Source organism: Streptomyces populi, from assembly GCF_002911015.1.
GTDB classification, from domain to species: Bacteria; Actinomycetota; Actinomycetes; order Streptomycetales; family Streptomycetaceae; genus Streptomyces; species Streptomyces populi.
Genome location: NZ_KZ626877.1, coordinates 1 through 56922, shown reverse-complemented (window position 1 = coordinate 56922; position 56922 = coordinate 1). Strand labels below are relative to the sequence as shown.

The 56922-nt window shown below is 70.9% G+C and carries 52 protein-coding genes and 1 pseudogene; 35 read left to right on the top strand and 18 right to left on the bottom strand.

The genetic code is table 11. From position 1 onward, the window contains the following. Positions 1 to 15: 15 nt before the first annotated feature. From rpmE to CW362_RS20525, 17 genes are all read left to right on the top strand, one after another. Positions 16 to 237, top strand: coding sequence for a 50S ribosomal protein L31 (gene rpmE / locus CW362_RS20605; RefSeq protein WP_037624960.1), 222 nt, complete (start codon positions 16 to 18; stop codon positions 235 to 237). Positions 238 to 408: 171 nt separating this feature from the next. Next, complete coding sequence (gene prfA, locus CW362_RS20600; RefSeq protein WP_037624958.1) at positions 409 to 1485, top strand: peptide chain release factor 1; 1077 nt, start codon at positions 409 to 411, stop codon at positions 1483 to 1485. Between the two features lie 33 nt (positions 1486 to 1518). After that, the gene (gene prmC, locus CW362_RS20595) at positions 1519 to 2364 is read left to right on the top strand and encodes a peptide chain release factor N(5)-glutamine methyltransferase (RefSeq protein ID WP_103550973.1); all 846 of its coding nucleotides are present in this window, start codon (positions 1519 to 1521) and stop codon (positions 2362 to 2364) included. 131 nt (positions 2365 to 2495) lie between these two features. Continuing rightward, the gene (locus CW362_RS20590; RefSeq protein WP_103550972.1) at positions 2496 to 3143 is read left to right on the top strand and encodes an L-threonylcarbamoyladenylate synthase; all 648 of its coding nucleotides are present in this window, start codon (positions 2496 to 2498) and stop codon (positions 3141 to 3143) included. Positions 3144 to 3195: 52 nt separating this feature from the next. Continuing rightward, a complete protein-coding gene (locus CW362_RS20585) occupies positions 3196 to 3843 on the top strand; it encodes an arsenate reductase/protein-tyrosine-phosphatase family protein (RefSeq protein ID WP_103550971.1) in 648 nt (215 codons plus the stop codon). 86 nt (positions 3844 to 3929) lie between these two features. After that, positions 3930 to 5153: a serine hydroxymethyltransferase gene (locus tag CW362_RS20580; RefSeq protein ID WP_206301006.1), complete on the top strand. Its 1224-nt coding sequence runs from the start codon at positions 3930 to 3932 to the stop codon at positions 5151 to 5153. A gap of 129 nt (positions 5154 to 5282) precedes the next feature. Continuing rightward, positions 5283 to 6638: an MraY family glycosyltransferase gene (locus tag CW362_RS20575; RefSeq protein WP_103550969.1), complete on the top strand. Its 1356-nt coding sequence runs from the start codon at positions 5283 to 5285 to the stop codon at positions 6636 to 6638. A 293-nt stretch (positions 6639 to 6931) separates the two neighbouring features. Next, entirely contained in the window at positions 6932 to 7369 is a 438-nt protein-coding gene (locus tag CW362_RS20570) for a Cg1360 family ATP-synthase-associated protein (protein WP_103550968.1), read from the top strand. Positions 7370 to 7594: 225 nt separating this feature from the next. Beyond that, complete coding sequence (gene atpB, locus CW362_RS20565) at positions 7595 to 8416, top strand: F0F1 ATP synthase subunit A (protein WP_103550967.1); 822 nt, start codon at positions 7595 to 7597, stop codon at positions 8414 to 8416. A 76-nt stretch (positions 8417 to 8492) separates the two neighbouring features. After that, on the top strand, positions 8493 to 8723 hold the full coding sequence (atpE, locus tag CW362_RS20560; RefSeq protein WP_031039373.1) for an ATP synthase F0 subunit C: 231 nt from the start codon (positions 8493 to 8495) through the stop codon (positions 8721 to 8723). A 42-nt stretch (positions 8724 to 8765) separates the two neighbouring features. Further along, positions 8766 to 9311 (top strand): F0F1 ATP synthase subunit B, encoded by a 546-nt coding sequence (locus tag CW362_RS20555; protein WP_103550966.1) that lies wholly within the window; start codon positions 8766 to 8768, stop codon positions 9309 to 9311. Then, positions 9308 to 10129, top strand: a complete 822-nt coding sequence (locus CW362_RS20550) for a F0F1 ATP synthase subunit delta (RefSeq protein ID WP_103550965.1) — start codon at positions 9308 to 9310, stop codon at positions 10127 to 10129. Before CW362_RS20555 ends, CW362_RS20550 begins: the two co-directional genes overlap by 4 nt. Before the next feature lie 128 nt (positions 10130 to 10257). After that, positions 10258 to 11847 carry a F0F1 ATP synthase subunit alpha gene (gene atpA / locus CW362_RS20545; RefSeq protein ID WP_103550964.1) on the top strand — a complete coding sequence of 530 codons (1590 nt, stop codon included), beginning with the start codon at positions 10258 to 10260 and terminating at the stop codon, positions 11845 to 11847. A gap of 21 nt (positions 11848 to 11868) precedes the next feature. Beyond that, positions 11869 to 12783 (top strand): F0F1 ATP synthase subunit gamma, encoded by a 915-nt coding sequence (locus tag CW362_RS20540; RefSeq protein ID WP_103550963.1) that lies wholly within the window; start codon positions 11869 to 11871, stop codon positions 12781 to 12783. Continuing rightward, a complete protein-coding gene (gene atpD / locus CW362_RS20535) occupies positions 12783 to 14219 on the top strand; it encodes a F0F1 ATP synthase subunit beta (protein WP_103550962.1) in 1437 nt (478 codons plus the stop codon). The genes CW362_RS20540 and atpD overlap by 1 nt, the downstream gene beginning before the upstream one ends. A gap of 127 nt (positions 14220 to 14346) precedes the next feature. Then, positions 14347 to 14721 carry a F0F1 ATP synthase subunit epsilon gene (locus CW362_RS20530; protein WP_103550961.1) on the top strand — a complete coding sequence of 125 codons (375 nt, stop codon included), beginning with the start codon at positions 14347 to 14349 and terminating at the stop codon, positions 14719 to 14721. Positions 14722 to 14881: 160 nt separating this feature from the next. After that, entirely contained in the window at positions 14882 to 15328 is a 447-nt protein-coding gene (locus CW362_RS20525) for a DUF2550 domain-containing protein (protein ID WP_037624930.1), read from the top strand. A gap of 250 nt (positions 15329 to 15578) precedes the next feature. Here the strand turns inward: CW362_RS20525 and CW362_RS20520 are convergent, their stop codons facing one another. The 3 genes from CW362_RS20520 to tnpA form a co-directional block, all read right to left on the bottom strand. Further along, positions 15579 to 17405, bottom strand: a complete 1827-nt coding sequence (locus tag CW362_RS20520) for a glycoside hydrolase family 18 chitinase (RefSeq protein WP_103550960.1) — start codon at positions 17403 to 17405, stop codon at positions 15579 to 15581. Positions 17406 to 17831: 426 nt separating this feature from the next. Beyond that, entirely contained in the window at positions 17832 to 18404 is a 573-nt protein-coding gene (locus CW362_RS20515; protein WP_103550959.1) for a cob(I)yrinic acid a,c-diamide adenosyltransferase, read from the bottom strand. A 96-nt stretch (positions 18405 to 18500) separates the two neighbouring features. Further along, the gene (gene tnpA, locus CW362_RS20510; RefSeq protein ID WP_103550958.1) at positions 18501 to 18929 is read right to left on the bottom strand and encodes an IS200/IS605 family transposase; all 429 of its coding nucleotides are present in this window, start codon (positions 18927 to 18929) and stop codon (positions 18501 to 18503) included. Between the two features lie 26 nt (positions 18930 to 18955). Between tnpA and CW362_RS20505 the strand changes: the two genes are divergently transcribed. From CW362_RS20505 to CW362_RS20485, 5 genes and pseudogenes are all read left to right on the top strand, one after another. Further along, a complete protein-coding gene (locus CW362_RS20505) occupies positions 18956 to 20236 on the top strand; it encodes an RNA-guided endonuclease InsQ/TnpB family protein (RefSeq protein ID WP_103550957.1) in 1281 nt (426 codons plus the stop codon). Between the two features lie 38 nt (positions 20237 to 20274). Then, a pseudogene (locus CW362_RS20500) lies at positions 20275 to 20766 on the top strand (TetR/AcrR family transcriptional regulator); the annotation flags it as partial. 147 nt (positions 20767 to 20913) lie between these two features. Then, complete coding sequence (locus CW362_RS20495) at positions 20914 to 21762, top strand: 3-hydroxyacyl-CoA dehydrogenase family protein (protein WP_103550956.1); 849 nt, start codon at positions 20914 to 20916, stop codon at positions 21760 to 21762. A 215-nt stretch (positions 21763 to 21977) separates the two neighbouring features. Continuing rightward, complete coding sequence (locus CW362_RS20490; protein WP_037624916.1) at positions 21978 to 22301, top strand: STAS domain-containing protein; 324 nt, start codon at positions 21978 to 21980, stop codon at positions 22299 to 22301. 267 nt (positions 22302 to 22568) lie between these two features. After that, a complete protein-coding gene (locus CW362_RS20485) occupies positions 22569 to 25100 on the top strand; it encodes an ATP-binding protein (RefSeq protein WP_103550955.1) in 2532 nt (843 codons plus the stop codon). Positions 25101 to 25200: 100 nt separating this feature from the next. On the opposite strand, the gene nucS is transcribed toward CW362_RS20485, so the two are convergent. After that, positions 25201 to 25872, bottom strand: coding sequence for an endonuclease NucS (nucS, locus tag CW362_RS20480; protein ID WP_103550986.1), 672 nt, complete (start codon positions 25870 to 25872; stop codon positions 25201 to 25203). Between the two features lie 353 nt (positions 25873 to 26225). Between nucS and CW362_RS20475 the strand changes: the two genes are divergently transcribed. After that, positions 26226 to 26618, top strand: a complete 393-nt coding sequence (locus CW362_RS20475) for an SCO5389 family protein (protein WP_103550954.1) — start codon at positions 26226 to 26228, stop codon at positions 26616 to 26618. 104 nt (positions 26619 to 26722) lie between these two features. On the opposite strand, the gene CW362_RS20470 is transcribed toward CW362_RS20475, so the two are convergent. Next, complete coding sequence (locus tag CW362_RS20470) at positions 26723 to 27751, bottom strand: LLM class flavin-dependent oxidoreductase (RefSeq protein WP_103550953.1); 1029 nt, start codon at positions 27749 to 27751, stop codon at positions 26723 to 26725. Between the two features lie 243 nt (positions 27752 to 27994). Between CW362_RS20470 and CW362_RS20465 the strand changes: the two genes are divergently transcribed. Continuing rightward, on the top strand, positions 27995 to 28327 hold the full coding sequence (locus CW362_RS20465) for an ATP/GTP-binding protein (RefSeq protein ID WP_103550952.1): 333 nt from the start codon (positions 27995 to 27997) through the stop codon (positions 28325 to 28327). Between the two features lie 46 nt (positions 28328 to 28373). Here CW362_RS20465 and CW362_RS20460 read toward each other — a convergent pair whose 3' ends face one another. The 7 genes from CW362_RS20460 to mce all read right to left on the bottom strand — a co-directional run bounded on the left by CW362_RS20460 (position 28374) and on the right by mce (position 38327). Further along, positions 28374 to 29222, bottom strand: coding sequence for an ABC transporter permease subunit (locus CW362_RS20460; RefSeq protein ID WP_107502013.1), 849 nt, complete (start codon positions 29220 to 29222; stop codon positions 28374 to 28376). Continuing rightward, positions 29219 to 30484, bottom strand: a complete 1266-nt coding sequence (locus CW362_RS20455) for an ABC transporter ATP-binding protein (protein WP_103550950.1) — start codon at positions 30482 to 30484, stop codon at positions 29219 to 29221. Before CW362_RS20455 ends, CW362_RS20460 begins: the two co-directional genes overlap by 4 nt. 314 nt (positions 30485 to 30798) lie before the next feature. Continuing rightward, positions 30799 to 31566: an ABC transporter permease gene (locus tag CW362_RS20450; protein WP_103550949.1), complete on the bottom strand. Its 768-nt coding sequence runs from the start codon at positions 31564 to 31566 to the stop codon at positions 30799 to 30801. Between the two features lie 2 nt (positions 31567 to 31568). Continuing rightward, a complete protein-coding gene (locus CW362_RS20445) occupies positions 31569 to 32555 on the bottom strand; it encodes an ABC transporter ATP-binding protein (RefSeq protein ID WP_240657935.1) in 987 nt (328 codons plus the stop codon). A 97-nt stretch (positions 32556 to 32652) separates the two neighbouring features. Continuing rightward, a complete protein-coding gene (locus CW362_RS20440) occupies positions 32653 to 33588 on the bottom strand; it encodes a coiled-coil domain-containing protein (RefSeq protein ID WP_103550948.1) in 936 nt (311 codons plus the stop codon). A gap of 208 nt (positions 33589 to 33796) precedes the next feature. After that, positions 33797 to 37645 (bottom strand): polarized growth protein Scy, encoded by a 3849-nt coding sequence (scy, locus tag CW362_RS20435; protein ID WP_103550947.1) that lies wholly within the window; start codon positions 37643 to 37645, stop codon positions 33797 to 33799. Positions 37646 to 37886: 241 nt separating this feature from the next. Continuing rightward, positions 37887 to 38327, bottom strand: a complete 441-nt coding sequence (gene mce / locus CW362_RS20430) for a methylmalonyl-CoA epimerase (RefSeq protein ID WP_103550946.1) — start codon at positions 38325 to 38327, stop codon at positions 37887 to 37889. Between the two features lie 148 nt (positions 38328 to 38475). Between mce and CW362_RS20425 the strand changes: the two genes are divergently transcribed. The 3 genes from CW362_RS20425 (at position 38476) to CW362_RS20415 (ending at position 42610) form a co-directional block, all read left to right on the top strand. After that, positions 38476 to 39678, top strand: coding sequence for an acetyl-CoA C-acetyltransferase (locus CW362_RS20425; RefSeq protein ID WP_103550945.1), 1203 nt, complete (start codon positions 38476 to 38478; stop codon positions 39676 to 39678). A gap of 40 nt (positions 39679 to 39718) precedes the next feature. Further along, positions 39719 to 40675 (top strand): methylmalonyl Co-A mutase-associated GTPase MeaB, encoded by a 957-nt coding sequence (gene meaB / locus CW362_RS20420; RefSeq protein ID WP_103550944.1) that lies wholly within the window; start codon positions 39719 to 39721, stop codon positions 40673 to 40675. 642 nt (positions 40676 to 41317) lie between these two features. After that, positions 41318 to 42610, top strand: coding sequence for an MFS transporter (locus tag CW362_RS20415; RefSeq protein ID WP_240657932.1), 1293 nt, complete (start codon positions 41318 to 41320; stop codon positions 42608 to 42610). 51 nt (positions 42611 to 42661) lie between these two features. Here CW362_RS20415 and CW362_RS20410 read toward each other — a convergent pair whose 3' ends face one another. From CW362_RS20410 to CW362_RS20395, 4 genes are all read right to left on the bottom strand, one after another. After that, positions 42662 to 43138 carry a MarR family winged helix-turn-helix transcriptional regulator gene (locus CW362_RS20410; RefSeq protein ID WP_103550943.1) on the bottom strand — a complete coding sequence of 159 codons (477 nt, stop codon included), beginning with the start codon at positions 43136 to 43138 and terminating at the stop codon, positions 42662 to 42664. A 104-nt stretch (positions 43139 to 43242) separates the two neighbouring features. Continuing rightward, a complete protein-coding gene (locus CW362_RS20405) occupies positions 43243 to 44043 on the bottom strand; it encodes an AIM24 family protein (protein WP_103550942.1) in 801 nt (266 codons plus the stop codon). Then, a complete protein-coding gene (locus CW362_RS20400; protein ID WP_103550941.1) occupies positions 44040 to 44690 on the bottom strand; it encodes an AIM24 family protein in 651 nt (216 codons plus the stop codon). The genes CW362_RS20405 and CW362_RS20400 overlap by 4 nt, the downstream gene beginning before the upstream one ends. Before the next feature lies 1 nt (position 44691). Further along, a complete protein-coding gene (locus CW362_RS20395; RefSeq protein ID WP_103550940.1) occupies positions 44692 to 45324 on the bottom strand; it encodes an AIM24 family protein in 633 nt (210 codons plus the stop codon). 237 nt (positions 45325 to 45561) lie between these two features. Here CW362_RS20395 and CW362_RS20390 point away from each other — a divergent pair, with 237 nt between their 5' ends. The 4 genes from CW362_RS20390 (at position 45562) to glxA (ending at position 50250) form a co-directional block, all read left to right on the top strand. Next, a complete protein-coding gene (locus CW362_RS20390; protein ID WP_103550939.1) occupies positions 45562 to 45906 on the top strand; it encodes a DUF3817 domain-containing protein in 345 nt (114 codons plus the stop codon). Next, positions 45903 to 46196, top strand: coding sequence for an MTH1187 family thiamine-binding protein (locus tag CW362_RS20385; RefSeq protein WP_103550938.1), 294 nt, complete (start codon positions 45903 to 45905; stop codon positions 46194 to 46196). Before CW362_RS20390 ends, CW362_RS20385 begins: the two co-directional genes overlap by 4 nt. Before the next feature lie 316 nt (positions 46197 to 46512). After that, positions 46513 to 48291: a glycosyltransferase family 2 protein gene (locus tag CW362_RS20380; protein WP_103550937.1), complete on the top strand. Its 1779-nt coding sequence runs from the start codon at positions 46513 to 46515 to the stop codon at positions 48289 to 48291. Positions 48292 to 48294: 3 nt separating this feature from the next. After that, on the top strand, positions 48295 to 50250 hold the full coding sequence (glxA, locus tag CW362_RS20375) for a radical copper oxidase GlxA (protein WP_103550936.1): 1956 nt from the start codon (positions 48295 to 48297) through the stop codon (positions 50248 to 50250). Between the two features lie 46 nt (positions 50251 to 50296). On the opposite strand, the gene CW362_RS20370 is transcribed toward glxA, so the two are convergent. Further along, the gene (locus tag CW362_RS20370; protein ID WP_103550935.1) at positions 50297 to 51295 is read right to left on the bottom strand and encodes a glycoside hydrolase family 6 protein; all 999 of its coding nucleotides are present in this window, start codon (positions 51293 to 51295) and stop codon (positions 50297 to 50299) included. A gap of 104 nt (positions 51296 to 51399) precedes the next feature. Continuing rightward, positions 51400 to 52383, bottom strand: a complete 984-nt coding sequence (locus CW362_RS20365) for an ArsR/SmtB family transcription factor (RefSeq protein WP_103550934.1) — start codon at positions 52381 to 52383, stop codon at positions 51400 to 51402. 73 nt (positions 52384 to 52456) lie between these two features. Here CW362_RS20365 and CW362_RS20360 point away from each other — a divergent pair, with 73 nt between their 5' ends. From CW362_RS20360 to CW362_RS20345, 4 genes are all read left to right on the top strand, one after another. Continuing rightward, positions 52457 to 53812, top strand: coding sequence for an MFS transporter (locus CW362_RS20360; protein ID WP_103550985.1), 1356 nt, complete (start codon positions 52457 to 52459; stop codon positions 53810 to 53812). Between the two features lie 281 nt (positions 53813 to 54093). After that, entirely contained in the window at positions 54094 to 54603 is a 510-nt protein-coding gene (locus tag CW362_RS20355) for a MarR family winged helix-turn-helix transcriptional regulator (protein WP_103550933.1), read from the top strand. A 102-nt stretch (positions 54604 to 54705) separates the two neighbouring features. Beyond that, positions 54706 to 55044, top strand: a complete 339-nt coding sequence (locus CW362_RS20350) for a DUF3817 domain-containing protein (protein ID WP_103550932.1) — start codon at positions 54706 to 54708, stop codon at positions 55042 to 55044. A 74-nt stretch (positions 55045 to 55118) separates the two neighbouring features. Then, on the top strand, positions 55119 to 56819 hold the full coding sequence (locus CW362_RS20345) for a coenzyme B12-dependent isobutyryl-CoA mutase large subunit (RefSeq protein WP_103550931.1): 1701 nt from the start codon (positions 55119 to 55121) through the stop codon (positions 56817 to 56819). The last annotated feature ends 103 nt before the right edge of the window (positions 56820 to 56922 follow it).

The window sequence follows — 56922 nt, the reverse complement described above, 5'->3', positions numbered from 1 at the left end:
AAACTAGGAGACACCTTGAAGCGCGACATCCACCCCGAGTACGTCGAGACGCAGGTCAGCTGCACCTGTGGCGCGTCGTTCACCACCCGCAGCACGATCTCCAGCGGCACCATCCGCGCCGAGGTCTGCTCCGAGTGCCACCCGTTCTACACGGGCAAGCAGAAGATCCTCGACACCGGTGGCCGTGTGGCCCGCTTCGAGGCCCGCTTCGGCAAGGCTGCCGCTGCCAGCAAGTAGCGAGCCCACAGCGCCGGTCTTCGGTGTTCCCCGTACGGGGGACGCCGGGACCGGCGCTTTGCGGTCCAGCCCCCTCCCCGGGCTCTCGACGCGTTCGAGCAGGGGAACCCCACGCCGTACCTACGTCCCCGAGCCCTTCACGGAGCGGGGGACAGTCCATTGGAGCCGGAGATGTTCGAGGCGGTCGAGGAACTGATCGGCGAGCACGCCGATCTGGAGAAGAAGCTCGCTGACCCGTCGGTCCACGCCGACCAGGCCAACGCGCGCAAGCTCAACAAGCGCTACGCCGAGCTGACCCCGATCGTCGCGACGTACCGCTCCTGGAAGCAGACCGGGGACGACATCGGCACGGCCAAGGAGCTCGCCGCCGACGACCCCGACTTCGCCGCCGAGGTCAAGGACCTGGAGAAGCAGCGCGAGGAGCTCACCGAGAAGCTCCGCCTGCTGCTCGTCCCGCGCGACCCGAGCGACGACAAGGACGTCATCCTGGAGATCAAGGCGGGCGCCGGCGGCGACGAGTCCGCCCTGTTCGCCGGTGACCTGCTGCGCATGTACCTGCGCTACGCCGAGCGCATCGGCTGGAAGACCGAGATCATCGACTCCACCGAGTCCGAGCTCGGCGGCTACAAGGACGTCCAGGTCGCCGTGAAGACCAAGGGCGGCCAGGGCGCGACCGAGCCCGGCCAGGGCGTCTGGGCCCGGCTGAAGTACGAGGGCGGCGTGCACCGCGTGCAGCGCGTGCCCTCGACCGAGTCGCAGGGCCGGATCCACACCTCCGCCGCCGGTGTCCTCGTCACGCCCGAGGCCGAGGAGGTCGACGTCGAGATCCACGCGAACGACCTCCGCATCGACGTCTACCGCTCCTCGGGCCCCGGCGGCCAGTCCGTCAACACGACCGACTCCGCGGTGCGCATCACGCACATTCCCACCGGAGTCGTCGCCTCCTGCCAGAACGAGAAGAGCCAGCTGCAGAACAAGGAGCAGGCGATGCGTATCCTGCGCTCCAGGCTTCTCGCCGCGGCGCAGGAGGAGGCGGAGCGGGAGGCCGCCGACGCCCGCCGCAGCCAGGTCCGCACGGTCGACCGCTCCGAGAAGATCCGTACGTACAACTTCCCGGAGAATCGCATCTCGGACCACCGCGTCGGCTTCAAGGCGTACAACTTGGACCAGGTCCTCGACGGTGAGCTCGACGCCGTCATCCAGGCCTGCGTCGACGCGGACTCGGCAGCCAAGCTCGCCGCCGCATAACACACGACAACAGCTCAGCCCCGGAGGACCAGCGTGAACCTGCTGCTCGCGGAAGTGGCCCAGGCCACCCAGCGGCTGGCCGACGCCGGCGTGCCCTCGCCGCGCAACGACGCGGAGGAGCTCGCCGCCTTCGTGCACGGCGTGAAGCGGGGCGAGCTGCACACCGTCAAGGACGCCGACTTCGACGCCCGCTACTGGGAGGTGACCGCGCGCCGCGAGGCCCGCGAGCCGCTCCAGCACATCACCGGGCGGGCCTACTTCCGCTACCTCGAACTCCAGGTGGGGCCCGGCGTCTTCGTGCCCCGCCCGGAGACCGAGTCGGTCGTCGGCTGGGCCATAGACGCCGTCCGTGCGATGGACGTCGTCGAACCGCTGATCGTCGACCTGTGCACCGGCTCGGGCGCCATCGCGCTCGCCCTCGCCCAGGAGGTCCCGCGCTCGCGGGTGCACGCCGTGGAGCTGTCCGAGGACGCCCTCCAGTGGACGCGCAAGAACGTCGAGGGATCCAGGGTCGACCTGCGCCAGGGGGACGCCCTCACGGCCTTCCCCGACCTCGACGGCCAGGTGGACCTGGTGATCTCCAACCCCCCGTACATCCCGCTCACCGAATGGGAGTACGTGGCGCCGGAGGCCCGGGACTACGACCCCGAGCTCGCCCTCTTCTCCGGCGAGGACGGACTCGACCTCATCCGCGGCATCGAGCGCACCGCGCACCGGCTGCTGCGCCCCGGCGGCGTCGTCGTCATCGAGCACGCCGACACCCAGGGCGGACAGGTGCCCTGGATCTTCACCGAGGAGCGGGGCTGGGCCGACGCGGCCGACCACCCGGACCTCAACAACCGGCCGCGGTTCGCGACCGCCCGCAAGGCGATGCCGTGAACACGGCCCACGGAGTCCCGGCGCCCGGCGCCCTCGCGCGCCCGCGCACCGCGCCGTGCCGCTCCGCGTCCCCCCGCACCGCGTTTCTCCACACCCCCAGCCAGCAGTACGTGTACGAGGAGGCCCGCTAAATGGCACGGCGATACGACACCAACGACGCGACCGACCGCACCACAGGTCTGCGTGAGGCGGCGTCCGCCGTCCGCCGTGGCGAACTGGTGGTCCTCCCGACGGACACCGTGTACGGCATCGGCGCGGACGCGTTCACCTCGGAGGCCGTAGCCGACCTGCTCGACGCCAAGGGCCGGGGCCGCAACATGCCCACCCCCGTCCTCATCGGCTCCCCGAACACCCTGCACGGCCTCGTCACGGACTTCTCCGAGATGGCCTGGGAGCTCGTCGACGCGTTCTGGCCGGGCGCCCTGACCCTGGTCGCCAAGCACCAGCCCTCGCTCCAGTGGGACCTGGGGGACACCCGGGGCACGGTGGCGATCCGCATGCCGCTGCACCCCGTCGCCATCGAGCTGCTCACCGAGGTCGGCCCGATGGCCGTCTCCTCCGCCAACCTCACCGGCCACCCGGCGCCGGAGGACTGCGACGCCGCGCAGGGCATGCTCGGCGACTCCGTCTCGGTCTACCTGGACGGCGGCCCGACCCCCGGCAACGTGCCCTCCTCGATCGTCGACGTCACCGGCAAGGTGCCCGTCCTGCTGCGCGCGGGCGCCCTGTCGGCAGAGGAGCTCCGGAAGGTCGTACCCGACCTCGAGGTGGCGAATTGACAGCCCCCGAGCCCTCCGGGCTCCCGGCTCGGCCCGAGCAGGGAGCGCCCCCATGCGTGGCATAGGCACGCCGGTCACCGGGGCCGGCGCCTCCCCGGGCGGGTCCTTCCGCATCCTCCACGTCAGCACCGGCAACGTGTGCCGCTCACCGATCACCGAGCGGCTGACCCGGCATGCCCTGGCGGACCGGCTGGGCGACCCCCTGTGGGGCGGCCTCATCGTGGAGAGCGCCGGCACCTGGGGCCACGAGGGCGCGCCCATGGAGGCCAACGCCGCGACCGTCCTGACCGACTTCGGCGCGGACCCCTCCGGCTTCGTCGGGCGCGAGCTCCTCGACGACCACGTCATCCGCGCCGACCTGGTCCTGACGGCCACCCGCGACCACCGTGCCCAGGTCATCTCCATGGGGCACTCCGCCGGCCTGCGCACCTTCACCCTGAAGGAGTTCACCCGGCTGGTCCGCGCGATAGACACCGCTACCCTGCCGCCCCTCCAGGACGGCGTGGTCGAGCGCGCGGTCGCCCTGGTGCGCGCCGCCGCGGCGCTGCGCGGCTGGCTGCTGGCCCCGACCGCGGAGGCCGACGAGGTGCACGACCCCTACGGGGCGCCCCTGCCGTTCTTCCGGTCCATCGGGGACGAGATCAACGAGGCACTGGACCCGGTCGTCACCGCCCTGACCGGGGTACCCGCGCGGACGTGACACCGGGCGCCCCACGGGCCCCGGTTCTACATTGGACGTAAGCGTCCCCCCGCAGATGTCCGGAGTCCACCATGCCGGTCGCCACCATGCCCGAAGCGGATGTCCTGAGCCGACAGGACCCCGAGCTCGCCGGGATCCTGCTCGGTGAGCTGGACCGGCAGTCGACCACGCTCCAGCTGATCGCCGCCGAGAACTTCACCTCGCCGGCCGTGCTGGCCGCGCTCGGCTCGCCGCTGACGAACAAGTACGCGGAAGGCTATCCCGGCGCCCGTCACCACGGCGGCTGCGAGATCGTCGACGTCGCCGAGCGCCTCGCCGTCGACCGCGCCAAGGCCCTCTTCGGCGCCGATCACGCCAACGTCCAGTCCCACTCCGGGAGTTCGGCAGTCCTGGCCGCGTACGCCGCCCTGCTGCGCCCCGGTGACACCGTGCTGGCGATGGGACTGCCCTTCGGCGGCCATCTCACCCACGGGTCGCCCGCGAACTTCTCCGGCCGCTGGTTCGACTTCGTCGGCTACGGCGTCGAGGCGGAGTCGGGGCTGATCGACTACGAGCAGGTGCGCACCCTGGCCCGCGCGCGCCGCCCCAAGGCCGTCGTCTGCGGGTCGATCTCGTACCCCCGGCACATCGACCACGCGCTGTTCCGGGAGATCGCCGACGAGGTCGGCGCCTATCTCATCGCGGACGCCGCCCACACCGTCGGGCTCGTCGCGGGGGGAGCGGCGCCGAACCCGGTGCCGTACGCCGACATCGTGTGCGCCACCACGCACAAGGTGCTCCGCGGTCCGCGCGGAGGCATGCTCCTGTGCGGCGGTGAACTGGCCGAGCGGGTCGACCGGGCCGTCTTCCCGTTCACCCAGGGCGGCGCGCAGATGAACACCATCGCGGCCAAGGCCGTCGCGTTCGGCGAGGCGGCGACCCCGGCCTTCACGGCGTACGCGCACCAGGTGACCGCCAACGCGCGGGTGCTGGCCGCGGGCCTCGAGGCGGAGGGGCTCGCGGTCACCACCGGCGGCACCGACACCCATCTGCTGGTCGCGGATCCGGCGCCGCTCGGCGTCGAGGGGCGCACCGCGCGCGGCCGGCTGGCCGCCGCCGGTATGGTCCTCGACACCTGTGCGCTGCCTCACGGCGACATCCGCGGTCTGCGGCTCGGCACCGCGGCGCTGACCACCCAGGGGATGGGCGAGCCGGAGATGGCGCGGGTCGCGGCCCTGTTCGCGGGGGTGCTGCGGGGCGAGGTCGACGGCCGGACGGCGCGGGAGGAAGTGCGGGAACTCACCGGAAGATTTCCGCCTTATCCGGACTGACCGGGGGTACGCGTACCGGACCGCACAGCCACACGTGCAACCATCGTCGCTACCCGAAAGTCCTCAACCATATGCGTGCATCGCTAGGGTGTGGGGCTGTGATGGCCAGCGAGACCTGTGGGGAAGCCCGTGCGTGAATACCTGCTGACGCTCTGCATCACGGCCGCGGTGACGTACCTGCTGACAGGGCCGGTACGTAAATTCGCGATCGTGGCCGGAGCCATGCCGGAGATCCGGGCGCGCGACGTGCACCGTGAACCCACGCCGAGGCTCGGCGGCATCGCGATGTTCTTCGGACTGTGCTCCGGCCTGCTGGTCGCCGACCACCTGAAGAACCTCAACGCGGTCTTCTCGAACTCCAACGAACCGCGCGCCCTGCTCTCCGGCGCCGCGCTGATCTGGCTGATCGGCGTGCTGGACGACAAGTTCGAGATCGACGCCCTGATCAAGCTGGGCGGCCAGATGATCGCCGCGGGCGTGATGGTCATGCAGGGTCTGACGATCCTGTGGCTGCCGATCCCCGGGGTCGGTCTGGTCGCGCTGACCCAGTGGCAGGGCACGCTGCTGACGGTGGCGCTCGTCGTGATCACCATCAACGCGGTCAACTTCGTGGACGGCCTCGACGGACTGGCCGCCGGCATGGTGTGCATCGCGTCCGCCGCGTTCTTCCTGTACGCCTACCGGATCTGGTACTCGTACGGCATCGAGGCCGCCGCCCCGGCGACGCTGTTCGCGGCGGTCCTGATGGGCATGTGCCTGGGCTTCCTGCCGCACAACATGCATCCCGCGCGGATCTTCATGGGGGACTCGGGCTCGATGCTCATCGGCCTCGTGCTGGCCGCCGGGGCGATCTCCATCACCGGGCAGATCGACCCCGACGTGATGAACCTGTTCTCCGGTTCCGAGCGCAACACGGTGCACCAGACGGTGCCGGTGTTCATCCCGCTGCTGCTGCCGCTGACGATCATCGCGATCCCGGCCGCCGACCTGGTGCTCGCCATCGTGCGGCGCACCTGGCGCGGGCAGTCGCCGTTCGCCGCCGACCGGGGGCATCTGCACCACCGCCTCCTGGAGGTCGGCCACTCGCACAGCCGCGCGGTCCTGATCATGTACTTCTGGTCGGCGCTGATCGCGTTCGGAGCCCTCGCGTACTCGGTGAACTCCGGCGCCATGTGGAGCGTGCTCATCATCGCGGTGCTCAGCGCCGTCGGTCTCGTGCTGCTCCTGCTGCCGCGCTTCACACCGCGTGCCCCGCGCTGGGCCGAGCACTTCGTGCCGCCGCGCTACCGCCGTCGCAAGGCCGCCGCGGCGGCCGCCCTGGACGGGGCTGCCGTGACCCACGAGGCGGCGTCGACGGGCGAGCCGGACGAGGCGCGTGAGCACCGTGCTCCGGCGGGTGCGGGAGTCTCAGGGGTCAATGGAGCGACGGCGATCGGTACCCGTCCGCGCCTTCTGGACCGGCGTGAGGCCGAATCCTCACGCTGAGCCGAAGGTAAGAATCTGACTAACGCGTGACCAAATCGTGGGGTAACAAAGCGCCCTAATACCAGACAAAGGGGCGCTTGAAATGCACAGACGCGCAGCTTCACTCTCATGTGTGACAGTTGGCACATCAACCAGGTAAAGACCTCATCAAATAGTTTGTGATACGGTTCACGAGAACCCAGGGCAGAGCCGAAGGACCCCAGTACGACGGTCCTTCGGCGTGAGGTTCTCTCTCAGCCCGGGACTACGCTCGTCCATGACGACACGCCCCCCTTACAAGCGGAGTTGCCGCCATGCCGTCCAATGACGCCCGGATCCTCCTTCAGGCCGCTGTGCCCACGGCTGCCGTCGGCGCGATTGCCGCCGTCGTCAGCGGTGTGGTCGCCGGCGGCAAGGGAGCGCTCGGGGCGGTCGTCGCGACGCTGGTGGTGGTCCTCTTCATGGGGCTGGGCCTCTACGTTCTGCAGCGCACCGCCAAATCGCTTCCGCACTTGTTCCAGGCGATGGGGCTCTTGCTCTACACGGCGCAGATTCTTCTGCTGTTCATCTTTGTCGCCGTGTTCAAGAACACCTCGCTGTTCAATCCCAAGTCCTTCGCGCTCACCCTGGTCGTCACCACTCTCGTGTGGATCGGCGCACAGGCGCGTGCCCATATGAAGGCCAAGATCCTTTACGTCGAACCCGACTCCTCGAAGGCCGAAAAGCCCGAGAACAAGGGTCAGTCGTCGTGAGGGGTAGGGCCGGGATAAGTGCACGTTGGAGATCCTGCTATCGTCCGGTGCCAACTGCGGCATCGCGGGCGCGGGCATCTGAGCTGACGCCTGTTCGATCGCGAGGCTTGATGCCCCTCTGCCGCCCCCACATCCGTAACACCAGCCCAGTGCCGAACCGCGGCTGCGCGCCGCGCCGACACAACGAGGATGCCGTACCTATGCGCCACGCTGAAGGAGCCCGCGGTGAGTGCTGACCCGACGCAGGTGCTCGCCTTCGAGACCGACTGCCACATCTTCGACGGTTGTGGCTTCCCGGCACCCGGCCTGCACTCGTTCCTGTTCGAGCCCCTCTGGGGCGACGGGGACAGCAACCTGTACTTCAACAAGACGATGCTCCTGGCGCTGCTGGGCTCGCTTGTCATCGTCGGCTTCTTCTGGGCCGCGTTCCGCAAGCCGAAGGTCGTCCCGGGCAAGCTCCAGATGGTCGCCGAGGCCGGCTACGACTTCGTCCGTCGCGGCGTCGTCTACGAGACGATCGGCAAGAAGGAAGGCGAGAAGTACGTCCCGCTGGTCGTCTCGCTGTTCTTCTTCATCTGGATGATGAACCTGTGGTCGATCATTCCGGTCGCGCAGTTCCCGGTGACGGCGATCATCTCGTACCCCGCGGTGCTGGCCGGAATCGTCTACATCATCTGGGTGTCCCTGACGTTCAAGCGCCACGGATTCGTCGGAGCGTTCAAGAACTTCAGCGGCTACGACAAGTCGCTGGGCCCGGTCCTGCCGCTCGCCATGCTCATCGAGCTGCTCTCGAACCTGATCGTCCGGCCGTTCACGCACGCGGTGCGACTCTTCGCGAACATGTTCGCGGGTCACACGCTGCTGCTGCTGTTCACGATCGCCTCCTGGTACCTGCTCAACGGCGTCGGGATCGCCTACGCGGGCGTCTCGTTCATCATGGTCATCGTCATGACGGCCTTCGAGCTGTTCATCCAGGCCCTGCAGGCGTACGTGTTCGTGCTGCTGACCTGCACCTTCATCCAGGGCGCGCTGGCCGAGCACCACTGAGCTGCCCGCCTTCTCGACCCCCGCACTCGTCCGGTGGCCAACCCCCACCGGTCCGTAAAGAAAAGGAAGAACTGGCATGTCCCAGACCCTTGCCGCTGTCTCCGGCTCGCTCGGCTCGATCGGTTACGGCCTCGCGGCCATCGGCCCCGGCGTCGGCGTCGGCATCATCTTCGGTAACGGCACCCAGGCCCTCGCCCGTCAGCCTGAGGCCGCCGGTCTGATCCGCGCCAACCAGATCCTCGGCTTCGCCTTCTGTGAGGCGCTCGCCCTCATCGGTCTGGTCATGCCGTTCGTCTACGGCGTCTGATCCACCCGATCAGCAACAGCCCACTAGACGAAAGGCACTGACATGAGCCACTTGCTCATTCTGGCGGCCGAGGAGAAGGAAAACCCCCTCATCCCGCCGATTCCCGAGCTTGTCATCGGCCTGCTCGCCTTCGTCATCGTCTTCGGCTTCCTGGCCTGGAAGCTCCTCCCGAACATCAACAAGGTTCTGGAGCAGCGTCGCGAGGCCATCGAGGGCGGTATCGAAAAGGCCGAGGCCGCGCAGACCGAGGCCCAGAGCGTTCTCGAGCAGTACAAGGCTCAGCTCGCCGAGGCCCGTCACGAGGCCGCGCGCCTGCGCCAGGAGGCACAGGAGCAGGGCGCCACGCTCATCGCCGAGATGCGCGCGGAAGGCCAGCGGCAGCGCGACGAGATCGTCGCCGCCGGCCACACGCAGATCGAGGCCGACCGCAAGGCCGCCGCTCAGTCGCTGCGTCAGGACGTCGGCACGCTTGCCACCGACCTGGCCGGCAAGCTCGTCGGCGAGTCCCTCGAGGACCACGCCCGTCAGAGCCGCGTCATCGACCGCTTCCTCTCCGAGCTTGAGGAGAAGGCCGAGGCGGCTCGATGACTGCACACGGAGCGAGCCGCGAGGCAACCGCAGCCGCACGTGAGCGTCTCGACGCGCTGACGGACTCGACGTCCGTGGACGTGGCACAGCTCGCCGACGAGCTGGCCGCGGTCACCGCGCTGCTGCACCGCGAGGTGTCGCTGCGTCGGGTCCTCACCGACCCGGCGCAGCCCGGCGAGGCCAAGGCCGAGCTGGTCCAGCGCCTGATCGGCGGCCAGGTGGGCGGCGTCGCCGCCGACCTGGTGTCCGGCATGGTGCGTTCCCGCTGGTCGCAGCCCCGCGACCTGGTGGACGCCCTCGAGGAGCTCACCGCCACCGCCGACCTCACGGCGGCGCAGCGGACGGGCAAGCTCGACGACGTCGAGGACGAGCTGTTCCGCTTCGGCCGGATCGTCGCCTCGAACACCGAGCTGCGCGCCGCGCTGACCGACCGGGCCGCCACCACGGCGGCCAAGAGCGAGCTGCTGCGCAGCCTGCTCGGCGGCCGGGCCGCGGCGACGACCGAGCGTCTGGTGACGCGTCTCGTGACCGCGCCGCGCGGACGTAGCCTGGAAGCGGGACTCGAGTCCCTGTCCAAGCTCGCCGCCGAGCGCCGCGACCGCATGGTCGCCGTGGTCACCTCCGCGGTGCCGCTGAGCGACGGACAGAAGCAGCGCCTCGGTGCCGCCCTGGCCAAGCTCTACGGCCGCTCGATGCACCTCAACCTCGACGTGGACCCCGAGGTCCTCGGCGGGATCCGGGTGCAGGTCGGCGACGAGGTCATCAACGGCTCCATCGCGGACCGTCTCGAGGACGCCGCCCGCCGCATGGCGAGCTAGCAACAACACACGCAGTACGCAATTACGGCCCTGGTTGGGCCGTGCAGAGGATTCACCTCTCATCGGGGGGAGTCCCCCATCCCCCCAAAGTGAAACTTCGGGCCCAACAAGGAGAGCAGGGAACCCAGATGGCGGAGCTCACGATCCGGCCGGAGGAGATCCGGGACGCACTGGAGAACTTTGTCCAGTCGTACCAGCCGGACGCGGCCTCGCGCGAGGAGGTCGGTACGGTCACCGTCGCCGGCGACGGTATCGCCAAGATCGAGGGTCTTCCCTCGGCCATGGCGAACGAGCTGCTGAAGTTCGAGGACGGAACCCTCGGTCTCGCGCTGAACCTGGAAGAGCGCGAGATCGGTGCGGTCATCCTCGGCGAGTTCAACGGTATCGAGGAAGGCCAGCCGGTGCAGCGCACCGGTGAGGTGCTGTCCGTCGCCGTGGGCGAGGGCTACCTCGGCCGCGTCGTCGACCCGCTCGGCAACCCGATCGACGGCCTCGGCGAGATCGAGACGTCCGGCCGCCGCGCCCTCGAGCTGCAGGCCCCGGGCGTCATGGTCCGCAAGTCGGTCCACGAGCCCATGGAGACGGGCTACAAGGCCGTCGACGCGATGACCCCGATCGGCCGTGGCCAGCGTCAGCTGATCATCGGCGACCGTCAGACCGGCAAGACCGCGCTGGCCGTCGACACGATCATCAACCAGCGCGACAACTGGCGCTCGGGCGACACCAAGAAGCAGGTCCGCTGCATCTACGTCGCCATCGGCCAGAAGGGCTCGACCATCGCCTCCGTGCGTGGCGCCCTCGAAGAGGCCGGCGCGCTGGAGTACACGACCATCGTCGCCGCCCCGGCGTCCGACCCGGCCGGCTTCAAGTACCTGGCGCCGTACACCGGTTCGGCCATCGGCCAGCAGTGGATGTACGAGGGCAAGCACGTCCTCATCATCTTCGACGACCTCTCGAAGCAGGCCGACGCCTACCGCGCCGTGTCCCTGCTGCTCCGCCGTCCGCCGGGCCGCGAGGCCTACCCCGGTGACGTCTTCTACCTGCACTCCCGTCTGCTGGAGCGCTGCGCGAAGCTCTCCGACGACCTGGGCGCCGGTTCGATGACGGGTCTGCCGATCGTCGAGACCAAGGCGAACGACGTGTCGGCGTTCATCCCGACCAACGTCATCTCCATCACCGACGGCCAGTGCTTCCTGGAGTCCGACCTGTTCAACGCCGGCCAGCGTCCGGCCCTGAACGTCGGTATCTCGGTCTCCCGCGTCGGTGGCTCCGCCCAGCACAAGGCGATGAAGCAGGTCTCCGGCCGTCTTCGCCTCGACCTGGCCCAGTACCGCGAGCTGGAGGCGTTCGCCGCCTTCGGTTCCGACCTGGACGCCGCGTCGAAGTCGCAGCTGGAGCGCGGTCAGCGTCTGGTCGAGCTGCTCAAGCAGGCTCAGTACCAGCCGATGCCGACCGAGGACCAGGTCGTCTCCGTGTGGTCCGCGACCACCGGCAAGATGGACGACGTCCCGGTCGCCGACATCCGCCGCTTCGAGAAGGAGCTCCTGGAGTACCTGCACCGCAAGGAGCAGGGCCTCATGACCTCCATCAAGGAGGGCGGCAAGATGTCGGACGACACGCTCACCGCCGTCGCGGACGCGATCGTCGACTTCAAGAAGCAGTTCGAGACCTCGGACGGGAAGCTTCTCGGCGAGGACGCTCCGGCCGCCGCCAAGTGACGTAAGGAAGGGACCTGACTCATGGGAGCCCAGCTCCGGGTCTACAAGCGTCGCATCCGATCCGTCACCGCGACCAAGAAGATCACCAAGGCGATGGAGATGATCGCCGCCTCGCGCGTCGTCAAGGCGCAGCGCAAGGTGGCGGCCTCCACGCCCTACGCGACCGAGCTCACCCGCGCGGTCACGGCGGTCGGCACCGGTTCGAACACCAAGCACCCGCTGACCACGGAGGCGGAGACGGCGACCCGTTCCGCGGTGCTGCTCCTCACGAGCGACCGCGGACTGGCCGGCGCCTTCAACTCCAGCGCCATCAAGGCGGCGGAGCAGCTGACCGCCCGTCTCGAGGCCGAGGGCAAGGAGGTCGACACGTACATCGTCGGCCGCCGCGGTCTGGCCCACTACAACTTCCGCGAGCGCAAGGTCGTGGAGTCGTGGTCGGGCTTCACCGACGAGCCCACCTACGCGGACGCGAAGAAGGTCGCGGGTCCGCTGATCGAGGCCATCGAGAAGGACACGGCCGAGGGCGGCGTGGATGAACTCCACATCGTCTACACCGAGTTCGTCTCGATGATGACGCAGACGGCCATCGACAGCCGACTGCTGCCGCTTCGCCTCGAAGAGGTCGCGGAGGAGACGCCCAAGGGCGAGATCCTTCCGCTGTACGAGTTCGAGCCGTCGGCGGAGGACGTCCTTGACGCCCTTCTGCCGCGCTACGTCGAGAGCCGTATCTACAACGCGCTGCTCCAGTCGGCTGCCTCCAAGCACGCCGCCACGCGCCGCGCGATGAAGTCGGCCACCGACAACGCGGGAGACCTGATCACCACGCTCTCCCGACTTGCCAATGCGGCCCGCCAGGCCGAAATCACCCAGGAAATCAGCGAGATCGTCGGTGGCTCCGCAGCCCTTGCCGACGCGACCGCGGGGAGTGACAAGTAATGACGACGACTTCTGAGACGGCCGTTGCCACGGGCCGCGTCGCCCGGGTCATCGGCCCGGTCGTCGACGTGGAGTTCCCCGTCGACGCGATGCCGGACATCTACAACGCCCTTCACGTCGAGGTGGCCGACCCGGCCAACGCCGGCGAGAAGAAGACGCTGACCCTGGAAGTCGCCCAGCACCTGGGTGACGGCCTGGTCCGCACGATCTCCATGCAGCCCACCGACGGTCTGGTCCGCCAGGCCGTGGTGACCGACACCGGCACGGGCATCAGCGTCCCCGTCGGTGACTTCACCAAGGGCAAGGTGTTCAACACCCTCGGTGAGGTGCTGAACTCGGACGAGAAGTACTCGGGCGAGCGCTGGTCCATCCACCGCAAGGCCCCGCGCTTCGACGAGCTCGAGTCGAAGACCGAGATGTTCGAGACCGGCGTCAAGGTCATCGACCTTCTCACCCCGTACGTCAAGGGTGGAAAGATCGGTCTGTTCGGTGGTGCCGGCGTCGGCAAGACGGTGCTCATCCAGGAGATGATCTACCGCGTCGCCAACAACCACGACGGTGTCTCCGTGTTCGCCGGTGTCGGCGAGCGCACGCGTGAGGGCAACGACCTCATCGAGGAGATGGCGGACTCGGGCGTCATCGACAAGACCGCCCTCGTCTTCGGCCAGATGGACGAGCCCCCGGGCACCCGTCTGCGCGTGGCCCTCGCGGGTCTGACCATGGCGGAGTACTTCCGCGATGTGCAGAAGCAGGACGTGCTGTTCTTCATCGACAACATCTTCCGCTTCACGCAGGCCGGTTCCGAGGTCTCGACCCTGCTCGGCCGCATGCCCTCCGCGGTGGGTTACCAGCCGAACCTGGCCGACGAGATGGGTCTCCTCCAGGAGCGCATCACCTCGACCCGTGGTCACTCGATCACCTCGATGCAGGCGATCTACGTCCCCGCGGACGACCTGACCGACCCGGCCCCGGCCACCACGTTCGCCCACCTCGACGCGACGACGGTTCTCTCCCGTCCGATCTCCGAGAAGGGCATCTACCCGGCCGTGGACCCGCTGGACTCCACGTCCCGCATCCTGGACCCCCGCTACATCGCGGCGGACCACTACGCGGCCGCGATGCGCGTCAAGTCGGTCCTCCAGAAGTACAAGGACCTTCAGGACATCATCGCGATCCTCGGTATCGACGAGCTGGGCGAGGAGGACAAGCTCACCGTCCACCGTGCCCGTCGCGTGGAGCGCTTCCTGTCCCAGAACACCCACGTCGCCAAGCAGTTCACCGGCGTCGACGGTTCGGACGTCCCGCTGGACGAGTCGATCGCGGCCTTCAACGCGATCATCGACGGTGAGTACGACCACTTCCCGGAGCAGGCGTTCTTCCTCTGCGGTGGCATCGAGGACCTCAAGGCCAACGCCAAGGAGCTCGGCGTCTCCTGAACCTCGGTTCTGAAGTGAGGGGGCGGGACCACACCTTCCGGGGTGCGGTCCTTCCCCCTCCGTACGCCTACTAGACTTTGACCCAACACCCGGCAGCAACGCCGGGTGGTGACCCGAGGAGCCCACCTTGGCTGCTGAGCTGCACGTCGAGCTCGTCGCCGCGGACCGCAGTGTCTGGTCCGGCGAGGCCACCCTGGTCGTCGCGCGTACCACGTCCGGCGACATCGGCGTCATGCCCGGTCACCAGCCGCTTCTCGGTGTGCTGGAGTCGGGCCCGGTGACCATTCGTACGAGTGATGGTGGAACGGTCGTCGCCGCGGTGCACGGCGGTTTCATCTCGTTCGCCGACAACAAGCTGTCGCTGCTGGCCGAGATCGCCGAGCTGTCGGACGAGATCGACGTCCAGCGTGCGGAGCGGGCGCTCGAGCGCGCGAAGTCGGACGCCGACGCGTCCGCCGAGCGTCGCGCGGACGTCCGTCTGCGTGCGGTGGCGAACCGCTGACCATCGGTGCGACCCCGGCTCCACAGGCGCCGGGGGAGCACTGTGCAAGGCTTTGACTCAGCCGCGGCTGGGACCGGATCACTCCGGCCCTGGCCGCGGCTGAGGCAAATCCGGATGTTTTTTCTTTTCCGTTACCTAGGAGACGAGGAGGTCGGTGTCGATGGTCCTCGCTCTGACTGTGTGCGGAGTGGTAGTGGCGCTCGTGGTGGTGGGGCTGTTCGTCTTCGGCCTCCGCCGCCGGCTCATCCAGCGTTCCGGCGGAACGTTCGACTGTAGCCTGCGCTGGGACGTCCCCGAGAAGGGTGACCCCAGCGGCAAGGGCTGGAGCTACGGTGTGGCCCGCTACAACGGCGACCGGGTCGAGTGGTACCGCGTCTTCTCGTACGCCCCCCGCCCGCGCCGTCTCCTCGAACGCTCGGCGATCGAGGTGGCCGGCCGTCGCGCGGCCGAGGGCGAGGAGGAGCTCGCGCTGCTCTCCGACGCGATCATCCTCGCCTGTCTCCACCGCGGGACGCGCCTCGAACTGGCGATGAGCGAGGACGCGCTCACCGGGTTCCTCGCCTGGCTGGAGGCGGCCCCGCCCGGCCAGAGGGTGAACGTCGCCTGAGACATCCGCATCGCCCCCCGGGCCCGTCGGCTTCGAACGCCGGACGGGCCTTTTCTCTGCCTTCAGGACTCCGCCGACGAGGACCCGTGTCCGGGCCCCGGACACTCGGTCCCGGACACCGGCCCCGGGACACCTGGCCGTGGGCACCCGCCCTGGGTACCGGCCCCGGAACGGCGAACCGCGGGCAGACCCGGAGGTCTGCCCGCGGCTCGTGGTGCGCGGTGGATCGGGGTTCAGGCCGGGCCGGTGATCAGCTCAGGCCGCTGTTGATGGCGCTGACGAGTTCACCGTTGCTGGTGTCGCCGCTGAACTCCCAGAAGAAGGCGCCGCCCAGGCCCTGGCTCTTGGCCCACGACATCTTCGTCCCGATGGTGGCCGGGGTGTCGTACGACCACCAGTTGTTGCCGCAGTAGGCGTACGCCGTGCCGGCGACGAGGCCCGTGGAGGGGCAGGACGTCTTGAGGACCTTGTAGTCCTCGATGCCCTGCTCGTACGTGCCGGCGGCGGGGCCGGTCGCCGTGCCGCCGGGCGCGGACTGGGTGACACCGGTCCAGCCGCGGCCGTAGAAGCCGATGCCGATGAGCAGTTTGCTCGCGGGCACGCCCTTCGACTTGAACTTGGCGATCGCGTCGGCCGTGGTGAAGCCCGGCGTCGGGATGCCGCTGTACGAGGTGAGCGGGGAGTGCGGGGCGGTCGGGCCCTGCGCGTTGAACGCTCCGAAGAAGTCGTACGACATCACGTTGTACCAGTCGACGTACTGCGAGGCGCCCGCGTAGTCGGCGGCGTCGATCTTGCCGCCGGAGGTGCCGTCCGCCGTGGTGGCCGCGGTGACCAGGTTGTTCGAGCCGAACTTGGCGCGCAGGGCCTGCATCAGGTTCTTGTAGGCCGCCGCACCGCTGCTGTCACAGGACAGACCGCAGGCGTTCGGGTACTCCCAGTCGATGTCGATGCCGTCGAAGACGTCGGCCCAGCGCGGGTCCTCGACCAGGTTGTAGCAGGAGTTGGCGAAGGCGGTCGGGTTGGCGGCCGCCTGGGCGAAGCCGCCGGACCAGGTCCAGCCGCCGAAGGACCACAGCACCTTGATGTTCGGGTACTTGGCCTTCAGCTCACGGAGCTGGTTGAAGTTGCCGCGCAGCGGCTGGTCCCAGGTGTCGGCGACGCCGCTGACCGACTGGTCGGCGGTGAAGGCCTTGTCGTAGTCGGCGTACGAGTCGCCGATCGCGCACTGGCCGTTGGTGACGTTGCCGAAGGCGTAGTTGATGTGCGTGATCTTGGCGGCCGAGCCCGACGTCACCAGGTTCTTGACGTTGTAGTTGCGGCCGTAGATGCCCCACTCGGTGAAGTAGCCGAGCTTGACGTTCTTGCCGCTGGGCGGCGGGTCGGTGGTGCCGCCGGTGGTGTGGACGGCGACCGAGCCGCTGACCGGACCGGTCTGGTCGGCGGTGTCACGGGCCTGGACGGTGTACGAGTAGTCGGTGCCGGCGGTCAGACCGGTGTCCGTGTACGAGGTCGTCGTCACGGTCGCGACCTTGGTGCCGCCGCGCAGGACGTCGTAGTTCTTGACGCCCTTGTCGTCGGTGGCCGCGCTCCAGGAGAGCTTCACCGAGGTGTCGGTGACCGAGGAGGCGGTGGGGGTGCCCGGCGCGGAGGGCGCGCTGTCGCCGGGGACGGTGGTCCCGCCGTCACAACTGCCGCCGTTCAGGGTGCAGTTGGACGGAGAGCCGGAGCCCGACCCGTTGAAGCCGAAGGAGACGGAGGCGCCCGCGGCGAGCGTGCCGTTCCAGGACTTGTTCTTGGCCGTCCAGTGGTTGCCGGAGTTGGTGACGTCCGCGTCCCAGGCCGAGGTGACGGAGGTCCCCGAGGGGAAGTCCCACTGGATCGTCCACGAACTGATCGCGGTGGTACCGGTGTTCTTGACGGTCCACTTGCCTTCGAAGCCCGTGCCCCAGTCCTGGGTCTTGGCGTACGTGGCGGTGGCGCTGTCGGCCGCGTGAGCGGGACTCGCGAGACCGACCAGGCCGGCCAGGGGGAGCAGCAGGGTCGCGAGCCCGGCCGTCGCTCGTTGTCTGAAGCGCATGCAGCGCCTCCTCGGGGAGAGTCGGGGGAGGGGGGCGTGACTGAGCCTTCACACCCACGGTGCCGCGAGAATAGGAAGGTCTGGACCACAGGTCAATAGGTCTGGACCACTGTTTCGCTCTCGTGATGGAGCCTCAACTCCGTTGAGCGGGCGACACATTGGCCCCTTCGCGCTTGGTCCTGACGGGCGGGCGGGCGGCTGACGTGGGCCTTCGCCTCCCCGTTCATGATCGGCCGGAACCCGGGCGGGAACGCCGAAGGGCGCCCGCGGCGCCGGGCCCGAAGTGACCTTCGGGCCCGGCGCGGACGCCCTTCGTCCGGTTCGGTGGATGCTGTGGGTGCGGCGGATGTGACAGGTACTGTGGGTGTGGCGTGTGCTGTGAGTGTGGCGGGTGCTGCGGATGTGATGGGTGTGGCCGGGGAGCGCTCAGCGCTCCCCGCCCGGGACCCACAGCACGTCGCCGGTGTCCTTGTTCGCCGTGCGCGCCAGGATGAACAGGAGGTCCGAGAGCCGGTTGAGGTAGGTGGCGGTGAGCGGGTTCATCGCCTCGCCGTGGACCTCCAGCGCCGCCCAGGTCGAGCGCTCGGCCCGGCGCACGACCGTGCACGCCTGGTGCAGGAGCGCGGCGCCCGCGGTGCCGCCGGGCAGGATGAACGAGCGGAGTTTCTCCAGCCGTTCGTTGAACAGGTCGCAGTCCGCCTCCAGCCTGTCGACGTAGAACTGCTCGACCCGCAGCGGCGGGAACTTCGGGTCCTCGACCACCGGCGTCGACAGGTCCGCGCCCACGTCGAACAGGTCGTTCTGGACGCGGGTGAGGACCTGGACGACCTCGTCCTCCAGACCGCCCAGCGCGATCGCCGTCCCGATCACCGCGTTCGCCTCGTTGGCGTCGGCGTACGCCGAGATCCGCAGATCGGTCTTGGCGACCCTGCTCATGTCCCCGAGGGCGGTGGTGCCCTGGTCGCCGGTCCTGGTGTAGATGCGCGTCAGATTGACCATGGGACCAGCCTAATTACGCCCCGGCCCGCCGGAACGCCCGTGTGCCCACCGTCACGGCGATTGCGGCGAAGGCGAAGGACCCCTGGGCGGTGACGGTCAGGTGGGCCGCTGCTGGTTCTCGATGTACTGGCGGACGACGGTGAGCGGTGCGCCGCCGCATGATCCGGCGAAGTAGGAGCCGGACCAGAAGCGTCCGCCCCACAGGTGCCGGCGGACATGTGTGTCGTACTCCTGGCGGAGTCTGCGCGAGCTGACGCCCTTGAGGGAGTTGACCAGTTTGGAGAGCTGGACCTTGGGCGGGTAATGCACGAGCAGGTGGACGTGGTCCTGCTCGCCGTCGAACTGTTCCAGCTCGGCCTCGAAGTCGGCGCAGACCTCCCGCATGATCTCTTCGGTGCGGGTCAGCATGGCGTCGGTGAGTGCTTCCCGCCGGTACTTCGTGACGAAAACCAAGTGGACGTGCAGGTTGTGAATGACGTGACGACCGGTGCGTACGTCGGGATTTGGATTCCAGCGCGGCGACATGAGCCAAATGTAGTAGCGTGACCACTGTGAGTGATTGTGGACTGGTGAAGCGACGGTTCGGGCACCGTGCCCGGCTTGCGCTGTCGTCTGCCGAGGTGCTGAAGGCTGACGGCCAGGCGCATGCCGCCCGAACGATGTGGAACTGTCTGCACGCGTGGTGGCAGATGATGCCGAAGGAGAAGCGGACGCTCGCGAACGCGGACGCCGCGATCCGGCAAGCCCGTCAGGACATCGACTTCCTCGCAGTGCTTCCCGCCCAGGCCGCGCAAGCGGTGCTGAAGGCGTACTTCCAGGCTTGGAAGAACTGCTGGGACGGGCGGGCAGACGCACCGAACTTCAAGGGCCGGTTGCGGTCGGTGATGTCGGTAGACGTCCCGCAGGGCCGTGATCTGAACATCGTCCGCGTGCACCGACGCTGGGGTATGGCCAATATTCCCAAGGTGGGCCGGGTCCGTTTCCGCTGGACCAAAGACCTGCCGGTAGGCAAGCGCGCAGGTGCGGAGAACCGGATCACCGGGGCCCGGCTGGTCAAAGACGCTCTCGGATGGCACATCGCCTTCCGCGTCCAGACCCTTGAGATCAAGCCCGAACCCCATACAGGCCCCGAAGTCGGCATCGATGTCGGGATCAACGTGCCCATCGCCCTCTCCGACGGTGAAACCTACGAGCACGGAGAGTGGCTGACCGCCAAGGAGAAAACCAGGCTCCTGCACCTGGAGCAGCGCGCCGCGCAGCGTAAGCAGCACCGCAAGCCCGGCGAGCGCACCAGTCGCCGGCTGCACCGTACCTATGACCAGATCGCGGGACTTCGCGCGAAAGCCAAGCGTCGGGCCCTGGACTGGCAGCACCGTACGACCACTGTCATCGCCAAGCAGTACGGCACCGTCGTGGTCGAAGCACTCATCATCACGAACATGGTCAAGTCCGCCAAGGGCACCGTCGAGAAACCGGGAATGAACGTTGCCCAGAAGTCCGGGCTGAACCGCTCCATCAGCGGGGAAGCGTGGGGTCGTACGGTCACCATACTGACGTACAAGGCCGTCCGGTTCGGCGGCACTCTGCACAAGGTCCCGTCCCCGAACACATCCCGGCGTTGCTCCGCATGCGGCTTGATCACGCCCGGCAGTCGGGAGAGCCAGGCCGTGTTCGTGTGCAGGAACCCGGACTGCGGCTGGTCGGGCAACGCCGACCACAACGCGGCCCGGAACATCCTGCACCTGTACCGGATGGGCCTCGCGCTCGTCCCGGCTGCCGGGAGGGCAGTCGTCAGGCGCGCGAAGCGCGTCAAGCCCGCTGCCGCAAGGTAAGCAGGAATCTCCCGGCTTCAGCCGGGAGAGCACTTCAAAACTACTTCCCGGCCAAGGAGGACCTCTTCCTCGACCGCTCCGCGGGCCTGGTCGACCGCCTCGCCCGCTGGGTGCGCGGCCGCGCGAAGGGCGAGTCGGCCGCCGCCGCCGTCCTGCGCGAGCTGCGCGAGGAGGTGGAGGCGGTCTCCCCCCGGATCGGCCTGGCGCCGGGCGTCGCCCGTTTCATGCGGGTCGTCGACGAGGCCCCCGCGCTCCGCTCGCGGCTCTGGGCGATCGGACAGGAGACCCTCGGGAGCCTGGAGGAAGCCCTCCGCGAGGAGACCGGCGCACCGCCCGGCGACCCGCTGCCCGGCCTCGTCGCCGGCCAGATCAACTGGGTGTACCAGACCGTCACGACGGTCATCGGCCGCGAGATGGGGGCGGGCCGCGCCCCGGCCGAGGTGTCGCGCGAGGTCCTCGTGCTCCTCGACGACGTGGAGGAGCTGCTGAGCCCGAAGGTCCTCGGTTACGCCGTACGGGCGGACGGATGACCCGGGCCGGTGACGCCGTGGACCGGACGTGACGGGTGTCTCACCCCCTGAGACCGTGACACGCGTTACTTACGGGTTTCGCGCCCCCTTCCGAACGCTACTCTCCGCCGAAGAGGCATACACAAGCAGCGTGTTAAGGGAGTCTGAGTGGCTGGGAAGCTCGCCGTCATCGGGGCCGGACTGATGGGGTCCGGTATCGCCCAGGTCTCCGCGCAGGCGGGCTGGGACGTCGTCCTGCGCGATGTCACCGACGAGGCGCTGAACCGCGGCCTCGACGGCATCAAGGCCTCGTACGACAAGTTCGTGAGCAAGGGCAAGCTGGAGGCCGCCGACGCGGAAGCCGCCCTCGCGCGCATCACGGCGACCACCGACCTGGACGCCGCCGCCGACGCGGACATCGTCGTCGAGGCGGTCTTCGAGAAGCTCGAGGTCAAGCACGAGATCTTCCAGGCGCTGGACAAGATCGTCCGCCCCGACACCGTGCTGGCCTCCAACACCTCCGCGATCCCGATCACCAAGATCGCGGCGGCCACGGAGCGCCCGGAGCGGGTCGTCGGCGTGCACTTCTTCTCGCCGGTGCCGATGATGCAGCTCGTCGAGCTGGTCCGCGGCTACAAGACCAGCGACGAAACGCTCGCCACCGCGCGGGAGTTCAGCGAGTCCGTCGGCAAGACCTGCATCGTCGTCAACCGCGACGTCGCCGGCTTCGTCACCACCCGCCTCATCTCGGCCCTCGTCGTCGAGGCGACGAAGCTGTACGAGTCGGGCGTGGCCACCGCCGAGGACATCGACCTCGCCTGCCGGCTGGGCTTCGGCCACGCCATGGGCCCGCTGGCGACCGCCGACCTCACGGGCGTCGACATCCTGCTGCACGCCACCGGCAACATCTACACCGAGACCCAGGACGAGAAGTTCGCCCCGCCGGAGCTGATGCGCCGGATGGTTGACGCCGGTGACATCGGGCGCAAGAGCGGGCAGGGCTTCTACAAGCACTGAACGATCATGCGGCGGCCGGGACCCCGGCCGCCGCATGTGCCACGGACACCGTGCGCACCTCCGGATGTCACTCCATGAGGTGAATTCGGTATCGGTTCGCTTACAGACGGCAACCTCCGCGGCTCTCAGGCAGTCAGACCATGCACAACATGCAGACGCGAAGACGCGGAAACAGACACACGCGGAGTTACGAGACGCATTCTCGGGGAGCGCATATGTACATCAGGGGCGACCACGCCGAACTGGTCGTCGGGGGCCGCCTCGACGTACGCAGCGCGGCGGACGCCCGTACAGTCCTGCACTCGGCCGTCGACGACGGAGCCGGCGACCTGGTGCTGGACCTGTCGGAGCTGGACTCCTGGGACGCCACCGGGCTCGGCGTCATCATGGGGGCCCACCGACGCGCCGGGAGGTGCGGCCGGCGGCTCGTGCTGCGCGGCGTGCCGGCGCAGATGCAGCGCCTGCTGGTGGCCACCCGGCTGCACCGGATCCTGGCGATCGAGGGCGGCATCGGGGTCGAGTCCCTGCCCCGGGTGTGACCTGAGCGTTCCCCGACGCTCCGCACGCGCGACCGCGCACGCGTCCCGATCGGGCGCACCGGGCGTGCCACGTGCACAATCCTCATGAAGCCGTGACGGTTCGGACGGCGTGGTACCCCGCCTGTTCATGGATACTGTGCGAAGGTTTAGGGTTCGGCTGCCCGCCGATCGAAACCCTACGAGCGGGCACCGGACCAGAAGCGACCAAGCGCTGTGCAGCCAGGCCGGGAGGGCATCGGCACACGACGCTTTTGGGGGGCTTGGAACATGGACCCGATCAACCGGGGACCCGAGGAGTACGGCCACGAGGACGACGGCCAGGTGTCCCGCCCGCGCCCGCCGCGAGACCCGCTCGCGGCCGACCTCGGACAGCACAAACCCGCGCCCGTCCGCACGGTCAGGCTCGTCACCGGCGAATTCGCGCTCACCGTCAACCCCGTCGACGGCAGCGAGATCGAGAACTGCCCGCCGCACGAGCGGCCGCAGCCGCCCGTCAAGCACGACGCCGCCGCCCGTGCCGAACTGGACCGGGCGGCCCGTCCGCCCGCCCCGCCCGGCCCGGCGCTGCCCCGGGTGCCGCTCCTCGAACGCCACGAGGAGCGTGAGCGGCTCGTACGCCTCCTCGCGCGCGGGCACTCGGTACGCCTCACCGGCCCCTCCGGATCGGGCCGCACCGTCCTGCTGGACGCCGTCGCCGAGGACTGCGCGGACCTCGCGCCCGACGGCGTCGTCCGCCTCTCCGGCTACGGGCGCACCGCGAGCGACGTGCTGCACGACCTCTTCGCCGCCGTCTACGAAGCCCCCCTGTACCGCCCGGACCACGACGAACTGCTCCGGCTCGTCCGCGAGATCGGAGCGGTCGTCGTCCTCGACGACGCGGAGATCGGCGGCGGCGACCTCGACGTGCTGCTCGACGCCACCCCCGAGTGCGCCTTCGTGATAGCCGCCACCCCCGACGTGCCGGCCCCGTCCGCCGGTGCCGAGCTCGAGGAGGTCGTCCTCGGCGGCCTCGACCGCAGCGGTGGTCTCGAACTGCTGGAGCGCGCCGTCGGACGCGTCCTGAGCGAGGACGAGGCGAACTGGGCGGGCGACCTCTGGTTCGAGTCCGAGGGACTGCCCCTGCGCTTCATACAGGCCGGAGCGCTGCTGAGGCAGCGCGACCGGCGGCAGGCCGGCGAGGAGGCGTTCGACGACTACGGGGTCTTCCAGGAGGCCCCCGCCGACGTGTCCTTCGCGACCGGCGACGGCGCCGACCTGCCGCTGCCCTCCCTCGCCGAGGGCGCCGCGCCCGCCGCGCTGCTCGCCTCCCGGCTGAGCGAGTCGGCGCGCGCCACCCTGCGCTTCGCCGTCGCGCTCGGCGGCGAGGTGCCCCACCAGGCCCATCTGCCCGCGCTCGTGGGCGACACCCACGCCGACGCCGCGCTCGCCGAGCTCGCGGGCTCCGCGCTCGTCTCCCCGGTCGGCTCCCGCTACCGGCTCGCCGCCGGGGTGCGGGCCCAGCTGGAGGCCTCCGGATACGCGGACACCCTCCAGGAGAGCGCGCTCGCCGCCGCCCGGCACTACACCTGGTGGGCCGGACACCCCTCGGTCACCCCGGAGCGGGTCTGCGCCGAGGCCGACGCGGTGCTCGCCGCCCTGGACGTGCTCGTCCCGGTCACCACCGCCCCGCTGGACGAGGAGGACGAGGACGCCGTCTCCGTCCGGCTCGCCCGCACGGCCGCGCCCGCCTTCGCCTCCGGGCTGCACTGGAGCGCCTGGGAGCGCGTCCTGCGCCTCGGCGTCGAGGCCTCCGAGCTGGCCGGCGACATCGGCGAACAGGCCTACTTCCACCACGAGTTGGGCGTCCTCGCGCTCTGCGGGCACCAGTTGGACCGGGCCCGCGCCGAGCTGGAGGCCGCCGTCGCCATGCGCGGCGAGCTCGCCGACAAGCGCGGCACCACCGTCGGCCGCCGCGCCCTCGCGCTGGTCACCGACCGCTCCGGGACCCTGCAACTCACCGGCGGGCACACCCCGGCGGGCGAGGAGGTGCCCGACGCGCGCCGCGAGGAGTCGGCGTCGCCTCCCGGCGGCGTACCGGCCCTCTTCTCCCGGAGCGACCCCTCGGGCGACACCGTCACGGTGCTCGCCCATCCGGGCAGCTCCGGCATTCCCGAGGCCGGGACGAAGGGCGTCGCGGGGCGCCTGGTCACCGGCGCCAGGCGCAACCTGGTGGCCGCGGGCGCGGGCGCGCTCCTCGTCGCCGTCCTCGGGACGGTGGTGGCCCTCGGCGTGACCTCGCAGCACGACGACGAGACCCCCTCGGAGAAGGTCGGCGTCAACCCGTCGGTCACCCAGGACGCCCAGGACGACAGCCTGGGCGCGGACACGCCGAAGAAGGGCGACGACTCCTCTCCCGGCGCCGTGGCCACACCCACCGACCCGGGCGCCGACGGCACGTACGGCACCTCGGACGATCCGACGCCCTCGGCCACCGCGAGCCGCCGGCCGTCCGGTGAGCCGAGCCCGACGCGCACCGGCACGGCCAAGCCCTCGAAGTCGCCGTCCGCGTCGCCGTCGAAGTCGCCCACGCACAGGCCGTCCTCGTCCCCGAAGCCGTCGACCCCTTCGGCCCCCGTGTCCTCCTCGAAGCCGACGAGCTCTTCGCCCTCCACGCCACCGCCGGCCAGTTCGTCGTCGAGCCCGGACACCTCCGACTCCGCGAGCGGCCCGGTGGGGACCGGTGCGCCGCGCACGTCGGCCGGCAGCGCACCGGCGGGCACCGGCTCCGCCGGCTCGTCGCCGAGCGGCACGGTGATCTGACCGCGGCGGTCCGGACGTACGGCCGGACCGCACGGAGAGCGGGGAGAGGGCCGGGTCCGACGTCGGACCCGGCCCTCTGCCGTATACGAACCCGAGGGGCTCAGAACAGCCGCAGCTTGTCGTCCTCGATGCCGCGCAGGGCGTCGTAGTCCAGGACCGTGCAGCCGATGCCGCGGTCGGTGGCGAGGACGCGTGCCTGCGGCTTGATCTCCTGGGCGGCGAAGACGCCGCGGACCGGCGCGAGGTGCGGGTCGCGGTTCAGCAGCTCCAGATAGCGCGTGAGCTGCTCGACGCCGTCGATCTCGCCGCGGCGCTTGATCTCCACGGCGACGGTCCGCCCCTCGGCGTCCCGGCACAGGATGTCGACCGGGCCGATGGCCGTCATGTACTCGCGGCGGATGAGCGTGTAGCCCTCGCCGAGGGTCTCGATGCGGTCGGCGAGCAGCTCCTGGAGGTGCGCTTCCACGCCGTCCTTGATCAGGCCGGGGTCCACGCCGAGTTCGTGCGAGGAGTCGTGGAGGATCTCCTCCATCGTGATGATGAGCTTCTCGCCCGCCTTGTTGATGACGGTCCAGACACCTTCGTCGTCGCCGGACCCCTCCTTCAGTGTGCAGGGCGGCGACATCCAGTTGAGGGGCTTGTAGGCCCGGTCGTCCGCGTGGATCGAGACGCTGCCGTCCGCCTTCACGAGGATCAGGCGGGGGGCCGACGGGAGATGGGCGGTGAGCCGGCCCGCGTAGTCCACGGAACAGCGGGCAATGACGAGACGCATGGTCGGCAACGCTACTCGACCGGCGGTGGTGCACGCGATTCTTCCGCCCGTCCCCCAAGGCGGGACCCGAGGAGGAACTGGCGGTTCGCCCCATTTGTTCCCCGGGTCGCCGTCGCCCCGCCCGGTCGGCGTTTTCGCGGGTCACCCCATTGATCCTGAAGGTTCCCCGTTCCTCCGTGGCCGATTGTCGGCCTACCGGCTGTTCGCCATGTGCCCATTCTCCTGGTGCCGTTACCTGCCGATGCTTACCGTATGAACGGGAGGTCGCGATACATGTACTCAGCGTGTTCGATATCGCGACCCCCGTCCCTGTCCGGCAACCCCCGAGGTATGGGGGTGCGAGAGGAGTACCCATGTCGCTCGACGTCTCACCGGCCCTACTCCAACAGGCCGAGCGAGGCGAGGTCGATGAAGCTGAATTCGTCGACTGCGTCCGGACCTCCCTGCCCTACGCGTGGGAGATGATCAGCTCCCTGGTGGCCCAGCTGAAGGTGGACGGCGGCACGTTCGCCGACAACCAGACGCCCCCGCCGGACGAGCAGGCACGTGGCCAGCTGCTGCGTGCGCTCGCGAGTGACGCGATACGCGGCGCGCTGCAGCGGCACTTCGGAGTGCGGCTGGCCTTCCAGAACTGCCACCGGGTGGCGGTGTTCCCACTGGACGACTCGGTGGACGACACGCTGGCACGCTTCACCTCGGTCCGCAGTCAGCTGCTCAACCAGTCCCCGGAGTTCAGGGACTGCTGACGCACTGATGCCGCATTGCTTGCCGCTCCGTCCGCGGGAGGTGCATTGGTACTGGGGCGGCAAGCTCCCCGTGTGTCCGGCCCGTCGGGCCGGACGCCGCGCGGTCACCTGAGCTGGGGCAGCACCTCGGCCCCGAGCCGCCGTACGTTCTCCTCGGTCGCCGCCAGGTCGCCCGAACCCTCGACGAGCAGGGCGAACCGTCCGATGCCGGTCCGCTCCGAGGTCGCCGCGAGCCGGTCGGCGCACAGGCGCGGGGTGCCCACCGGGTGCAGTCCGCAGAGCAGTTCGGTGTACGCCACCGGGTCCCGCATCGAGCGCACGCGGCCGTCGACCGTCACATGGGCGTCCAGTCCCTGCTTCAGCCAGCCCGGCATCGCCTTGACGAGCGTCTCGACGGCGTCGGTGCGGCGGTCCGCGATCTGGCAGACGCCGGCGGAGACATGGGCGGCCGCGCGGATCTCGTCCGCCGGGCGGCCCGCCGCACGCGCGTGCCGCCGCCACAGCGCGACCATTTCGGCCTTCTCCTCGTCCCCGACGTGCATGCCGAGAAGCATCGGCAGCCCGCGTTCGGCGGCGAGCCGGACGCTGGCCGGTGAGGTGCACGCCACGACGACCTCGGGCCCCGGAGCGCCGCTCAGCGCCTCCGACGGGCGGGGCACGACGGGGACTTCACGGAACGGGAACCGCTCGGAGGTGCCGGCGACGGACGGCTCGCGCAGCCAGCGGAGGAGCAGGTCGAGCGACTCCGGGAACCCCGTCTCGTACGCCGCGAGGCCCGCCCCGAAGACCTCCAGGTCGACCCACGGACCACCGCGGCCGACCCCCAGCGAGAACCGTCCGCCGGACGTGAGGTGCAGCAGGGCGGCCTGCTCGCCGAGCGCCACGGGGTGGACGGTGGGCAGCACGCTGACCGCCGTGCCGACGCGGATCCGGTCGGTGCGGCCGAGCAGGTACGCGGCGAGCGTGACGGCCGACGGGCATGTCCCGTACGGCACGAAGTGGTGTTCGGCCAGCCAGACCGCGTCGAGCCCGGCCTCCTCGGCGACCTCGGCCGACCGCACCGCGCGGTGCAGGGCCTCGCCCTGGCCCTGCCCAGGGAACTGGGCAGCCAGTACAAAACTTCCAACGTGCATCGAACTTCCTGCTTCCTCGGCTCCGACACGGAGCTCCCCCACCCGGCATAACCGCCTGACACGTGCCGAAGACACGGCCTTGCGGAGAGATTTGCGGATTGTCTGGGAATTGGGCTGCCCGAAGGCCGTCCGAGGGCTGTCCGAAGGGGGATCTGTGCGGGTTGGCGGTGTACGCGTACCCGTGTGCGTCCCGCGTAGGCTGGAGTCGGCCCCTGCTCCCTGTATAGCTCCGTGAGGTGTCCCGTGTCCCCGCGTCGCAACCGTCCGAAGGACGCCGGCTCGTCCGGCAGGAGCCCCGAGGAGGACTCGTCGGACCGTTACGGGGGCTGGCAGTCCACGGAGAGCTGGCAGGGCGACGACTGGAGCGTGCGTCATGTGGCGGGCGCGAGCGCGCAGGGAAAGACCTACCGCTGCCCCGGCTGCGACCAGTTGATCCCCTCCGGGGTGCCGCACGTGGTGGCCTGGCCGGAGCACTCGGGCGTCGACGAGCGGCGGCACTGGCACAAGGCCTGCTGGAACGCGAAGGACCGCCGCACCTCGCGGGTGCAGCGGTCCCGTAACGCGCCCAGGTTCTAGGCGACTTCGGCCCGGCCGGCCCCAAGGGGCGGGACGGGCGCGGCCGTCACACGTCCCGGCGCTCCAGGAGCACGAAGGCGGCGACGATGGCCGCCGCGGTGACCCCGGCGAGCAGACCGAGCTGGGCGCCGCCGTTGCCGCTCTCGCTGTCCAGCCGGAAGACCCGTGCGAGGGAGCTGATGGCGGCGTACTCCTGCATCTTCTCGCCGATGGTCCGCAGGGTGTCGGACATCATGAGGAACGCGGGCAGGATCGAGGGCAGCAGCACGACGCCGAGCATCGTGGTGATCGCGCCCGCGGAGTGGCGCAGCATCGAGCCGACGGCGAGCGAGAGCATGCCGAGCAGCGAGACGTACAGCGCGCCCATGAAGACGGTGCCGGTCCACGGGACCTCGGAGGCGTCGCTGCTGTGCAGGCTCGACGTGAACAGGCCGACGAGCCCGATCGCGAACGCCGAGACGGTGAACGCGACCGCGAAGAAGATGATCAGCTTGGCGGCGAGCACCCGGTGCCGCTGCGGCGAGGCCGTGAACGTCGTGCGGATCATGCCCGTGCCGTACTCGGAGGAGACCACCAGGACGCCCAGCGTGAGCAGGCAGAGCTGGCCGAGCAGCAGCCCGATGAACGCGGGGACCGTGAACGGGACGTCCCCGAAGTCCTCGTCCGTGGTCTGCACGGCGACCAGGAAGCCGATGCCGATCACCAGGAGCAGGAAGGTGCCGAGCGTCCACATCGTGGAGCGCACCGACTTGATCTTCGTCCACTCGGAGTGGAGCGCGTGTCCGAGGTGGGTGCGGGTGACGGGGATCGGCGAGGTGTACGAAGCGCCGGGCGCCGCCTGCCAGTCGGGGGCAGCGGCGGTCTGCTGCGGCATCGGGGGCTGGGGCGTGCTCATCGGGCGTCCTCGGGCTTGGTCAGGTCGGCGGCGGGCGCGGGCGTGGGTGCGGACTCGGGCGCGGCTTCGGGTGCGGGCGCCGGGGTGCTCGCGGGGGCCTGGGCGTACGGGTTGACGTCCGCGGTGCCGGGGGCGGCCGGAGCGCCGTACGGGCCGGGAGCGCCCGCTCCGGGGGCCCCGGGAGCGCCGTAGGGCCCGGCCTGCGGCATGGCGAAGGGCTGCCCGCCCTGCTGGGGCGGCAGCGGCGCGTACCAGCCGGGCTGGCCCTGGCCCGCCACCGGCAGCTGCTGCGGCGGCGGCACGGCGCCCGGCGGCAGCTGCTGCTGGAGCCCGGCCTTCTGGTCGACGGTCGAGCGGTAGTCGACGGCGCCCTGCGTCATCCGCATGTACGCCTCCTCCAGCGAGGCCTGGTGCGGCGACAGCTCCCACAGCCGCACGTCGGCCGAGTGCGCGAGGTCGCTGATGCGGGGGAGCGGCAGTCCGGTGACGCGCAGCGCGCCGTCCTGCTCGGGCAGCACCTGGCCGCCGGCCTCGGTCAGCGCGGCGGTCAGCTTCTCGCGCTGCTGCGGCTCGGTGTCGGGCGTGCGCACCCGGGCGAAGTCGGCCGAGTTGTGCGAGATGAAGTCCTTGATGCTCTGGTCGGCGAGGAGCTGGCCGCGGCCGATCACGATGAGGTGGTCGGCGGTCAGCGCCATCTCGCTCATGAGGTGCGAGGAGACGAAGACCGTGCGGCCCTCCGCGGCGAGGGACTTCATCAGGTTGCGCACCCACAGGATGCCCTCGGGGTCGAGACCGTTGACCGGCTCGTCGAAGAGCAGCACCTGGGGGTCGCCGAGGAGCGCGGCGGCGATGCCGAGGCGCTGGCCCATGCCGAGCGAGAAGCCCTTGGAGCGCTTCTTCGCCACGTCCTGGAGGCCGACGACACCGAGCACCTCGTCCACGCGGCGGGCCGGGATGCCCGACAGCTGGGCCAGGCTCAGCAGGTGGTTGCGGGCGCTCCGGCCGCCGTGGACGGCCTTGGCGTCGAGGAGCGCGCCGACCTGGCGGGGCGCGTTCGGCAGCCTGCGGTAGGGGAAGCCGCCGATCGTCACCTGCCCGGAGGTCGGGTTGTCGAGGCCGAGGATCATGCGCATCGTCGTCGACTTGCCCGAGCCGTTGGGCCCGAGGAAACCGGTCACGGCGCCCGGCCGGACCTGGAAGGAAAGGTTGTACACGGCCGTCTTGGCGCCGTAGCGCTTCGTCAGGCCGACTGCCTCGATCATTCTCCGCACCCATCGAAAGGTTCAGGACGTCGGGGCGCACGCCCCCGTAAGGGTTAGGAGGATATCCGGGCGCCGACGGTTCCACTCAAGGGAAAGTAAAGCCGAGACCATCGGCCGGTGAAAGATCCAGTAGAGGGCAGAGTTTCGTACGGATGTCCTGTCAGGTACCCGTCTTTCCTGGTCGGGAGGGAAAGGGAATTCGCGTCCGGGCGCCGGCGGAAAACCCGGGGCCGGCCCGGCGGGGAATCGCCGGACGGCGGAAGACCCCCGCGCGGCCGCCGTCCGGCCGGTTCCCGAGGCCCCGGGGCCGCGTCCTACGCGTCCCGTCTCTTGAGCAGCGCGTAGCCGCCGGCCAGGGCCGCGGCCACCCACAGCACCATGATGCCGAGGCCGCCCCAGGGACCGTAGGGGGTGTCGTCGAGCGGGGTCACCACCCGGAGGATCCGGCTGCCGGCCTGGTCGGGGAGGTAGCGGCCGACCTTCTTGGTCGCGGACACGGCGCCCAGGATGTTGGAGATCAGGAAGAAGAACGGCATCAGGATGCCGAGCGAGAGCATCGGGGAGCGCAGCATCGCCGCGACCCCCATCGAGAAGACGGCGATGAGCGTCATGTAGAGCCCCCCGCCGATCACCGCGCGCAGCACCCCCGGATCGCCGATCGACGTCCTGTGCGTGCCGAGCGCCGCCTGGCCCACGAAGAACGTGATGAAGCTGGTGACCATGCCGACGGCCAGGGCGAGCGCGGCCGCCACCGTGACCTTGCTGAAGAGGAAGGTGCCGCGCTGGGGGACCGCCGAGAGCGAGGTGCGGATCATGCCGGTGCTGTACTCGTTGCCGACGACGAGCACCCCGAACACGATCATCGCGAGCTGGCCGAGGGTCATGCCCGCGAAGCTGATGAACGTCGGGTCGAAGGTCAGCCGGTCCCGCGAGCTCATGTTGTCCCACTCGTTGTTCGAGAGGACCGAGATGAGCAGGCCCAGCGCGATCGTGACGACCGCCGCGAGACTCAGCGTCCACACCGTGGACGACACGGACCGGATCTTCGTCCACTCCGACTTGAGGACCTGGGTGGCCGCCATGGTCAGCCCTTCTTCCAGTCGCCGCCCCACCGCGGGGCGGGGGGCGTGCCCGGCGGGCTCGACCCGAGTTCCCCTCCCGGCGCTTCGGTGTGCGCGTGGTACTCCACCGACTCCGCGGTCAGCCGCATGAACGCCTCCTCCAGCGAGGCCTGCTGGGGGCTCAGCTCGTGCAGCACGATCTGGTGCTGCGCGGCCAGCTCACCGATGTGCTCCGGTTTCCCGTCGTCCACCTCCAGCGCCCCGCTGCCCGTCTGCACGACGGTGATCCCCGCGCTCTTCAGCACGTCGAGCAGCCGCTCGCGCTGCGGGGAGCGGACCCGGACGTAACTGCGCGAGTTCCGCCGGATGAAGTCGGCCATCGAGGTGTCGGCGAGCAGTCTGCCCTGGCCGATGACGACGAGGTGGTCGGCGGTCAGCGCCATCTCGCTCATCAGGTGCGAGGAGACGAAGACCGTACGGCCCTGGGAGGCGAGGGATTTCATCAGGTTGCGGATCCAGTGGATGCCCTCGGGGTCGAGGCCGTTGACCGGCTCGTCGAACATCATGATCCGCGGGTCGCCGAGCAGCGCGCCCGCGATGCCGAGCCGCTGGCCCATGCCCAGCGAGAACCCCTTCGCCTTCTTCCGCGCGACCGCGGTGAGGCCGACGGTGTCCAGCACCTCGTGCACCCGAGCCTTCGGGATGCCGTTGCTCTGGGCGAGGCACAGCAGATGGTTGAAGGCGCTGCGGCCCCCGTGCACGGCCTGGGCGTCCAGCAGGGCGCCGATGTACTTCAGGGGGTCCCTGAGCCGGTCGTAGTGCTGTCCGTCGATCCGTACGTCGCCCGCGGTGGGACGGTCGAGCCCGAGCATCATCCGCATCGTCGTGGACTTGCCCGCGCCGTTGGGCCCGAGGAAGCCGGTCACGATGCCCGGTCTGACGGTGAAGGTGAGGTTGTTGACCGCCACCTTCTCGCCGTACCGCTTCGTCAGCCCCTCGAGCTCGATCATGCGGCCACGCTAAGACGGCCCCCGGAGGCCTGCCACCCGACGCGACAAGGCCCGCGCCCTCGGGGGAAGGAGCGGGCCATGGTGTCGTGCCGCGCGGTTACCGGGACTGCTGTGCCGGAACCCCGCGGGAGACCGGCTCGTCCTCGGCCGGACCGGTGGCGGCGGCCACCGCGGCGCCCGTGAGCGTCGCGAGCATCTCGCGGACGTTCGTGAGCTGCGCGTTGATCGAGTCGCGGCGGTTGGTGAGGGCGGCCAGCTCGCGCTCGGATTCCGAGCGGATGCGGTCGGCCTTGGCGTTCGCGTCGGCCACGATGTCCTCGGCCTGGCGCTGGGCCGTCTCCACCGTCTGGCGGGCGCGGCGCTCGGCGTCCGTGCGCAGCTTCTCGGCCTCCAGGCGGAGCTGCTCCGCGCGGTGCTCGATCTCCGCGAGGCGCTTCTCGGCCTTGGCCTGGCGCGAGGCCAGGTCACGCTCGGACTGCTCGCGGCGCTTGGCGAGGTTCGTCTCGAAGTCGGCGGCGGCCTGGGCGGCCTTGGCGCGGGTCTCCTCGAAGAGGGCGTCCGCCTCCTCGCGCTTGGACGCCGCGTCCTTCTGCGCGTCGGAGCGCAGCTGGGCGGCGTCGCTCTTGGCCTTCTCGACGATCCGGACGCCCTCGTCCTCCGCCTTGGCCTTGCGGTCCGCGGCGAACGACTCGGCGTCGTTGCGCACCTGCTGAGCGGCCGACTCGGCGAGCTCGCGGTGCTGCTCGGACGCGCGACGGGCCTCCTCGCGCAGGTCCTTGGCCTCCTCCTCGGCGAGGCGGAGGATCTTCTCGACGCGGGCGCCGAGACCGGCGTACGACGGCTCGGCGTCGCTCACCTGGGCCTGGGCGTTCTGCGTTTCGAGATGGAGTTCCTCGATGCGCTTTTCGAGGGCGGTGATACGGGCCAGAGCGCTGTCACGGTCGGAGACGAGCTTCGAGATGCGTTCGTCCACCTGCGCGCGGTCGTATCCACGCCGCACAAGCTCGAAGCCGTAGGGGGAAGTGTCGCTCATGGGGATCCTGTCGAATGAGACCGGTGAGGTGATAGGTGGAATCCTAGGGGGCAATGCGGTGTGTCATCGAGCGGATACGTGTTTGATCTGGAGAATGACACTCCTTTTGGGTGGCCGACTGTGGGAAGGCTTGCCAGAACCTGTGACAAACCTCCCACTGGGCACGTAATGCCCGCTTCCGGCCGACCCGCCCGCCGCGCGCCTCCCGCTAGCCCTCCGACGCCTTGCCGCCGGAACGGGCCGCCCCCGCGGACGCCCCCGCCTTCACCCCGCCGTCCTTGCCGCCCGCCGGGGCCTCGAAAGACTCCAACGCCTCGAGGACGTCCTGGACACGGGAGATCTCCGTGTTGATGTCCTCACGCCGGCGGACCAGGACCTCCAGGTCGCGCTTGCCCTCCTCGACGGCCGCCTTCGCCTCCTGGATGGCCTCGGACCTGATCTTCTCCGCCTCGGCGACCAGCGACGACTTCTTCTGCTCGGCCTCCTTGAGGAGCCCCTCGGCCTTGCGCACGGCGGCGATACGGACCTTGCTCGCCTCGGAGTTCGCCTCCGCCACCAGGTCCTTGGCCTTCGCCTCGGCCTTGGCGAGCTGCTCCTCCGCGGCCTTGATGAGCGCGTCGCACCGGTCGCCCGCGTTCTTCATCGCCTCGGACGACTCACGGCGCGCCCGCTCGTGCAGATCCTCGATCTCGGAGGTGACGCGGTCGCGCAGCTCCTCGGCGCGCTCCCGGATCGCCGTGGCGTCGCGGCGCGCGCCGACCAGCAGCTCGTCCGCGTCCGCACGGGCCCGCTCCACGAGCGTGTTGCCCTCGACCGTCGCCTCCGCGACGAGCCGCTCGGCCTCGCCGCGCGCCACGCCGACCATCGTGTCGGCCTGCGACTCGGCGTCCGCCGTCGCCTTCTGCGCGTTCTGCTGTGCTTCCGAGAGCAGCTTGTCCGCCTCGGCCGCCGTCTCGGAGATGAGCGTGTCGACCTGCTCGGCCGCCTCGGAGCGCTTCTTGTTGGCCTCCTGGCGCGCCTCGTCCAGCAGCCGTTCGGCCTCCTCGCGCGCCGCCGCGGTACGCCGTTCGGCCTCCTCCGTCGCCCGCGCCTTGAAACGCTCGGCCTCGGTGCGGATCCGCTCCGAGTGCTGCTGCGCGGAACCGACCGCCTCGGCGGCCTCCGCCCGCAGTCGCTCCGCGTCGCCGGTCGCGTCCGAGACGAGCTCCTCGGCCTTGGCCACGGCCTCGGCACGCACCCGCTCGGCCTCGGCCGCGGTCTCGACCCCGAGCCGCTCGGCCTCCGCCGCCGCCTCGGTGATGAGCGTGTCCACCTGCGCGGCCGCGTCCGAACGCATCCGGTTCGCGTCCTCCCGGGCGTCCGCACGGGTGCGCGCGGCGTCCTGGTCGGCGTTCGCGATGGCGTCCGACACCTCGGTGCGCACCCGCTGGGCGTGATCGGCGGCGTCCGAGCGCAGCCGCTCCGCCTCCGCGACCGCGTCCGTGACCGTGCGCTCCGCGAGCGCGTTCGCGGCCTCCGCCGCCTCGCTCGCCTCGCGCCGCAGGCGCGCCGCGTCCTCGGAGGCCCGCTCGCGCTCGGCGTAGGCGTCGGCGCGGACCCGGTCCGCCTCCTCCTGCGCCTCGGTCCGCGTACGGTCCGCCGCGTGCTCGGCGGCCGAGCGCAGCCCGGTGATCTCGTCCTGGGCGCTCTCGTGCAGCCCCGCCACCGAGTCCCGCACCTGCTGCGCGGTCTGCTCGGCGTTGGAGACCATCTCGGTCGCCCGCCGCTCGGCCTCCTCGACCAGGCGTACGGCCTCGGCCTGGGCCTCCTCGACCCGCTTGCGCGCGGAGGCGAGGAGCTCCTCGCTCTGCTCGCGGGCCCGCTCGCGCTCCTGGTCGGCCTCCTGGCGCGCCGAACCGAGGGTCTCCTCGGCCTCGCGACGGCGCCGGGCGGCCTCCTCCTGCGCCGCGGCCAGCGTCTCGGCACCCTCGGCCGCCAGGCGCTCGGCCGCGGCCTGCGCCTCACCGCGCACCCGGTCGGCGCTGTCCTGGGCCTCCGACTTCAGCCGCTCGGCCTCCGCCGCGGCCTCCGAACGCAGCCGGACCGCGATGGCCTCGCCCTCGGCGCGGGACGCCGACGCGTCCGCCGCGGCCTCGTCGCGCAGCCGGTCGGCCTCCGCGGCCGCCTGCTCCTGGAGCGCCCGGATCCGCTCGGCGGACTCCGAACGCAGCCGGTCGATCTCCTCGGAAGCCTCGCGGCGGATCCGCTCGGCCTCCGCGCGTGCGTCGGTCAGCGCCTGCTCGGCGGAGGCCAGACGCTCCTCGGCCTCCGTGTGCTGCCGGGCCAGCCCCTCGGCGGCCTCGGCCTGCCGGGCCTCTATGGCCCGCTCGGTCTCCTCGCGCTGCCGCTCGGCGGCGCGCTCCGCGTCGGCCGCGATCGCCTCGGCCTGCTCGACGGCGTCCTCGCGGTGCTTCTCGGCCTCCGCGCGGGTCCGCTCCAGCGTCTCCTCGGCCTGCCGGCGCAGCGCCGTGGCGCGCTCGATGGCCTCGGTGCGGACCTTCTCGCTGTCCGCCGTGGCGGCCTGGCGCAGCTCGTCCGCGTCGGCCTTCGCCTTGCCGAGCACCTCCTCGGCGGTCCGCGCGCCCTCCTCGATCTGCTGGACGGCCTCGCGCCGGGCCTCGGCGCGGATGCGCTCGCCCTCGGCGACCGCGTCCGAACGCAGTTGCTCCGCCTCCCCGCGCAGCCGGCGGGCCTCCTCCTGGAGCTCGACGGTCTTGGCGCGGTACTCCTTGGTGTCGTCCTTCGCCGTGCCCTTGAGCTGCTCGGCGATGTCGTGCGCCTCGGCGCGCAGCCGGTCGGCCTCGGTCTCCGCCTCGGTGCGGATCCGCTCGGCCTCCTCGGCCGCCGCCTTCGTGGTCCGCTTGGCCTCCTCGGACGCCTTGTCGAGCACGTCCTCGGCGGTCCGGGCGGCCTTGGCGAGCTGGGAGGCGGTCTCCTCGGCGGTGAGGCTGCGCGCGCTCTCCTCGGCCTCCGCGACGATCGTCTCGGCCTTGCTGCGGGCGTCCGCGACGAGCTGCTCGGCCTCGGACTTGGTGGTCTCGGCCTCCTGGTTGGCCTCGCTGACCAGCCGGGCGACCTGCTCCTTCGCCGTCCGCGTGCGCTGTTCGTTGACCGACTCGGCGTTCGCGATCGTCTTGGCCGCGGCTTCCTTGGCCTCGTTCAGGACCTTGTCCGCCTCGGCCTGCGCCTCGCGCAGCGCCGTCTCGGCGGCGCTCATCCGCTGCTCGGCGGCCCGGCTCAGCTCGGAGGCCTGACGGCGGGCGTTGTCCGACTCGCTCGCCGTGGAGCTGCGCAGCTGCTCGGCGTGGTCGGTGGCCTCCTGGGCCTGGGTCGAGGCCGCGTTCAGCAGCCGCTCGGCGTCCGTACGGGCACGGCGCAGCAGCGCCTCGGCCTCCGCGCGGGCCGCCTCGGCGTCGTTGGTGAGCCGCTGGCGCGCCTCGGCGACGATCCGTTCGGCCTCCGCGCGGGCCGCGGCGAGCGCCTGCTCGCCCTCGGCGCGCGACTCGTCCACCAGACGCCGGGCCTGGGACTCGGAGCGGGCGCGCAACTGCTCCGCCCACGCCACGTTCTCGTTGACGTGCGACTCGACGGTCTGCCGGCGCTCGGCCAGCTCCTGGTCGAGCTGCTGACGCCGGGTGACGGCCTCCTGGTGCAGCTCGGCCTGGAGCCGCGCGGCCTGCTCGGCGTGCTCCTGGAGGAGCCGCTGGGTCTGCGCCCGGGCCTGGCTGATCTCGCGCTCGGCGTCGACGCGCAGCTGGTCGGCCTGCATCTGGGCATTGCGGAGCATCTGCTCGGCCTGGTAGCCGATGTCGGCCCCGTCGTAGGCAGGACGGGTCGCCAGACTGCGGCGCGCCTCGTGCAGCTTGGCGCGCAGCACCTCGACCTGATAGCCGCGGTCCTCGGCGTGCTGGACGGCCTTCTCCCGCTCGGTCTTCAGCCGTTCCATCTCGGCCTCGAACCGAGAGAGGTGGTCGACGTCAGCCGCCGGCTCTCGCTCCTGGCGTTCGTAGCCCCGCACTGCGCGGTCCCATCCGTCCCCTGGTCACGTAATTCCGAACGAGCACCGTTCTTCCGCCGAACGGGGCCCCCGGGGAATGGTGTCAGATCAACGGCGGAGCACGGGCTGCTGCCCCGACGCTCGCCCCCCGAAACCTGGACCCCGGCCCTTGGTCCCGCTCGCCGGAAGGCGTCGGGACCACGGCCGTCCCCCGCGAAAGGCGACGGCCGACCCCAACCCTACCGGCCCAGATATACGGAGGTCAGTGCTCAGGCGACTCAACCGGCGCCGAAGTGACCAGTTCTGTCAGCACTCCGTGGCAATCCTTGGGGTGCAGAAACGTGATCCGGGACCCCATGGACCCGATCCGGGGCTGGTCGTAGAGCACCCGGACACCCTTGTCCCGGATGTCGGCGGCGTCACCGTCGACGTCCGCGGTGCCGAAGGCGATGTGGTGCACGCCCTCGCCGTTCTTGGCCAGCCACTTGCCCACCGCGGAGTCCTCGCGGGTGGGCTCCAGGAGCTGGAGGTAGGAGGCGCCGCCGTCGGACGTCTCGTTGATCTTGAGCATGGCCTCCCGGACACCCTGCTCCTCGTTGACCTCGGAGTGGAAGACTTCGAAGCCGTACGTCGCACGGTAGAACTCGACAGTCCTGTCGAGGTCGAAACAGGCGATCCCGATGTGGTCGATTCGCGTCAGCATGGAAGCCAGTGCAGCGCTCCCGGCGTGGTTACGCAACGTGCGCGCGATCACACTGCGGGCCGGATGACGGGTGGCGTACCGCTCAGTACATTCTCAGTAAACCCTCGTTCACTCCTCGGCTGTGCAGCCGGTAAGGGGATCGCACCTCATGTCTGGAACGAACAGCAACACCTCGGTGATCGTCGCGGGCGCCCGTACGCCCATGGGACGACTGCTGGGCTCGCTGAAGTCCTTCTCCGGGGCCGACCTCGGCGGCTTCGCGATCAAGGCCGCCCTCGACCGTGCGGGGATCGGCGGCGACCAGGTGCAGTACGTGATCATGGGCCAGGTGCTCCAGGCCGGGGCGGGGCAGATCCCGGCGCGCCAGGCCGCCGTCAAGGCGGGCATCCCGATGAACGTCCCGGCCCTGACCATCAACAAGGTGTGTCTCTCCGGCCTCGACGCCATCGCGCTCGCGGACCAGCTGATCCGCGCCGGAGAGTTCGACGTCGTCGTCGCCGGCGGCCAGGAGTCCATGACGAACGCCCCGCACCTGCTCCCGAAGTCCCGCGAGGGCTTCAAGTACGGCGCGATCGAGATGCTCGACGCCATGGCGTACGACGGTCTGACGGACGCCTTCGAGAACATCGCCATGGGCGAGTCCACGGAGAAGCACAACACCCGTCTGGGCATCCAGCGCCCCGTGCAGGACGAGATCGCCGCCCTCTCCCACCAGCGCGCGGCCGCCGCCCAGAAGAACGGCATATTCGAGGCGGAGATCACACCCGTCGAGATCCCGCAGCGCAAGGGCGAGCCCGTCGTCTTCAGCAAGGACGAGGGCATCCGCGCCGAGACGACCGCCGAGTCGCTCGGCAAGCTGCGCCCCGCCTTCACCAAGGACGGCACCATCACCGCCGGCAGCGCGTCCCAGATCTCGGACGGCGCCGCCGCCGTGGTCGTGATGAGCAAGGCCAAGGCGCTGGAGCTCGGTCTGGAGTGGATCGCGGAGATCGGCGCCCACGGCAACGTGGCGGGCCCGGACAACTCGCTCCAGTCGCAGCCCTCGAACGCGATCCTGCACGCCCTGAAGAAGGAGGGCCTGGAGGTCGAGGACCTCGACCTGATCGAGATCAACGAGGCCTTCGCCGCGGTCGCGGTCCAGTCGATGAAGGACCTCGGCGTTTCCACGGAAAAGGTGAACGTCAACGGTGGCGCCATCGCCCTCGGTCACCCGATCGGCATGTCCGGCGCCCGGCTCGTGCTGCACCTGGCCCTCGAACTGAAGCGGCGCGGCGGCGGCGTGGGCGCGGCCGCCCTGTGCGGCGGCGGCGGTCAGGGCGACGCCCTGATCGTGCGGGTGGCCAAGGCCTGACCCGCTTTCGTAGGACCGACCTCTCGTGAACGGAGCTGTGATGCAGGACGTCTCCTCGCTGGTGACCCAGGCCAGGGAAGGACGGCCGCGGGCGGTGGCCCGGCTGATCTCCCTGGTGGAGGGCGCGGCACCGCAGCTCCGTGAGGTCATGGCCGCGCTGGCCCCGCTGACCGGCAACGCGTACGTGGTGGGGCTCACCGGCTCGCCCGGCGTCGGCAAGTCGACCTCGACGTCGGCACTGGTGACGGCCTACCGCCGGCAGGGCAAGCGGGTCGGCGTGCTGGCCGTCGACCCGTCCTCGCCGTTCTCCGGGGGCGCGCTCCTCGGCGACCGCGTCCGGATGTCCGACCACGCCTCGGACCCGGGCGTCTACATCCGCTCGATGGCGACGCGCGGCCACCTGGGCGGACTGGCCTGGTCGGCGCCCCAGGCGATCCGCGTCCTGGACGCGGCGGGCTGCGACGTGATCCTGGTCGAGACCGTCGGCGTCGGCCAGTCGGAGGTGGAGATCGCCTCCCAGGCCGACACCTCGGTGGTGCTGCTGGCCCCCGGCATGGGCGACGGCATCCAGGCGGCCAAGGCCGGGATCCTGGAGATCGGCGACGTGTACGTCGTCAACAAGGCCGACCGCGACGGTGCCGACGCCACCGCCCGTGAACTCAACCACATGCTCAGCCTCGGAGAGTCCCGCGGCCCGGGGGACTGGCGCCCGCCGATCGTCAAGACCGTCGCCGCGCGCGGCGAGGGCGTCGACGAGGTCGTCGAGGCCCTGGAGAAGCACCGGGCGTGGATGGAGGAGCACGGCGTCCTGGCCGAGCGCCGGCTCGCCCGGGCCTCCCAGGAGGTCGAGACGATCGCCGTCACCGCGCTGCGCCGCCGCATCGGCGACCTCCACGGCGACCGCCGCCTGAGCGCCCTCGCGGAACGCATCGTCGCGGGCGAACTGGACCCCTACGTAGCGGCGGACTCCCTGATCGAGGGCCTGAAGGAAAGCTGACCCGCCCGGGCGACCCCAAGGCCCACGGGCGAGCCGAGCCGACCCGTCGGACCCGGACCCGGACCCGACGCCCGGCCGAGCCGCCCGACACCGGGCGGCACCGTTCCGAAGGCCGGCGCGGGCGCCCGCCGCGTGGCCGGCGTGGCGCGTCCCGGCGCGCTGAGGTGCGGCGAGGGTGCGCTGCACACCGCCGAGTGCACCCGCCCCGACGGCACGCCCCCTCGGGGAGCGGCTCGGCGTCGCGCGCCGGGGGACGCCCGGGTGGCGGGGAGGAGCCTTCGCGGAGCTTCCGCAGGGCTTGACGCCCCCTGCGGCCGGCACCTCGCGCGAGGACACGGGGCGGACGTCGGAGGCGGTGCGGTTCCGTTCGGGGCCGGAAGCCGGTGGTGCGGCCGGGGAACAGGCGGGCGGCACGTCGCGGGCGCTGTCACGGGACGTTGGCGGCAGGTTCCGTTCGAGGCCGGCCGGCCGTGGCCGTGGAAATTCGAGGCCGGTGCGGCGTGGGCGCTGCTACGTTGAGGGCATGTTCCTCCTCTTGGCGTAGGGGCCGCTCAGGCCCGCGACGTGCACACGGCACCGTGGTCGTGGCGTCGCGGCACTCCGGCGACCCCTGTCCCGCCTCGGTGCTGAGGAACTCCACCCATGTCTGCGTCATCCTCGCGGCCGTCCTACGCCGCGCTCTTCCGCACGCCCTACGCCCGCCGCACCTTCGCGGCGGCCATGACCGGCCGTCTCTCGTACGGCGTCGTCTCCCTGGCCATGATGCTCACCACCACCCGCGCCACCGGGTCCTACGCCGTAGCCGGCACGGTCATGGCGCTGTTCGGCGCGACGAGCGTGTTCCTGTCACCCGTCCGGGCGGCGCTGATCGACCGGTACGGCGCCCGCCGCGCCCTGATTCCCATGGCCTCGCTCTACGCGGGCCTGCTCACGGCCTTCGCGGTCATTGCCTGGCGCCCCGGTGCTCCCGTTCCGGCGATCGGCGCGCTCGCGGTCGCCGCGGGTGCCTGCACCCCGCCGCTCGGCCCCACGCTGCGCGCCATGTGGAGCGAAGTGGTCCAGGACGAAGGGTTGTTGCAGCGCGCCTACAGCCTGGACGGAGTCGTGGAGGAGATCCTCTTCGTCTCCGGTCCCCTGGCGGTCGGCGCGGTCGTGCAGACGGCGCCGCCCGCAGCCGCGGTCGCGCTCAGCGCCCTGCTGGTGTGGTCGGGCACCCTGGCCTTCGTCCTGTCCCCGCTCGTGGCGGGCGTCCGTCCGTCCTCAGCGCGAAAGGCGCGTGGGTCGGCGGGCGGAAAGGAGCGCGGCGGGCTCCGCGGGCAGAGCGGCCGGGCTCTGGCCAGGCCCGTCGTCGTGGCGTCGGGTGTCGGCCTGTCCCTCGGCGCGGTCGACCTGCTGGTCATGGCGTTCGCCGAGCGGCACCACCACGGCGCGGGTGTCGTGGCCTGGGTGCTCGCCGCGCTGTCCCTGGGCAGCGCCCTGGGCGGTCTGCTGAACGGCGCGGTCGACTGGCGCGCGGCCCCCGGCGTACGGCTGCCGTTGCTGGCCGGCGCGCTGGGCCTCGCGCTGCTCGGAGCGGGGCTCGCGCAGAGCCTCGGGGCGCTGGCCGTGGCCGTGGCCTGTGCCGGTTTCTTCGTCGCCCCGGCCCTGACGACCGCGTACCTGATGGCCGACGCGGCGGCCCCGCCGGGCTTTCGAACCCAGGCCGGAGCCTGGGTCAACACCGCGGTGAACGCCGGGAGTTCCCTGGGCGCCGCCGGTGCGGGCCTGCTGGTGGGCCGACTGCCGCTGGGGCTGTGCTTCGCGCTCTCGGGGACGCCGGCGATCTGCGTGGCCCTGGTCTGCGTACGGAAAGCGGGTACCCCGCGTCCGGACGCGGACGCGGGGTACCGTGCGGCCGGAGGCGCCCGGCCCGAGGTGACGGACGGGGCCCGGTGATCCGGCTGAGCACGGTCGTCGGATCATGCCGCCGGGGGCCGCGCCGTGCGCCTAAGGCTTGCCGCGCTGTCCCAGCAGGTGTTCGGCGATCGGGCGCAGCGACTTGTGCAGGTCCTCGAGCGCCTCGGGTGACAGCAGATCGATGAAGTGCCGCCGCACGGACGCCACATGATGCGGGGAGACCTTCTTCATCGTCTCCATGCCGTGCTCGGTGAGGACCGCGTACAGCCCCCGCCGGTCGGACTCGCAGTTCTCCCGGCGCACCAGGTCCGCGTTCTCCATGCGCGTGATCTGGTGCGAGAGCCGGCTCTTGGACTGGAGGGTGGCGGACGCCAGGTCGCTCATCCGCATGCGCACGCCCTCCGACTCGGAGAGGTTCACCAGGATCTCGTAGTCGTTCATCGTCAGCCCGAAGGGCTGAAGGTCCCTCTCAAGCTGGTACGTCAACAGCCTGTTGACCTCCAGGTGGGTGCGCCAGGCGCACTGCTCCGCATCGGTCAGCCAGCGCGTGGCCGTCTCGGTCTCCATAAATGAAGTCTACCTAAAATGTTGAAATGCGAACTAGTGAGGGGTTGTGTGACAGTGCGCACGTGTTCGACGTGCGTTCGACGTCACACTCCGCAGACTACCGCTCACAGCCCGAAGCGACGCTGGAGGTCCCCCAGCTGTCCGGGAAGGCGCGGTGCCCCGGTCTGTTGACCGTGCTGACCGGGCACCCCTCCCGCGCCGGGCACTCCGGCCTGCTGCGGGACCGCCCCCGTGGCCTGCTCGGCCATCAGGATCTCGGTGGACTGGAGCAGCACCGTGCCCGCCCCCACGAACTCGAACTGGTGCTCCTCGCCGGAGGCCCCTCCGAGGCCCGTCATCGCACGTAGACCGCCCATCACGCCCGTCATGTACCCGTGGTCGTAGTGGTGGCACGGGGAGGGGCAGTCGGCCCATCCGACGAGGGCCTGCGGGTCCACCCGGATCGGGGGTTCCATGAACACCACCGGGCCGTTGGACGCGGCCACGAACTTGCCGGTTCCGATCAGTGTCAGAAAGCCCGGCACGATCGACTGCTTGAGCGCGAGACTTGGCTGAAAAGCGAGCAGGTTGCCGGAGCGAATGGTCAGGTTGCCGTCGTCGAGGTCGTACGAATTCACGTCGAAGGCCCGGTCGGCGAGCAGCATCTTGCCCGAGCCCTGCGCCACGACCCAGTCACTCGCGTGCAGTGGCGAATGGAACGACGTACGGACAAGACGGTCAAGTCGACCGTGCCCGATGCCGTTGAACTCCATGGACCCGTAGTAGGCGATCATCTTGCCCTTCTGCAGGAACCACTCGCTCCCTTTGAGCTCCACGCAGAAGGTGTACTTGTTGACGTTGTCGTCGACCGGCAGCGTCATCGGATCGTGGACCACCGGACCGCCGGGGACTCCGTACCCGCTCACAGCTTCTCCTCCGAGGCCTGGACGTACACCGAACCGCTGCCGCTCAGCTCCAGCTGGAACGCCTCGCCCGAGCCGCGCCCCACCATGTCGCGCCAGCCCAGCGCCGTGGACAGCTTGTTGCGCACGTCGCCGTGGTGCGCCACGTACGCCTGCGGGTCGACGTGCACCGGCCGCTGCGGGGTGATCGGGACCTCGAAGACGCCGCCGTGCGCCATGACGGCCACGGCCCCGTGTCCCTTGAGCGTGGTCGTGAAGAGCCCCTGGCCCGTCACCTGGCCCCGCACCATGCCCATGACGCCGCCCTGCGAGCCCAGGAACATCGTGCCCTGTTGCAGCGTCCCGTCGAAGGCCAGCAGCCGGTCCGCCTCGACGTACAGCGTGTCACCCGTGAGGGTGATCACCTGGACGTGGTGGCCGCCGTGCCCGAAGAACACCGTGCCCGAGCCCTCCACGGTCATGAGCGGGGTCGCCTCGTTGGCCAGGCGGCGGCCGATCATCGACATCACACCGCCCTGCCCGCCCTGGACGTTGGGTGTGAACGACACCTCGCCCTTGTACGCGAGCATCGCGCCGCGCTGACTGAACAGCCGCTGCCCCGGCACCACCGTCGCCTCGACCATCTTCGAGTTCACCTCGCGGAACGCCATGTCACACATCCCCCGCGATCGTGTTGCGCTCGCTGGGCTGGACGTAGACCAGCCCGTCGCCCTCGAAGCGCATCTGGAACGCCTCGCCGCCGCCCTCGCCGAGGAGCGTGCGGAACGTCACACCGGACTGCAGCGACTGCCGTACGTTCCCCTGGTGCGCGATGTAGGCGCCCGGGTCGACCGTCAGCGGGTACTGCGCGCTGACCCGCAGCACCACCGCGGGCCCGTCCGAGGTGATCGCCGCCTGGCCGTGGCCCTCGACGGTGGTCGTGAACAGACCGTTGCCCTGCGAGGCGCCGCGCAGCCCCGTGAACGTCGTGCCCGTGCGCAGACCGGTGTCCGTGGCGAGCAGGTTGCTCGACTCCACGTACAGCTTGTCCCCCTGGAGGGACACCAGGTTGATCTCCGAGGCCCGGTCCGCGAACCAGCAGGTGCCGTGCCCCTTCACCTCCATCACCGTCATCTGCTCGCCGGTCAGGCGCCGGGTCACCATCCCCCGGATCCCCTCACCGCCCCCGCTCAGCTTCTTGAAGGCCATCTGACCGTCGTACGCGACCATGGAGCCGTTCTTCGCCTTGACGGCGTCCCCGGTCATGTCGACGGCCAGCACCTTGCTGCCCTGAAGTCGAAACATCGCCACGCTGTGAAGGTAGCCGCAGGGCCGGAGCGCCGAACAGGGCCTGTAGGCGGATCCCGTCCCTGATCCGCCCCCTAGGGGTGCCGCCCGCTCCCCGGGAGCGTCGCCCGCCCCCGGCCCCGGGACCGTGCCCGCCGGATGCCACAATGGCCGGGGCGCTTGTGCTTGCGTTCACAAGGAAGCGCCCCCTCCGACAGCGAAACCCTCCGACAGCGAAACCCCCGAAGGTGACCCGTGGACATAAAGACCGCCACCGCACTCCGCCGGCTCCGCCTGGTCTCGGCCCCCGAAGCCGTTTCCTTCCTGCTGCTGCTCGTCTGCTCGGTGCTGAAGCGGACCACGGAGTTCAACGCCGTGCCCGTGATGGGCGCGGTCCACGGCCTCCTCTTCGTCCTGTACGTGATCTTCTGGGCGGACGCCTGGAACCGTGCCCGGTGGAGCGTCGGCACCGGCGCCCTCTACTTCGTCCTCTCCGTCCTGCCCACCGGCGGCTTCTTCGCCGAGCGCAGGCTCAAGCGTGAGGCCGAGGACGCGGTCGTCGCCTCCCGCGCCGTCGCCGAGGGGGCCGTGAAGGCATGATCGTCGCTTTCTCCGTGACGCCGCTGGGCGTCGGCGAGGACGTGGGGGAGTACGTCGCCGACGCCGTCCGCGTGGTCCGCGAGTCGGGCCTGCCCAACCGCACCGACGCGATGTTCACCTCGATCGAGGGCGAGTGGGACGAGGTGATGGCCGTCGTCAAGCGCGCCGTCGCCGCCGTCGAGGAGCGCGCACCCCGCGTCTCGCTCGTCCTCAAGGCGGACATCCGCCCCGGTGTGACGGACGGCCTCACCTCCAAGGTGGAGACGGTGGAGCGCCACCTGTCGGCATGACGCCATGACCGCATGACGGTTTGTCGGCATATCGGCACCGTTCCGGGCGCGAGCCCGCGGTGCGCACCCGCAGTGTGAACCCCGGTCCCCAGGGCCGGGGTTCACGTGTGTCCGGCCCGGGCCGGCGCCATCCTCCCCGCGCGGGCGCGCAGTTCCCCGCCCGGAGCCGGGCGGCCGCCCCGGGAGCGAAAGACCACCCGCCCGCCCGCCGTCGCACCCCTTCGGCCCCGTCCCGCTCGCCGCGTGGCGAAAACTCCACTTATGTGTGGGTACCAGCCACAACGATCACCGGCTCGTCGAACCACGGGAGGGCGATGTGCGGCCCGCGGGCTACGACTACGACACCTACAGCCGACTCGCCGGACCCCTGACCCGGCCGTCCGGCACCGGCTACCGGGTGCAGTACACCAAGCTCCTGTCGCGAGAGCCGCACCGAATAAGCGCCATCCTGCTGATGACCCTCGCCCCGGTCCTCGCCGGCGCGCTCCTCGTCTACCTCGTGTGGCCCACCCACTGGGTGGAACGCGAGGGCGGCGAGCCCTGGCTGACCGTCCTCGACACCACGATGCTCGTCTCCATCGGCCTGATCGAACTCTTCGTGGTCGTCAACGTCCTGAGCATCGCCCACGCGGCGATGGTCGCGCGCGATCCCGTACCCGTGACCCCCGCGCACGGCACCCGGGTCGCCTTCCTCACCACCTACGTCCCCGGAAAGGAACCCCTCGCCACGGTCCGCGCCACCCTCGAGGGCGCGGTCGCCCTCACCCACACCGGCCCCCTCGACGTCTGGCTCCTCGACGAGGGTGACGACGACCAGGCCAGAGCCCTCTGCGCCGAACTCGGGGTCAGGCACTTCACCCGGCGCGGGGTGCCCGAGTGGAACCGCCCGGAGGGAAGCCACAAGGCCCGCACCAAGCACGGCAACTACAACGCATGGCTCGACCTCTACGGGCACGCGTACGACTTCTTCGCCTCCGTCGACACCGACCACGTCCCGCTGCCCGGATTCCTCGAGCGCATGATGGGCTACTTCCGGGACCCCGACGTCGCGTTCGTCGTCGGCCCCCAGGTGTACGGGAACTACGGGAACCCGGTCACCAAGGCCGCCGAGTCCCAGCAGTTCCTCTTCCACGCCCTGATCCAGCGCGCCGGCAACCGCTACGGCTCGCCCATGTTCGTCGGCACCAACAACGTCGTGCGGATCGCCGCCCTCAAGCAGATCGGCGGACTGTACGACTCCATCACCGAGGACATGGCCACCGGGTTCGAACTGCACCGGCACCACAACCCCCGAACCGGCCGGCACTGGCGGTCCGTCTACACGCCGGACGTCCTCGCCGTCGGTGAGGGGCCCTCCTCCTGGACCGACTTCTTCACCCAGCAGACGCGCTGGTCGCGCGGCTCCTACGAGACCTTGTTCCGGCAGTACGGGAAGGCGCTGTTCACCATGCCGGCGGGCCGGCTCCTCTCGTACACGCTGATGCTCCTCTACTACCCGATGACGGCCGTCAACTGGCTCCTGGGCATCCTCAGCTGCTTCCTGTTCCTGTGGTTCGGGGCGTCCGGGACGGAGGTCACCGCGTCCGTGTGGCTGATGCTCTACAGCGACGCCGCCGCCCTGCAGGTCTGTCTGTACCTGTGGAACCGGCGGCACAACGTCTCGCCGCACGAACCCGAGGGATCGGGCGGTCTGGCCGGCATGGCGATGTCGGCCCTGTCGGCGCCCGTCTATCTGAAGGCCCTGAGCGAGGCTGTCCTGCGGCGCCCCAGCCGCTTCGTCGTCACCCCGAAGGGCCACGACGCGAGCCCCGACCGGCTGGGGACCTTCCGCGTCCACCTCGGCTGGGCCGCGTTCCTCGCCGTCTCGCTCGGCGCCTCGGCCGTCCTCGGCCACACCCACGCGGCCATGCGGACCTGGGCGCTGCTGGCCATGGGGATCTCCCTCGCCCCGGTCGTGGTCTGGATCCGCACCCTCGTCGGGGAGCGCCGGACCCGGCTCGCGCCGCCCGCTCCCGTCCGTCTCCCCGACAGCCGGGAGTCGCCGGCGGCCGCCACCCCCATCACGGTCACCGGCCCCACGACAGGAGGCACCTAGTCCATGGCGCACCGGCCCTCGAAGAAGACCAGGAAGACGCTGCTCGGCATCGCGTGCCTCGCCGTCCTCGCGGGACTCAACGCCCCGGCCGCGCTCGGCTTCGCCGGTGAGGCGTACCACGAGTACGAGATCTCCCGGCCCGCCTACAAGGCGAGGTACGGCTCCTGGAGCCGGGTCGACATCCCTGCCGAGTACCGCACCAACGCGATCCACGCGGCCCTGCTGCACACCGGGAAGGTGCTCATCGTCGCCGGGTCGGGCAACGAGCAGAAGAAGTTCGACCGGGGTTCCTTCGACACGGTCCTGTGGGATCCGGTGAGGAACACCTTCAAGAAGATCCCCACACCGGACGACTTCTTCTGCTCGGGGCACGCCCAGCTCCCCGACGGCAGGATGCTGGTGGCCGGCGGCACCGCCCGCTACGAGAAACTGGACGGCGAGGTCGTCCGGGCCGGCGGCGGCATGCGGGTGAAGAACGAGAACCCCGACAAGACCGTCGTCCTCGAGAAGGGCACCGTCTTCCGGTCGCCCGCCGGCGTCGACTACGTCAGCAGGGCCGACGTGACGGTCCCCAGGGCGAAGCGGAACCAGATCATCACCTACGACCGCAACGGCGCCATGCGGCCCTGGCGGACCGAGGTCACCGCCGGAGAGGCCCGGGTCTTCGTGGAGGCCGAGGAGAAGGGGCCGGGGTCGGTCACCGGCCGACGGGCCCAGTACGAGATCGTCGGCCTGCGCGGCGAGGACGCCCGCAACACGTACGGCCTCTCGGAGAAGATCACCCTGGAGAAGCAGGACTTCCAGGGCATCAGGGCCGCCTACGAGTTCGACCCGAAGGCCGAGCGGTACATCCCCGTCGATCCGATGGACAAGGCCCGCTGGTACCCGACCCTCGTGGGGCTGGACGACGGACGGGTCCTCGCGGTCTCGGGACTCGACGACGTCGGGGTCATCGACCCCGGCGACACCGAGATCTACGACCCGGTGACGAAGAAGTGGAGCCCCGGGCCCCACCGCTACTTCCCCACCTACCCGGCCCTCTTCCTCACCCGGGGCGGCAAGCTCTTCTACCCGGCCTCCAACGCCGGATACGGACCCGCCGACCAGGGCCGCGAGCCGGGCCTGTGGGACCCGCGGACCGACACCTTCCAGAAGGTCCCCGGCCTCAGGGACGCCGACCGGACGGAGACCTCCGCCTCGGTCCTGCTCCCGCCCGCCCAGGACCAGAAGGTGATGATCCTCGGCGGCGGAGGCGTCGGCGACTCCAGGAGGTCCACCGCCCGCACCGCCGTCGTCGACCTCAAGAAGGACAGCCCGGCCTTCGAGGACGGCCCCGACCTCCCGCAGGGCACGCGCTACCTGAACAGCGTGGTCATGCCGGACGACACCGTCTTCACCACCAACGGTTCCCGGGACTACCGCGGGCGCGGTGCCAGCAACATCCTCAAGGCGCAGTTCTACGACCCCCGGACCAACAGCTTCCGCGAGGCCGCCTCCCCCCGCGTGGGCCGCAACTACCACTCCGAGGCGCTGCTCCTGCCGGACGGCCGCGTCGCCACCTTCGGCTCGGACCCGCTCTTCGACGACCGGAAGAACACCAAGCTGGGCCACTTCGAACAGCGCATGGAGGTCTTCACCCCGCCGGCCCTGCACCGCGACGGCGCGCGGCGTCCGGTGCTGGGCCACGGGCCCGGGCGGCTGGACGCGAACCACCGGGCGACGTTCGCCACCGCCCACCCGGAACGGGTCGTCAAGGCGCGGCTGATGCGGCCGAGCGCCGTCACCCACACCACGGACGTCGAGCAGCGGTCGATCGAGCTGGGGCTGACGAAGACGGCGGACTCGGTCACCGTCGACGTGCCGAGGGACCCGGCGCTGGTGCCGCCCGGCTGGTACATGCTCTTCGTGACGGACGCGCGGGGCACACCGTCCGAGGCGAAGTGGATCCAGGTCGGGTGACACCGGCCGCCGCTCGTGGGCCGGTGGCCGCCGTCCGGCCCGGCCGTCAGCCGGCGGGGCCGCGCGTCAGCTCCAGGGCGTAGTCCGGCCACCACCGGCCGGCCGCCGGGCCGCCCCCGCACTCGCCGTCCGACTCGCCGGGCCGCTTGATCCACAGGTAGGCGTCGAGGACGGCCTCGCCGGTGGCCGTGGTCGGCCGGGTGCCCAGCGCCCGGCCCGGCGGATTGCACCAGACCCCCTCCAGGGGGCCGTTGCCGTTGCGGCTGGTGTCGACGACGAAGTGCTTGCCGCCGAGCCTGCCGGAGAGACGGACGCCGTACCGCTTGCTGACCGTGTCCGTCTGGAAGTTGGAGACGTTGAGCGAGAAGCCGTCGGCGTTCGCGATGCCCGCGCGTTCCAGGGGCTCGACCAGCTTCCCGGGGTCGGGGATCCAGGAGGGGTTCCCGGCGTCCAGGTACACCTTGGTGCGCGGCTGGCGCTTCAGCCGGACGATCGCCTCGCTCAGCAGCCGCTCGCGCTCCTCGTGGTGTTCGCCGGGCGTGCAGCCGTCCACGATGTGGGCGACCGCGTCCGGTTCCAGGACCACCAGGGCCCGGCCCCCGCCGAGGGCCTCGGCGAACCGGCCGATCCAGCGCCGGTAGGCGTCCGCGTCCGCGGCCCCGCCCGCCGAGTGCTGGCCGCAGTCCCGGTGCGGGATGTCGTACGCCACGAACAGCGCCGTCCGCCCTTCCCGGGTCGCGGAGGCGACCGCCGACCGGACCGCCGGGCCCGGGTCCAGTTCACCGGCCGGCCACAGGGCGACGGGCTCGTCCGCGATCCGCTTCAGCAGCGCGGCGTCCCGGTCGCGGCCCTGCCCGCGCCACAGCTCGATCTGCCGGGCCGCCGGGCTCGCGGGGTCGACCCAGAACGGTGAGCGGGCGGCGGAGCCCGTCCGCCGCGGGGAGGCACCGGCGGCGGAGGCCCGGCCGGTCTCGGGCGCGGGCGTGCAGCCCGCCACGAGCCCGAGCGCCGCGAATGCCGCGAGGGCGTGGATCAGCCGGGGCATGCTGCTCCCTTGCGCGAAGGTGACGACCAGTCACCAATCGTGGCACAAGGGGACATTGTGGCAGGGAAGCGGCGTGGCGCGGTGGGACATCCGCCGGCCCTCGGTCAGCCGCCGCCCGATGCCAGCGCGATCCCGAGCGGTGTCCGCTCGTACAGCACCTGGTGCCCGTACCGGCGCGAGACGAGCAGGCCCGCGTCGCGCAGGGCGGTGAGATGCGCGGAGACCGACGACGGGGCGAGGCGCAGCCGGTGCGCCAGCGCGGTCGTGCCGGCCGGTTCGTCGAGCGCGGTGAGCACGGCGGCCCGGCCGCGCCCGAGGAGCCGTACGAGCGCGTCGGGGGTACGGCCCGCCGCCTCGGTCCACAGGCCGCCGACACCGCGCGCGGGGTAGACGAGCGTCGCCTGCCACGGGGGTTCGAAGCCGCTGATCACGTCCGGCCACGAGAACACGCTGGGCATGAGGACGAGGCCCTGGCCGGCCAGGTGCCGTTCGTGCCGGCCGCCGACCTCGACGGTCAGCGTGTGCGAGCGCCAGCCGAAACGCCGGTCGATCTCCGGGAGGAGCCCGCCGAGGCCGACCTCGGCGAGCCGTCGGGAGTGGAAGGCGACGTCGGCGTCCAGCAGGGCGCGCAGCCGTGGCCAGTCCGGCTCGACGAGGGTGTGCCAGGCCTGTTCCAGCAGGTCCGTCAGCTCGCGCACCATGCGGGCCGGGTCGGCGAGCATCGCCCGGCCGCGCGGCGAGGCGAGGGCGCCGGGGGTGTCGGCGAGCGAACGCGCGCTCTCCCGGCGGGCCACGTCCGGGTCGGCCGCGCGGACGGCGGCGATCTCCTCCTCGAAGCTCGCCGCCGGGCCCAGCGGGGGCGGTCCGAGCCAGTCGGGGGAGTAGCCGCGCAGCGGCATCAGCAGCCACAGCGGGGTGAGGTCGAGCCCGGCGGCCGCCGCGCGCATACGGCGCAGCCAGGGCGCGTGATAACCGTGCCGCGCGGGCCGGTCGAGCGTGCGGACCGCCTCCTGGGTCTCCCACAACGACGACACCGCGAAGCGGCAGTTGAGGAGGTCGTCCTCCCCGAAGTGCAGCAGTGACGGCATGGAGCGACCCCAGAAGATTCGGCTGACGCCGAAACTCTACGGCTCCGGGGCGGGACCGGGCACGCTGACGTCCATGCCGGAAGCAGAGACGAAGGGCACGACGACGGTGCCCGCACCCCAGCCCGCGGGGGCCGCCGCGGGCGACATTCCCGGGCCCGCGCCCGCCGCGACGACGGCTGTCGCGGAGGCCGCGCCCGCACGGACCGGGTACGGTCCCGTGTTCGCCGTGCCCGAGTTCCGCGCCGTCTTCGCGGCGCACGCGTTCTCCCTGCTCGGGCTCGTCGTCAGCGAGATCGCGCTCTCCGTCCTCGTCTACGGCCTGACGGGCTCCCCGCTGCTGAGCGCCCTGACGTTCGCGCTCGGGTTCCTGCCCTACCTGATCGGCGGGACCCTGCTCGCGGGAGTCGCGGACCGCTTCCCGGCCCGCCGGGTCCTGGTGGTGTGCGACCTGGTGTGCGCGGGGTGCGTGGCCGTGATGGCGCTGCCGGGCGCACCCGTCGCGGTGCTGCTGGCGATGCGGGCCGCGCTCGCCCTGGTCGCCCCGGTCTTCCAGGGGACCCGGACGGCGACGCTCGCGGACGTCCTCGGTGACGGCGAACTGTTCGTGCTCGGCCGCTCCCTGCTGCGGATCCTGTCGCAGAGCGCGCTGCTGGCCGGGTTCGGGGCCGGCGGACTGCTGCTCACCGTCGTCTCCCCGCGCCACGCGCTCCTCGTCACGGTCTGCACCTTCCTGCTCTCCGCCGCGCTGCTACGGTTCGGCACCCGACGGCGGCCCGCGCGTGCGGACCGGGGACAGGCGCTCGTACGGGACTCCCTGCGCGGTGCCCGTCGGGTCCTGGCCGACCGGCGGACCCTCGTGCTGCTCCTGCTGTTCTGGGTGCCGCCGATGTTCACGGTCGCGCCGGAGGCGCTGGCGGCGCCGTACGCCGAGGGGCTCGGGGCCGGTACGGCCGGGCTCGGCCTGCTGATGTGCGCGCTGCCGGTCGGCACGATCGCGGGGGAGCTGTTCGCGGGCTCGCGGCTGCGGCCGGCGACCCGCAACCGGCTCACGCTTCCGCTGGTCTGCGTCACGCTGCTGCCCTACGCCGCGTACGCGTTGCGGCCCGGTCTCGGCTGGTCGCTGGTCCTGCTGGTGCTCGCGGGCGCCGGATCGGCGTACACCCTCGGCCTGGACCAGTGGTTCGTGCGGGCGGTGCCGGACGAACTGCTCGGGCGGGCCATGACGTTGAACACGGCCGGACTGATGACCGTCCAGGGCGTGGGGATGGCCCTGTCGGGCGTAGTGGCGGAGTTCGCCGGGGTACGGGCGACGATCGTGGGCGCGGGCGTCCTGGGAACCGCCTCCTGCGTGGCCCTGGCGATGGCGGCACGGCACGCCGAGCGCGGCGCGACGCGGGCCGGGGAGGCCGGACCGGGCGGGGACCGATAGGGGTACGGGCGCCGGTGGAGGCGGGTCAGGACCGCCGGCCGACGGCCGAGGCCCCGCCCCCTCCCCGGACCCGTCACACGACCACCGGGGACCTGCCCCCACCCCCCTCCCCGGACCCGCAGGGGACCGGCGCCTGATGCGCGCCGCCCCTCCCCACCCCTCCCCCTCCTTCCCCCTCCCCGGACCCCGTTCAGTGCCGTCCCGACCCGTCCCCGCGGGGGCCGGTACCGAAAAGCGAGACAGGGCTGACCATGATGTGACCGGCCGGTAAGGTCGTCGGCGTGCCGAAGCCGCTCAGCCTTGCCTTCGATCCCATCGCCCGCGCCGATGAACACTGGCGCCAGCGCTGGGGTTCCGTGCCGTCCATGTCCGCCATCACCTCGATCATGCGCGCGCACCAGATCCTGCTCGCCGAGGTGGACGCGGTCGTCAAGCCGTACGGACTGACCTTCGCGCGCTACGAGGCGCTGGTGCTGCTCACCTTCTCCAAGGCGGGCGAGCTGCCGATGTCCAAGATCGGCGAGCGGCTCATGGTGCACCCGACGTCCGTGACGAACACGGTGGACCGGCTGGTGCGGTCCGGGCTCGTCGACAAGCGGCCCAACCCGAACGACGGCCGAGGCACCCTCGCCTCCATCACGGACAAGGGCCGCGAGGTCTGCGACGCGGCGACCCGCGACCTGATGGCGATGGACTTCGGGCTCGGGGTCTACGACGCCGAGGAGTGCGCGGAGATCTTCGCGATGCTGCGGCCGCTGCGGGTCGCCGCGCACGACTTCGACGAGGAGTGACCGGCGCCGGGCCGGCCGCCGGCGGACGGTTCCCGTAGCCCGGCGCGGACCAGGCGCGGGGGCGCGTGAAGATCGGCCGAAAAGGGTGGTTACCCTCGTGCCATGAAGAAGAGCGTGTTGACCCGCTACCGCGTCATGGCCTACGTCACCGGCGTGCTGCTGGTGCTGCTGTGCCTCAGCATGATCGCCAAGTACGGCATGGGCCTCGACGGGGCCGCGGACTTCACCCGCGTCGTCGCCATCGCGCACGGCTGGCTGTACGTCGTCTACCTGATCTTCGCCTTCGACCTGGGCTCCAAGGCGAAGTGGCCGGTCGGCAAGCAGCTCTGGGTGCTGCTGGCGGGCACCATCCCCACGGCCGCCTTCTTCGTGGAGCGCCGCATCAGCCGCGAGCTGGACTCCCAGGTCGCCGAGGGCGCTCCCGCGGTCGCCAAAGCCTGATCCGGACCGCCGTACGAGACCGTACGGCGGTTCCCCATCGACATTTACTAGGACGTCCTAGTAAATTTGAAGGCATGGACGCTCACGCCATCGAGGAAGGCCGCCGACGCTGGCAGGCCCGTTACGACGCGTCGCGCAAGCGCGACGCCGACTTCACCACGCTCTCCGGTGATTCCGTGGAGCCGGTGTACGGTCCCCGGCCCGGGGACGAGTACGAGGGCTTCGAGCGGATCGGCTGGCCCGGCGAGTACCCGTTCACCCGCGGGCTCTACGCGACCGGCTACCGGGGCCGCACGTGGACCATCCGCCAGTTCGCCGGGTTCGGCAACGCCGAGCAGACCAACGAGCGCTACAAGATGATCCTCGCCAACGGCGGCGGGGGCCTCTCGGTGGCCTTCGACATGCCGACGCTGATGGGCCGCGACTCGGACGACCCCCGGTCGCTCGGTGAGGTCGGGCACTGCGGTGTCGCGATCGACTCGGCGGCCGACATGGAGGTCCTCTTCCGGGACATCCCGCTCGGTGACGTCACCACGTCGATGACGATCAGCGGTCCCGCGGTGCCGGTCTTCTGCATGTACCTGGTCGCCGCCGAGCGCCAGGGCATCGACCCCGCCGTGCTGAACGGCACGCTCCAGACGGACATCTTCAAGGAGTACATCGCGCAGAAGGAGTGGCTCTTCCAGCCCGAGCCGCACCTGCGCCTCATCGGCGACCTGATGGAGCACTGCGCCGAGAAGATCCCCGCGTACAAGCCGCTGTCCGTCTCCGGCTACCACATCCGCGAGGCCGGTGCCACGGCCGCGCAGGAGCTCGCCTACACGCTGGCGGACGGCTTCGGCTACGTGGAGCTGGGCCTCTCCCGCGGCCTCGACGTGAACGTCTTCGCCCCCGGTCTGTCGTTCTTCTTCGACGCGCACGTCGACTTCTTCGAGGAGATCGCCAAGTTCCGCGCGGCCCGCCGGATCTGGGCCCGCTGGATGCGGGACGTGTACGGTGCCACCTCCGAGAAGGCGCAGTGGCTGCGCTTCCACACGCAGACCGCCGGCGTCTCGCTGACGGCCCAGCAGCCGTACAACAACGTCGTGCGCACGGCCGTGGAGGCGCTCGCGGCGGTCCTCGGCGGCACGAACTCGCTGCACACCAACGCGCTGGACGAGACGCTCGCGCTGCCCTCCGAGCAGGCCGCGGAGATCGCCCTGCGCACCCAGCAGGTGCTCATGGAGGAGACCGGCGTCGCCAACGTCGCCGACCCGCTGGGCGGTTCCTGGTACGTCGAGCAGCTCACCGACCGGATCGAGGCCGACGCGGAGAAGATCTTCGAGCAGATCAAGGAGCGCGGACTGCGGGCGCACCCGGACGGGCGGCACCCCATCGGTCCCATCACCTCCGGCATCCTGCGCGGGATCGAGGACGGCTGGTTCACCGGCGAGATCGCCGAGTCGGCGTTCCAGTACCAGCGCTCGGTGGAGAAGGGCGACAAGCGGGTCGTCGGCGTCAACGTCCACCACGGGTCCGTGACCGGCGACCTGGAGATCCTCCGGGTCAGTCACGAGGTGGAGCGCGAGCAGGTGCGGGTGCTGGCCTCGCGCAAGGGGGACCGTGACGAGGCGGCCGTGCGCGGCGCGCTGGACGCCATGCTTGCCGCGGCGCGCGACGGCTCGAACATGATCGCCCCCATGCTGGAGGCGGTCCGCGCCGAGGCGACGCTGGGTGAGATCTGCGGTGTCCTGCGCGACGAGTGGGGCATCTACACGGAGCCGGCGGGCTTCTGAACACCCCTGGGCGCCCGGCATCCCCGGGCGCCCGGACCCAAGCGGGTTTTCGCCCCCTCCGCCCCTACCCTTCCCGTACCGGGGGCGCCGCCCCCGGACCCCC

Bases quoted from the DNA above. Each gene is read 5' to 3' on its own strand.
- prfA (WP_037624958.1), top strand. From the start codon at position 409: ATGTTCGAGGCGGTCGAGGAACTGATCGGCGAGCACGCCGATCTGGAG.
- CW362_RS20590 (WP_103550972.1), top strand. From the start codon at position 2,496: ATGGCACGGCGATACGACACCAACGACGCGACCGACCGCACCACAGGT.
- CW362_RS20585 (WP_103550971.1), top strand. From the start codon at position 3,196: ATGCGTGGCATAGGCACGCCGGTCACCGGGGCCGGCGCCTCCCCGGGC.
- CW362_RS20580 (WP_206301006.1), top strand. From the start codon at position 3,930: ATGCCCGAAGCGGATGTCCTGAGCCGACAGGACCCCGAGCTCGCCGGG.
- CW362_RS20570 (WP_103550968.1), top strand. From the start codon at position 6,932: ATGCCGTCCAATGACGCCCGGATCCTCCTTCAGGCCGCTGTGCCCACG.
- atpE (WP_031039373.1), top strand. From the start codon at position 8,493: ATGTCCCAGACCCTTGCCGCTGTCTCCGGCTCGCTCGGCTCGATCGGT.
- CW362_RS20555 (WP_103550966.1), top strand. From the start codon at position 8,766: ATGAGCCACTTGCTCATTCTGGCGGCCGAGGAGAAGGAAAACCCCCTC.
- CW362_RS20550 (WP_103550965.1), top strand. From the start codon at position 9,308: ATGACTGCACACGGAGCGAGCCGCGAGGCAACCGCAGCCGCACGTGAG.
- atpA (WP_103550964.1), top strand. From the start codon at position 10,258: ATGGCGGAGCTCACGATCCGGCCGGAGGAGATCCGGGACGCACTGGAG.
- CW362_RS20540 (WP_103550963.1), top strand. From the start codon at position 11,869: ATGGGAGCCCAGCTCCGGGTCTACAAGCGTCGCATCCGATCCGTCACC.
- atpD (WP_103550962.1), top strand. From the start codon at position 12,783: ATGACGACGACTTCTGAGACGGCCGTTGCCACGGGCCGCGTCGCCCGG.
- CW362_RS20525 (WP_037624930.1), top strand. From the start codon at position 14,882: ATGGTCCTCGCTCTGACTGTGTGCGGAGTGGTAGTGGCGCTCGTGGTG.
- CW362_RS20520 (WP_103550960.1), bottom strand. From the start codon at position 17,405: ATGCGCTTCAGACAACGAGCGACGGCCGGGCTCGCGACCCTGCTGCTC.
- CW362_RS20515 (WP_103550959.1), bottom strand. From the start codon at position 18,404: ATGGTCAATCTGACGCGCATCTACACCAGGACCGGCGACCAGGGCACC.
- tnpA (WP_103550958.1), bottom strand. From the start codon at position 18,929: ATGTCGCCGCGCTGGAATCCAAATCCCGACGTACGCACCGGTCGTCAC.
- CW362_RS20490 (WP_037624916.1), top strand. From the start codon at position 21,978: ATGTACATCAGGGGCGACCACGCCGAACTGGTCGTCGGGGGCCGCCTC.
- CW362_RS20485 (WP_103550955.1), top strand. From the start codon at position 22,569: ATGGACCCGATCAACCGGGGACCCGAGGAGTACGGCCACGAGGACGAC.
- nucS (WP_103550986.1), bottom strand. From the start codon at position 25,872: ATGCGTCTCGTCATTGCCCGCTGTTCCGTGGACTACGCGGGCCGGCTC.
- CW362_RS20475 (WP_103550954.1), top strand. From the start codon at position 26,226: ATGTCGCTCGACGTCTCACCGGCCCTACTCCAACAGGCCGAGCGAGGC.
- CW362_RS20470 (WP_103550953.1), bottom strand. From the start codon at position 27,751: ATGCACGTTGGAAGTTTTGTACTGGCTGCCCAGTTCCCTGGGCAGGGC.
- CW362_RS20460 (WP_107502013.1), bottom strand. From the start codon at position 29,222: ATGAGCACGCCCCAGCCCCCGATGCCGCAGCAGACCGCCGCTGCCCCC.
- CW362_RS20455 (WP_103550950.1), bottom strand. From the start codon at position 30,484: ATGATCGAGGCAGTCGGCCTGACGAAGCGCTACGGCGCCAAGACGGCC.
- CW362_RS20450 (WP_103550949.1), bottom strand. From the start codon at position 31,566: ATGGCGGCCACCCAGGTCCTCAAGTCGGAGTGGACGAAGATCCGGTCC.
- CW362_RS20445 (WP_240657935.1), bottom strand. From the start codon at position 32,555: ATGATCGAGCTCGAGGGGCTGACGAAGCGGTACGGCGAGAAGGTGGCG.
- CW362_RS20440 (WP_103550948.1), bottom strand. From the start codon at position 33,588: ATGAGCGACACTTCCCCCTACGGCTTCGAGCTTGTGCGGCGTGGATAC.
- mce (WP_103550946.1), bottom strand. From the start codon at position 38,327: ATGCTGACGCGAATCGACCACATCGGGATCGCCTGTTTCGACCTCGAC.
- CW362_RS20425 (WP_103550945.1), top strand. From the start codon at position 38,476: ATGTCTGGAACGAACAGCAACACCTCGGTGATCGTCGCGGGCGCCCGT.
- meaB (WP_103550944.1), top strand. From the start codon at position 39,719: ATGCAGGACGTCTCCTCGCTGGTGACCCAGGCCAGGGAAGGACGGCCG.
- CW362_RS20415 (WP_240657932.1), top strand. From the start codon at position 41,318: ATGTCTGCGTCATCCTCGCGGCCGTCCTACGCCGCGCTCTTCCGCACG.
- CW362_RS20410 (WP_103550943.1), bottom strand. From the start codon at position 43,138: ATGGAGACCGAGACGGCCACGCGCTGGCTGACCGATGCGGAGCAGTGC.
- CW362_RS20400 (WP_103550941.1), bottom strand. From the start codon at position 44,690: ATGGCGTTCCGCGAGGTGAACTCGAAGATGGTCGAGGCGACGGTGGTG.
- CW362_RS20395 (WP_103550940.1), bottom strand. From the start codon at position 45,324: ATGTTTCGACTTCAGGGCAGCAAGGTGCTGGCCGTCGACATGACCGGG.
- CW362_RS20385 (WP_103550938.1), top strand. From the start codon at position 45,903: ATGATCGTCGCTTTCTCCGTGACGCCGCTGGGCGTCGGCGAGGACGTG.
- glxA (WP_103550936.1), top strand. From the start codon at position 48,295: ATGGCGCACCGGCCCTCGAAGAAGACCAGGAAGACGCTGCTCGGCATC.
- CW362_RS20370 (WP_103550935.1), bottom strand. From the start codon at position 51,295: ATGCCCCGGCTGATCCACGCCCTCGCGGCATTCGCGGCGCTCGGGCTC.
- CW362_RS20365 (WP_103550934.1), bottom strand. From the start codon at position 52,383: ATGCCGTCACTGCTGCACTTCGGGGAGGACGACCTCCTCAACTGCCGC.
- CW362_RS20360 (WP_103550985.1), top strand. From the start codon at position 52,457: ATGCCGGAAGCAGAGACGAAGGGCACGACGACGGTGCCCGCACCCCAG.
- CW362_RS20350 (WP_103550932.1), top strand. From the start codon at position 54,706: ATGAAGAAGAGCGTGTTGACCCGCTACCGCGTCATGGCCTACGTCACC.
- CW362_RS20345 (WP_103550931.1), top strand. From the start codon at position 55,119: ATGGACGCTCACGCCATCGAGGAAGGCCGCCGACGCTGGCAGGCCCGT.